This window comes from Arthrobacter sp. 05T423, assembly GCF_056396245.1.
On record NZ_JBFTLC010000002.1, the window covers coordinates 170,304 to 225,003 of the forward strand.

53 protein-coding genes (2 of these 53 only partly in view) are annotated in these 54,700 nt (G+C 67.2%); 30 read left to right on the forward strand and 23 right to left on the reverse strand.

Going from position 1 to position 54,700, the window contains the following annotated elements:
• Window positions 1–957: the 5' portion of an MFS transporter gene (locus AC1DFE_RS03465; RefSeq protein ID WP_476904509.1), read on the reverse strand. The gene continues 402 nt to the left of window position 1, outside the view; the window shows 957 of its 1,359 coding nt (coding positions 1–957); its start codon is at window positions 955–957; the stop codon falls past the left edge of the window.
• Between the two features lie 267 nt (window positions 958–1,224).
• Here AC1DFE_RS03465 and AC1DFE_RS03470 point away from each other — a divergent pair, with 267 nt between their 5' ends.
• Together AC1DFE_RS03470 and AC1DFE_RS03475 are read left to right on the forward strand one after the other, a co-directional pair.
• Window positions 1,225–2,208, forward strand: a complete 984-nt coding sequence (locus AC1DFE_RS03470) for an aldo/keto reductase (RefSeq protein WP_476904510.1) — start codon at window positions 1,225–1,227, stop codon at window positions 2,206–2,208.
• 104 nt (window positions 2,209–2,312) lie between these two features.
• Window positions 2,313–2,846 (forward strand): HPP family protein, encoded by a 534-nt coding sequence (locus AC1DFE_RS03475; RefSeq protein WP_476904511.1) that lies wholly within the window; start codon window positions 2,313–2,315, stop codon window positions 2,844–2,846.
• On the opposite strand, the gene AC1DFE_RS03480 is transcribed toward AC1DFE_RS03475, so the two are convergent.
• Entirely contained in the window at window positions 2,794–3,744 is a 951-nt protein-coding gene (locus AC1DFE_RS03480; RefSeq protein ID WP_476904512.1) for an amino acid-binding protein, read from the reverse strand. The genes AC1DFE_RS03475 and AC1DFE_RS03480 overlap by 53 nt on opposite strands.
• A 236-nt stretch (window positions 3,745–3,980) precedes the next feature.
• Between AC1DFE_RS03480 and AC1DFE_RS03485 the strand changes: the two genes are divergently transcribed.
• A complete protein-coding gene (locus tag AC1DFE_RS03485; RefSeq protein ID WP_476904513.1) occupies window positions 3,981–4,970 on the forward strand; it encodes an SMP-30/gluconolactonase/LRE family protein in 990 nt (329 codons plus the stop codon).
• A gap of 172 nt (window positions 4,971–5,142) precedes the next feature.
• Window positions 5,143–6,219 (forward strand): FUSC family protein, encoded by a 1,077-nt coding sequence (locus AC1DFE_RS03490; protein WP_476904514.1) that lies wholly within the window; start codon window positions 5,143–5,145, stop codon window positions 6,217–6,219.
• A gap of 41 nt (window positions 6,220–6,260) precedes the next feature.
• On the opposite strand, the gene AC1DFE_RS03495 is transcribed toward AC1DFE_RS03490, so the two are convergent.
• A complete protein-coding gene (locus tag AC1DFE_RS03495) occupies window positions 6,261–6,722 on the reverse strand; it encodes a hypothetical protein (protein ID WP_476904515.1) in 462 nt (153 codons plus the stop codon).
• Window positions 6,719–9,136, reverse strand: coding sequence for a molybdopterin oxidoreductase family protein (locus tag AC1DFE_RS03500; protein WP_476904516.1), 2,418 nt, complete (start codon window positions 9,134–9,136; stop codon window positions 6,719–6,721). The genes AC1DFE_RS03495 and AC1DFE_RS03500 overlap by 4 nt, the downstream gene beginning before the upstream one ends.
• A 223-nt stretch (window positions 9,137–9,359) precedes the next feature.
• Here AC1DFE_RS03500 and AC1DFE_RS03505 point away from each other — a divergent pair, with 223 nt between their 5' ends.
• The 3 genes from AC1DFE_RS03505 to AC1DFE_RS03515 all read left to right on the forward strand — a co-directional run bounded on the left by AC1DFE_RS03505 (window position 9,360) and on the right by AC1DFE_RS03515 (window position 12,488).
• Window positions 9,360–10,109, forward strand: coding sequence for an IclR family transcriptional regulator (locus tag AC1DFE_RS03505; RefSeq protein WP_476904517.1), 750 nt, complete (start codon window positions 9,360–9,362; stop codon window positions 10,107–10,109).
• Window positions 10,110–10,241: 132 nt separating this feature from the next.
• Complete coding sequence (locus AC1DFE_RS03510; protein WP_476904518.1) at window positions 10,242–11,426, forward strand: 4-hydroxybenzoate 3-monooxygenase; 1,185 nt, start codon at window positions 10,242–10,244, stop codon at window positions 11,424–11,426.
• Between the two features lie 30 nt (window positions 11,427–11,456).
• Window positions 11,457–12,488: an FAD-dependent monooxygenase gene (locus AC1DFE_RS03515; protein ID WP_476904519.1), complete on the forward strand. Its 1,032-nt coding sequence runs from the start codon at window positions 11,457–11,459 to the stop codon at window positions 12,486–12,488.
• A 57-nt stretch (window positions 12,489–12,545) separates the two neighbouring features.
• Here AC1DFE_RS03515 and AC1DFE_RS03520 read toward each other — a convergent pair whose 3' ends face one another.
• Window positions 12,546–12,980 carry an acyl-CoA thioesterase gene (locus AC1DFE_RS03520; RefSeq protein ID WP_476904520.1) on the reverse strand — a complete coding sequence of 145 codons (435 nt, stop codon included), beginning with the start codon at window positions 12,978–12,980 and terminating at the stop codon, window positions 12,546–12,548.
• A gap of 245 nt (window positions 12,981–13,225) precedes the next feature.
• On the opposite strand from AC1DFE_RS03520, the gene AC1DFE_RS03525 reads away from it, so the two are divergent.
• Window positions 13,226–14,119 (forward strand): cytochrome c oxidase assembly protein, encoded by an 894-nt coding sequence (locus AC1DFE_RS03525; protein ID WP_476904521.1) that lies wholly within the window; start codon window positions 13,226–13,228, stop codon window positions 14,117–14,119.
• 13 nt (window positions 14,120–14,132) lie between these two features.
• Here the strand turns inward: AC1DFE_RS03525 and AC1DFE_RS03530 are convergent, their stop codons facing one another.
• The 3 genes from AC1DFE_RS03530 to purB form a co-directional block, all read right to left on the reverse strand.
• On the reverse strand, window positions 14,133–14,636 hold the full coding sequence (locus tag AC1DFE_RS03530; RefSeq protein WP_476904522.1) for a GNAT family N-acetyltransferase: 504 nt from the start codon (window positions 14,634–14,636) through the stop codon (window positions 14,133–14,135).
• 105 nt (window positions 14,637–14,741) lie between these two features.
• Window positions 14,742–15,407: a histidine phosphatase family protein gene (locus AC1DFE_RS03535; RefSeq protein WP_476904523.1), complete on the reverse strand. Its 666-nt coding sequence runs from the start codon at window positions 15,405–15,407 to the stop codon at window positions 14,742–14,744.
• A gap of 131 nt (window positions 15,408–15,538) precedes the next feature.
• Window positions 15,539–16,981 carry an adenylosuccinate lyase gene (gene purB, locus AC1DFE_RS03540; protein ID WP_476904524.1) on the reverse strand — a complete coding sequence of 481 codons (1,443 nt, stop codon included), beginning with the start codon at window positions 16,979–16,981 and terminating at the stop codon, window positions 15,539–15,541.
• A 202-nt stretch (window positions 16,982–17,183) separates the two neighbouring features.
• On the opposite strand from purB, the gene AC1DFE_RS03545 reads away from it, so the two are divergent.
• Both AC1DFE_RS03545 and AC1DFE_RS03550 read left to right on the forward strand, forming a co-directional pair.
• Window positions 17,184–17,486, forward strand: a complete 303-nt coding sequence (locus AC1DFE_RS03545; protein ID WP_476904525.1) for a hypothetical protein — start codon at window positions 17,184–17,186, stop codon at window positions 17,484–17,486.
• Window positions 17,486–18,988, forward strand: coding sequence for a hypothetical protein (locus tag AC1DFE_RS03550; RefSeq protein ID WP_476904526.1), 1,503 nt, complete (start codon window positions 17,486–17,488; stop codon window positions 18,986–18,988). The genes AC1DFE_RS03545 and AC1DFE_RS03550 overlap by 1 nt, the downstream gene beginning before the upstream one ends.
• Here the strand turns inward: AC1DFE_RS03550 and AC1DFE_RS03555 are convergent.
• A complete protein-coding gene (locus AC1DFE_RS03555; RefSeq protein ID WP_476904527.1) occupies window positions 18,942–19,370 on the reverse strand; it encodes a phage holin family protein in 429 nt (142 codons plus the stop codon). The genes AC1DFE_RS03550 and AC1DFE_RS03555 overlap by 47 nt on opposite strands.
• A gap of 59 nt (window positions 19,371–19,429) precedes the next feature.
• Here AC1DFE_RS03555 and AC1DFE_RS03560 point away from each other — a divergent pair, with 59 nt between their 5' ends.
• The 5 genes from AC1DFE_RS03560 to AC1DFE_RS03580 all read left to right on the forward strand — a co-directional run bounded on the left by AC1DFE_RS03560 (window position 19,430) and on the right by AC1DFE_RS03580 (window position 25,281).
• A complete protein-coding gene (locus AC1DFE_RS03560; protein ID WP_476904528.1) occupies window positions 19,430–20,548 on the forward strand; it encodes a histidinol-phosphate transaminase in 1,119 nt (372 codons plus the stop codon).
• Between the two features lie 146 nt (window positions 20,549–20,694).
• Window positions 20,695–21,921 carry a pyruvate dehydrogenase (acetyl-transferring) E1 component subunit alpha gene (gene pdhA, locus AC1DFE_RS03565; protein ID WP_476904529.1) on the forward strand — a complete coding sequence of 409 codons (1,227 nt, stop codon included), beginning with the start codon at window positions 20,695–20,697 and terminating at the stop codon, window positions 21,919–21,921.
• Window positions 21,921–22,901, forward strand: coding sequence for an alpha-ketoacid dehydrogenase subunit beta (locus tag AC1DFE_RS03570; RefSeq protein WP_476904530.1), 981 nt, complete (start codon window positions 21,921–21,923; stop codon window positions 22,899–22,901). Before pdhA ends, AC1DFE_RS03570 begins: the two co-directional genes overlap by 1 nt.
• A gap of 90 nt (window positions 22,902–22,991) precedes the next feature.
• Window positions 22,992–24,554, forward strand: coding sequence for a dihydrolipoamide acetyltransferase family protein (locus tag AC1DFE_RS03575; RefSeq protein WP_476904531.1), 1,563 nt, complete (start codon window positions 22,992–22,994; stop codon window positions 24,552–24,554).
• Window positions 24,555–24,651: 97 nt separating this feature from the next.
• Window positions 24,652–25,281, forward strand: a complete 630-nt coding sequence (locus AC1DFE_RS03580) for a phosphatase PAP2 family protein (RefSeq protein ID WP_476904532.1) — start codon at window positions 24,652–24,654, stop codon at window positions 25,279–25,281.
• Between the two features lie 84 nt (window positions 25,282–25,365).
• On the opposite strand, the gene AC1DFE_RS03585 is transcribed toward AC1DFE_RS03580, so the two are convergent.
• The 3 genes from AC1DFE_RS03585 to AC1DFE_RS03595 form a co-directional block, all read right to left on the reverse strand.
• Window positions 25,366–25,707, reverse strand: a complete 342-nt coding sequence (locus tag AC1DFE_RS03585; RefSeq protein ID WP_476904533.1) for a hypothetical protein — start codon at window positions 25,705–25,707, stop codon at window positions 25,366–25,368.
• A gap of 149 nt (window positions 25,708–25,856) precedes the next feature.
• The gene (locus AC1DFE_RS03590) at window positions 25,857–26,288 is read right to left on the reverse strand and encodes a universal stress protein (RefSeq protein ID WP_476904534.1); all 432 of its coding nucleotides are present in this window, start codon (window positions 26,286–26,288) and stop codon (window positions 25,857–25,859) included.
• Window positions 26,289–26,384: 96 nt separating this feature from the next.
• Window positions 26,385–27,680 (reverse strand): aminotransferase-like domain-containing protein, encoded by a 1,296-nt coding sequence (locus AC1DFE_RS03595; protein ID WP_476904535.1) that lies wholly within the window; start codon window positions 27,678–27,680, stop codon window positions 26,385–26,387.
• A 125-nt stretch (window positions 27,681–27,805) separates the two neighbouring features.
• Between AC1DFE_RS03595 and AC1DFE_RS03600 the strand changes: the two genes are divergently transcribed.
• Window positions 27,806–28,702: an isocitrate lyase/PEP mutase family protein gene (locus AC1DFE_RS03600; protein WP_476904536.1), complete on the forward strand. Its 897-nt coding sequence runs from the start codon at window positions 27,806–27,808 to the stop codon at window positions 28,700–28,702.
• Between the two features lie 91 nt (window positions 28,703–28,793).
• On the opposite strand, the gene AC1DFE_RS03605 is transcribed toward AC1DFE_RS03600, so the two are convergent.
• Window positions 28,794–29,741 (reverse strand): GerMN domain-containing protein, encoded by a 948-nt coding sequence (locus AC1DFE_RS03605; RefSeq protein WP_476904537.1) that lies wholly within the window; start codon window positions 29,739–29,741, stop codon window positions 28,794–28,796.
• 213 nt (window positions 29,742–29,954) lie between these two features.
• On the reverse strand, window positions 29,955–30,521 hold the full coding sequence (locus AC1DFE_RS03610; protein ID WP_476904538.1) for an NAD(P)H-dependent oxidoreductase: 567 nt from the start codon (window positions 30,519–30,521) through the stop codon (window positions 29,955–29,957).
• Window positions 30,522–30,645: 124 nt separating this feature from the next.
• Here AC1DFE_RS03610 and AC1DFE_RS03615 point away from each other — a divergent pair, with 124 nt between their 5' ends.
• A complete protein-coding gene (locus AC1DFE_RS03615) occupies window positions 30,646–31,275 on the forward strand; it encodes a TetR/AcrR family transcriptional regulator (RefSeq protein ID WP_476904539.1) in 630 nt (209 codons plus the stop codon).
• Window positions 31,276–31,338: 63 nt separating this feature from the next.
• A complete protein-coding gene (locus AC1DFE_RS03620) occupies window positions 31,339–32,415 on the forward strand; it encodes a Gfo/Idh/MocA family protein (protein ID WP_476904540.1) in 1,077 nt (358 codons plus the stop codon).
• Between the two features lie 76 nt (window positions 32,416–32,491).
• Here the strand turns inward: AC1DFE_RS03620 and ald are convergent, their stop codons facing one another.
• Complete coding sequence (gene ald, locus AC1DFE_RS03625; RefSeq protein ID WP_476904541.1) at window positions 32,492–33,610, reverse strand: alanine dehydrogenase; 1,119 nt, start codon at window positions 33,608–33,610, stop codon at window positions 32,492–32,494.
• A 234-nt stretch (window positions 33,611–33,844) separates the two neighbouring features.
• Here ald and AC1DFE_RS03630 point away from each other — a divergent pair, with 234 nt between their 5' ends.
• Entirely contained in the window at window positions 33,845–35,062 is a 1,218-nt protein-coding gene (locus AC1DFE_RS03630; protein WP_476904542.1) for a PucR family transcriptional regulator, read from the forward strand.
• Between the two features lie 7 nt (window positions 35,063–35,069).
• On the opposite strand, the gene AC1DFE_RS03635 is transcribed toward AC1DFE_RS03630, so the two are convergent.
• The 3 genes from AC1DFE_RS03635 to AC1DFE_RS03645 all read right to left on the reverse strand — a co-directional run bounded on the left by AC1DFE_RS03635 (window position 35,070) and on the right by AC1DFE_RS03645 (window position 36,222).
• Entirely contained in the window at window positions 35,070–35,330 is a 261-nt protein-coding gene (locus AC1DFE_RS03635) for a hypothetical protein (RefSeq protein ID WP_476904543.1), read from the reverse strand.
• 182 nt (window positions 35,331–35,512) lie between these two features.
• Window positions 35,513–35,743 (reverse strand): hypothetical protein, encoded by a 231-nt coding sequence (locus AC1DFE_RS03640; RefSeq protein WP_476904544.1) that lies wholly within the window; start codon window positions 35,741–35,743, stop codon window positions 35,513–35,515.
• Window positions 35,744–35,790: 47 nt separating this feature from the next.
• Entirely contained in the window at window positions 35,791–36,222 is a 432-nt protein-coding gene (locus AC1DFE_RS03645) for a helix-turn-helix domain-containing protein (protein WP_476904545.1), read from the reverse strand.
• 48 nt (window positions 36,223–36,270) lie between these two features.
• On the opposite strand from AC1DFE_RS03645, the gene AC1DFE_RS03650 reads away from it, so the two are divergent.
• Window positions 36,271–37,098 carry an alpha/beta fold hydrolase gene (locus AC1DFE_RS03650; protein WP_476904546.1) on the forward strand — a complete coding sequence of 276 codons (828 nt, stop codon included), beginning with the start codon at window positions 36,271–36,273 and terminating at the stop codon, window positions 37,096–37,098.
• Between the two features lie 95 nt (window positions 37,099–37,193).
• Here AC1DFE_RS03650 and ptsP read toward each other — a convergent pair whose 3' ends face one another.
• Window positions 37,194–38,879 carry a phosphoenolpyruvate--protein phosphotransferase gene (gene ptsP / locus AC1DFE_RS03655; protein WP_476904547.1) on the reverse strand — a complete coding sequence of 562 codons (1,686 nt, stop codon included), beginning with the start codon at window positions 38,877–38,879 and terminating at the stop codon, window positions 37,194–37,196.
• 163 nt (window positions 38,880–39,042) lie between these two features.
• Here ptsP and AC1DFE_RS03660 point away from each other — a divergent pair, with 163 nt between their 5' ends.
• Genes AC1DFE_RS03660 through AC1DFE_RS03670 form a run of 3 tightly spaced genes read left to right on the forward strand, consistent with a single transcriptional unit; the run spans window position 39,043 to window position 43,024 of the window.
• A complete protein-coding gene (locus tag AC1DFE_RS03660; RefSeq protein WP_476904548.1) occupies window positions 39,043–39,771 on the forward strand; it encodes a TetR/AcrR family transcriptional regulator in 729 nt (242 codons plus the stop codon).
• Between the two features lie 53 nt (window positions 39,772–39,824).
• Window positions 39,825–41,861 (forward strand): PTS mannitol transporter subunit IICBA, encoded by a 2,037-nt coding sequence (locus tag AC1DFE_RS03665; protein WP_476904549.1) that lies wholly within the window; start codon window positions 39,825–39,827, stop codon window positions 41,859–41,861.
• Window positions 41,861–43,024, forward strand: coding sequence for a mannitol-1-phosphate 5-dehydrogenase (locus AC1DFE_RS03670; protein WP_476904550.1), 1,164 nt, complete (start codon window positions 41,861–41,863; stop codon window positions 43,022–43,024). The genes AC1DFE_RS03665 and AC1DFE_RS03670 overlap by 1 nt, the downstream gene beginning before the upstream one ends.
• Window positions 43,025–43,386: 362 nt before the next feature.
• On the opposite strand, the gene AC1DFE_RS03675 is transcribed toward AC1DFE_RS03670, so the two are convergent.
• On the reverse strand, window positions 43,387–44,259 hold the full coding sequence (locus AC1DFE_RS03675) for an SDR family oxidoreductase (RefSeq protein ID WP_476904551.1): 873 nt from the start codon (window positions 44,257–44,259) through the stop codon (window positions 43,387–43,389).
• A 96-nt stretch (window positions 44,260–44,355) separates the two neighbouring features.
• Here AC1DFE_RS03675 and AC1DFE_RS03680 point away from each other — a divergent pair, with 96 nt between their 5' ends.
• The 3 genes from AC1DFE_RS03680 to AC1DFE_RS03690 all read left to right on the forward strand — a co-directional run bounded on the left by AC1DFE_RS03680 (window position 44,356) and on the right by AC1DFE_RS03690 (window position 46,595).
• Complete coding sequence (locus AC1DFE_RS03680) at window positions 44,356–44,736, forward strand: winged helix-turn-helix transcriptional regulator (RefSeq protein WP_476904552.1); 381 nt, start codon at window positions 44,356–44,358, stop codon at window positions 44,734–44,736.
• A gap of 131 nt (window positions 44,737–44,867) precedes the next feature.
• On the forward strand, window positions 44,868–45,311 hold the full coding sequence (locus AC1DFE_RS03685) for a MarR family winged helix-turn-helix transcriptional regulator (protein ID WP_476904553.1): 444 nt from the start codon (window positions 44,868–44,870) through the stop codon (window positions 45,309–45,311).
• Window positions 45,312–45,368: 57 nt separating this feature from the next.
• Window positions 45,369–46,595: an MFS transporter gene (locus AC1DFE_RS03690; RefSeq protein ID WP_476904554.1), complete on the forward strand. Its 1,227-nt coding sequence runs from the start codon at window positions 45,369–45,371 to the stop codon at window positions 46,593–46,595.
• A 98-nt stretch (window positions 46,596–46,693) separates the two neighbouring features.
• On the opposite strand, the gene AC1DFE_RS03695 is transcribed toward AC1DFE_RS03690, so the two are convergent.
• From AC1DFE_RS03695 to rraA, 3 genes are all read right to left on the reverse strand, one after another.
• On the reverse strand, window positions 46,694–48,130 hold the full coding sequence (locus tag AC1DFE_RS03695; RefSeq protein ID WP_476904555.1) for a sugar porter family MFS transporter: 1,437 nt from the start codon (window positions 48,128–48,130) through the stop codon (window positions 46,694–46,696).
• A gap of 263 nt (window positions 48,131–48,393) precedes the next feature.
• Window positions 48,394–50,046: an MDR family MFS transporter gene (locus AC1DFE_RS03700; RefSeq protein ID WP_476904556.1), complete on the reverse strand. Its 1,653-nt coding sequence runs from the start codon at window positions 50,044–50,046 to the stop codon at window positions 48,394–48,396.
• A 96-nt stretch (window positions 50,047–50,142) separates the two neighbouring features.
• The gene (gene rraA / locus AC1DFE_RS03705) at window positions 50,143–50,673 is read right to left on the reverse strand and encodes a ribonuclease E activity regulator RraA (protein ID WP_476904557.1); all 531 of its coding nucleotides are present in this window, start codon (window positions 50,671–50,673) and stop codon (window positions 50,143–50,145) included.
• A 159-nt stretch (window positions 50,674–50,832) separates the two neighbouring features.
• On the opposite strand from rraA, the gene AC1DFE_RS03710 reads away from it, so the two are divergent.
• The 4 genes from AC1DFE_RS03710 to AC1DFE_RS03725 all read left to right on the forward strand — a co-directional run.
• A complete protein-coding gene (locus tag AC1DFE_RS03710; protein ID WP_476904558.1) occupies window positions 50,833–52,134 on the forward strand; it encodes an MFS transporter in 1,302 nt (433 codons plus the stop codon).
• Window positions 52,135–52,327: 193 nt separating this feature from the next.
• The gene (locus AC1DFE_RS03715; RefSeq protein ID WP_476904559.1) at window positions 52,328–52,909 is read left to right on the forward strand and encodes a TetR/AcrR family transcriptional regulator; all 582 of its coding nucleotides are present in this window, start codon (window positions 52,328–52,330) and stop codon (window positions 52,907–52,909) included.
• A gap of 291 nt (window positions 52,910–53,200) precedes the next feature.
• The gene (locus AC1DFE_RS03720; protein ID WP_476904560.1) at window positions 53,201–54,406 is read left to right on the forward strand and encodes an NAD(P)-dependent malic enzyme; all 1,206 of its coding nucleotides are present in this window, start codon (window positions 53,201–53,203) and stop codon (window positions 54,404–54,406) included.
• A gap of 127 nt (window positions 54,407–54,533) precedes the next feature.
• Window positions 54,534–54,700, forward strand: partial view of a DUF456 domain-containing protein gene (locus AC1DFE_RS03725; protein WP_476904561.1) — the beginning only. The gene runs 337 nt beyond the window's last position; the window shows 167 of its 504 coding nt (coding positions 1–167); the start codon lies at window positions 54,534–54,536; its stop codon lies off the right edge, out of view.

The window sequence follows — 54,700 nt, forward strand, 5'->3', positions numbered from 1 at the left end:
GATGGTGCCGCCCAGGATCTCGCCGACGAATCCGGCCCCGAAGATCACGAAGGTGGACCAGCCGACGGTTTTCAGGTCGAAGCCCTTGGCCTGGGCGAGGTACAGCGGGCCCCAGGTGAGCAGGCCGTAGAACACGCCGTTGAAGCCCAGCCAGCCGAAGCACATGGCCCAGAAGGAACGGAACTTCAGGTAGGGGAGCAGCGCGCGCTTGCCCTTGCTGCCGTCCAGCTGCGCCTCGGCGTCCTCCTCGGCGTGGGAGGCCTCGATGTAGTCGGCCTCGGCCGCGTTGACGCGGCGGTGCTGGCGGGGATTGTCGCGGACGTACCACCAGACGGCGAGGCCCATGAGCACGGTGGCGGCGCCGGCGATGACAAAGGACGTCCGCCAGCTGCCGGTGGAGGCGATGAGCACGGAGATGAGGATGCCGCCCAGGCCCGCGCCGAGGGGAGCGCCGGCGTCCAGGATGGTCGCGCCGCGGCCCCGCTCCGACCTGTGCATCCAGATGGCGTTCAGCTTGCCGCCGGCCGGCATGACGCCGGCCTCGGTGACGCCGATGCCCAGGCGGGCGATGAACATGCTGAGGAAGCCGCCGGCCATGCCTGAGGCGGCGGTGGCGGCACCCCAGCCCAGGCAGGAAGCGGTCATGACCTTGCGCGGACCGAACTTATCGATCAGCAGTCCCACCGGGATCTGCATCAGGGCGTAGGTCCAGAAGAAGGCCGAGAGCAGGAGGCCCACGAGCTCCGGGGCGAGGTTGAATTCTTTTTGGATGATTGGGAGGGCGACCGAGATGGAACCCCGGTCGACGTAGTTGACGGAGACCAGCACGAGCAGCAGCAGGAAGAGCTTCCAGCGGACGTTGGTGCGTCGTTGCACTCCGTCCTTGCCGGGCTTCGTGCCGCGGGGTTCGGTGGATTGGGCGTGGGTTGTCACTGCTTCAGTATCTGGGAGAGACACAGCTTCTCCTTTGCGGGAAGGTGCGGACAGGGAAAGGGGATGAAGTGGGCGGTGCCGCCGCGGTTCGGCGGGATCTTCGGGCTGGCAGTTGTCGGGGTCGGCGCCGGAGGAAAGACCCGCCGTTTGGGATCCCATTTTGGGATCCCAAACTCAAGGTAAGGAGCGGCGTGGGACACTGTCAAGGGTTTTCGGTGAAGATGGCCGTGGCCTGCGAAAAAACGAATTGTGACTACCGGCCGGATGGCAAGACTCGAAAGGGAGAACCCAATGAAAACGGTCCGACTTGGAAACTCCGGGCTGGAAATCAGCGCCGTCGTCCTGGGCATGATGAGCTACGGCGACCCGGGCAAGGGCTCGCACGGGTGGAGCGTGGGGCTCGACGAGGCCAGGCCGTTCGTGCGGCGTGCCTACGAGGCGGGGATCACCACGTTCGACACAGCCAATGTGTACTCTGCCGGCTCGAGCGAGGAGATCACCGGCACCCTGCTCAAGGAACTGGCCCCGCGCGAGGAGGTCCAGATCGCCACCAAGGTCCACGGCCGGATGCGCCAGGCACGCAACGGGGCCGGCCTCAGCCGGGCCGCGATCATGCACGAGATCGACGCGTCCCTGACCCGGCTTGGCACCGACTACGTGGACCTCTACCAGATCCACCGCTATGACCCGGTGACTCCCGTCGAGGAGACGATGGAGGCTCTGCATGACGTCGTGAAGGCGGGCAAGGCGCGCTACATCGGGGCGTCAAGCATGTGGGCCTGGCAGTTCGCACGCATGCAGCACGTGGCGGAGCTGAACGCCTGGACCAGGTTCGTGTCCATGCAGGACCAGTACAACCTCCTCGAGCGGGAGGAGGAACGCGAAATGCACCCGTTCTGCCAGGCAACCGGCGTGGGCGTCATCCCCTGGAGCCCGCTGGCGCGGGGAAACCTGACCAGGCCGTGGGGTGCTGCCGGATCCGGGGCTCGGCAGGACACGGACGAGTTCGGCAAGGGCCTGTACAGGCAGGACGAGGACGCGAACAAAGCCATCGTCGATGCAGTCGCCGCCATTGCCGACGAACGTGGCGTGCCCATGGCCCGGATCGCCCTGGCCTGGAGCGCGGGCAAGTCCGCCGTCACCGCCCCCATCATCGGGGCGACGAAGGAACGGCATATCGACGACGCCGCTGCCGCCGTCGAGCTTGACCTGACTGAATCGGAGATCCGGCGCCTCGAAGGGAGCTACACACCCCGCTACCCCTCCGGGTTCTGACGGGACTGGATCCCGGCTGTTGGTCCGCGTAAGCCTGTGGCCGACGGGGTACGGGTCACCACAACGCCGGACGCAGGGCGTTGCAGGACCCGGGAGGATCGGCGATGGCACAGGCTTCTTTGCTGGAGAGAATGAAAAGCCAATGGCACGGGCTCGGGGCTGGCGTGTATGCGGCCGCCCTGGTGATCGTGGTCCTGGGACTCTGCGGAGTCGTCGGCGTTCTCCTTCACCTCCCGTGGCTTTTCCCAAGCCTCGGCCCTACGGTGATGCTGTTCTTCGAGTCCCCTGAACAGGAGGCCTCGCGGCCGGTCAACGCCCTCGCCGGCCACGGCGTCGGGCTGGTGGCAGGTGCCCTGTGCCTCTACGCCTTTGGGCTGCAGGACCAGCCCTCGGCTCCCGTGGGCGGGCTGACGCCGCTGCACGTCATCGCCGGGGCCCTGTCGGTGGCGCTGACCACGCTGGTGCTGACGTGGACCGGCATGCCGCATCCGCCGGCGGGAGCGACGACGCTGATCGTCAGTCTGGGCATCCTCTCCACACCGGCGCAGCTGGCGTCTGTTGGTGCGGCCGTAGTCATGACTACACTCATCGGCTGGGGGCTGAACATGCTGCTGGGGACCCGCCCGGCGCGGAAGTGAGCCCGGATTCGTGCCGGTGCGCCAGGATTTCGGCGAGCTCCGCGAGCCGGTGGGCCCGGGCCGATTCGGCCGGCGTAAACGGCTCGCCCGGACGGAAGAAGGTGATGGGTCCGTGCCAGGCGGTGGGGATCTTCAGGAGGGTGCCGGCGTCGTTCGTTGCGGCACCGTTCGTTTGGCTGTGGCGGGCTGACTCGCTGCCGGGGTCGAGGATCCGGGCGGACAGCAGTTCCGCCACGGCCAGCGGAAGTTCCTCCGGCGTGGAGGCGATCCGTGCAGCCAGGCTCAGGGCCCTGGTCTGCCCGTCGGCCATGGCCAGGGCGGTGGTGGGCCAGACCTGCGCGCTCCGGCCGCCGCCGTCGGTCAGGGCCTCGAGCAGCTGGCGCTCGCTGACCTCACCAGGGGCGGAGAGCACGAATTCATCCATCACCCCGCCCCGGACCGGATGGACGTGGATGCCCAGGATGTTGGTGTCCAGCTGCGCCAGGGACCTGGTGACCCGCTTGAGGGAGCCTGGCTCGTCGCGGAGGACCGTCCGGGCACGCCAGAGCGCAGGCGCAGTACCGAGCCGCCGTCGGTGACGGAGCGCGGGGGCGTGGAGCCACCGCCGCAGGATTCTCGCGGCGGACGGCTCGGCCACCCAGATCACCAGGACGGTGGCCGTCAGGGTCAGGACCAGCACCTTGGCCAGATACGGCAGATGCGTCTGCACCACCAGCGCGTGCACCAGCACCTCGATCGGGAGCATGACGGCGACATTGGCCACCGTGAGGCGTGTCTTGGTGGGTTCGGGCATCTGCCCGCAGACTTCACAGCTCAGTTCAGCCGCGGCGGGGTTGGGCTTGTGGCGATTTTGCGTGTGGCGGTTCCGCTGGCGGGGCTCTGGCGTGTGGGGCTTCATGGTTCCAGCCTGCCGGGCCGCTGTTACCGGCGGATTGCCCGCGCGTTCCGGTCGCGCGAACATTCCCCCCGGATGCATGGAGTTTTTGTCCAGATAATGGCCGCTGATGGGGCTTTTGCGGCCAATATCTGGACAAAAACTCGGGCTATGGCCAGCCTCCGGCCTGGTCCCTACACTGAAGGGACCAGCGTGCGGAGCTCCCGTACAACGGCCTGCTCGCACGGAAAAGTCGACTCGTGGAGAGCACCGCCATGCCCATCAGCATCAGTACAGGTCATACACGCCGCCGTGCCGCCGCAGGGTTCCTCGCCCTCGCCGCGCTCCTGGTCCCCGCACCCGTCGCCTCCGCCGGAGAGGCCCAGTCCGCGCAGTCCCGTGCGGAGGAAGTCGCCCCGGTCATCCTGCTGGACGGGGCCAAGGGCGCCGAAGGCATCGCAGCCGCCGGAAGCACCAGGTTCTTCGCAGGTGACCTGGTCACCGGGGACATCTACCGCGGCGACATCCGCAACAACAAAGCGACCAAGTTCATCGATGCGCCTGCCGGCAGGATGGCCGTGGGCATGAAGGTGGACCGGGACAACGATCTGCTGTTCGTGGCCGGCGGCCCCACCGGCCAGGCCTATGTGTACGACACCGACACGGGGAAGACAGTCAAGACCTACCAGTTGACCAAGAAGGAGGCCTTCATCAACGATGTGGCGCTCACGGACCACGGCGCCTGGTTCACCAACTCGCGGCAGGCTGAGCTGTACTTCATACCGGTGGACGACGACGGCGACCTCGGCACCGTGCGCACACTGGCCGTCACGGGTCCCGCGGCGGACACCAAGGCGCAGTTCAACCTCAACGGCATCGCGTACTCACGCGACGCCCGCCGGCTCGTGGTGGCCCACTCGGGCAACGCGGCGCTGTACACGGTCAGCCCGCGGACCGGTGCCAGCACTGCGATCACGGGCGTGAAGGTGCCCAACGTCGACGGCATCCTGGTCAGGGGCAATACCGTCTGGGCCGTGCAGAACTCCAACCAGGTCAGCAGGCTCCGGGTCAACTTCCACGAATCAACAGCAAAGCTGCGGGAGGTCATCACCAGCCCGCACTTCAACGTCCCGACGACGGCCGCACTCTTCGATGACACCCTCGCCGCCGTCAATGCCAAGTTTGGAGTGCCGAACGCCAAGACCTTCGAAGTGGTCACCGTGGAGGCGCGCACCAACGCCACAAAGTAGGCCCCGGCAAGCAGGCCCGGGAACGGTAGACACGAACAGCCAGAGAGACGAACGCAACAGGGCAGCAGGCGGCCTCCGGGGGAAAGGCGGGGGCCGTCCCCGTTAAACTGGCATCTGGACGCCAGTGCCGCCGTCGTCAGTTCCAAACTGCAACGAAAGGCGCGATTCCCCCGTGAACCTGCTGGCCGAGATGTTCACCCTTGCCCCGGCAAATAAGGATCATCACGTCGCCGTGCGGTGCGCCGTGGGTGTGTTAGTGCCGCTGATCACCCTGGTGCTGCTGGGCCGCCTGGACCTGGCGATCTTTGCTTCCTTCGGCGCGTTCACCGGCATTTATGGCCGCGGCGAGCTGCACCGCAAGCGGTTCTTTATCCAGATCCGGGCCGGTGGGCTCATGCTCCTGGTGATCCTCCTGGCTTCGCTCACCGCACGGATCGTGCACGCCGGCGGCCTGGCCCAGGAGGTGAGCATCTGGCTGCAGGTGCTGGCCACTACGCTTGTCGCCGGCGGCTGCTCGCTGGTGATCGCCCGCTGGCGGCACCGGCCGGCGGGCTCGCTGTTCCACATCTTCGCGTTCGCCGCGATCGCGTCGATTCCCAGCCAGCCGCCGCTGTGGCAGTGCATGCTGATGTCCGTCCTGACCACGCTCTTCTGCCTTGCCGTGGGGCTGTCGTCCCGTGTACTGCGGAGCCACCGGACACCGTGGGAAATGCCTGCGCCCGTCCGGCTTACGGCGGAGGAGAAGCGCGCGGCCGGGCTCGAGGCGGTGGGCTATCTCGTGGCCGCGGGTCTCGCGGGAACCCTCGCCACCGTCGTTGGCCAGATGCTCGGCTTCGGGCACAACTACTGGGCCATGGTGGCGGCCGTTGTTCCGCTGGTGGGACGGACCACGCGGCACCGCATCGCCCGCGGCGTCCAGAGGATCATCGGCACCGTCCTGGGCCTGATCCTCCTGGCGGGCATCCTGCTGCTGCAGCCCGTGCCGTGGCAGACGGTCCTGGTGATCGCCATCTGCCAGTTCGGCGCCGAGCTTTTCATTGCCCGGAACTACGTGCTGGCCCAGGTCTTTGTGACGCCGCTGGCACTGATCTCCACGCTGCTCGTCGCACCGGCAGCACCCGGCATCCTGCTCCGCGACCGGATCGTGGAAACGGTGATCGGCGCCGCCGTCGGTACCGCCGTGGTGCTGGCCCCCGCCGTGTGGTCCCGGATTTCGCGGCGGACTTCGGCGGGGGTGGCGGCGCGCTGACCCGCGGTTTCAGTCAGCGACCAGTCATTCAGCCACCCCAGTCATTCAGCCATCAGGAGCGCCTGCGGTGCGGCCTGCTTCATCCTCGTTTGCAGCCAGCGGATTTCCAGCTGGGAGTCGCCCTCGCACTGCTGCACCACGCCCTGGAGCTCCTTGTCCCGATCGCCCTTGGCAGCCTGCCCCACCATCATCCACGTGACGTCAATGTGGTTGACCAGCACGTACAGGTCCTGCAGGTCAAGCATCAACGCCAGCGGCCCGGACCGGACCTCCTTCACGCCATTGGCCGTCAGCCGGTGCTCCTCCTCGCCCTCGACGTCCTCGCCGTACCGGTCAATGACCGGCTTCAGCGCCGCCCGGTGGGCGTCGCACTTCTTGGCGAACGTCTGCAGGATGAAATGCACGTCGGGCTCGTCGCCGTGGCCCTCCGCCACCACACGGAACGACGACGCGAGCGTGGCCTCCGCCTCGTCCAGCAGGCCGATATAGACGGGAAGTTTCATCGCTGCGCTCCTGTCGCGCGGCGGGATGCGGTGGTCTCCGGAGCCTTCGACGGGCCGTCGCCGCTCCGCAGCTTTTCTACCCGGACAGCGGCGTTCTTGAAGAGCGGCTGCTTGGATACCGGGTCCCATTCGGTGATGGTGAGCTCATTCGCCGCCCGGTGCCGGCCGTCGTCGGGCTTAACCCCGACGGCGGTGCCGGCACCGCCGTCGGATGTGTCCCAGTAGCCGTAGTGGAACGGCGCGAAGACGGTGCCCGGGCGGATGTCGCCGACCCGAACCGGAACTTCGAGGCTGCCGCGCCGGGACGTCACCCGGGCGATGTCCCCCTCCTGGCAGCCGGCACGTGCGGCATCCTCCACTGACATCTCGATCCACGGTTCCGGCGCGGCGGCGTTGAGCCGGCGGCTGCGCCCGGTCTTGGTCCGCGTGTGAAAATGGTACGCCGTCCGTCCGGTGGTGTAGCGCAGCGGGTAGTCGGCGTCGGGTTCCTCATGGGGCGGGGTGTAATCGAGGGCCTTGAGCCAGGCCTTCCCGGGCTGAACCGTTGCCTTGTACTCGGTTTCGCCCGTGGTGGCGCCGGTGAGGAGGTCGTGCCCGAAGGACTCGCAGTACTCCGGACCGGTGGGGAATTCTCCGTCGGTGTACAGCCGCTCGGTCCCTCCCGGCTGCTGGTCGGTGCAGGGCCACTGGATGCCGCTGCCGCCCCGGAGTTTCCCGTAGCTCAGGCCGGTGTAGTCGCACGGGCGGCCGCGCGAGCATTCCTTCCATGCCTCGAAGCCGTCCTCGGGACCGGACCAGTCCAGGAGTGGCCGGCCGTCCTTGTCCGTGAACTCCATCCTGCGAGTGTAGTCCAGGAAAACGTCGAGGTCGCTCCTTGCCTCGCCAGGCGGATCCACGGCCTTTTCGGACAGATGGACCGTCCGGTCAACGTTCGTAAAGGTGCCGGTCTTCTCGCCCCAGGCGGCGCAGGGGAGGACGACGTCGGCATACTGCCCCGTCTCGGTCAGGTAAATGTCCTGCACCACCAGGAACAGATTGTCCTTGTCCAGGATGTGCCGGATGCGTTCCAGCTGGGGCATGGACACGGCCGGGTTCGTCGCGGAAATCCACAGCAGCCCGATGGAGCCCTGTTCGACATAGCGGAAGATCTGCAGGGCGTGGGTGGGCGGGGCCCAGTGCGGAATGACGCCGGGGTCCACGTTCCACAGCCGGGCCAGGTCCTGCACATGCTGCGGGTTCTCCCAGTTACGGAAGCCCGGCAGGTCGCCGTCGGCGCCGCATTCCCTGTTGTTCTGGGCGGTGGGCTGGCCGTTCATCTGCAGCAGACCGCAGCCGGGCCGGCCCAGCATGCCCCGGAGCAGATGCAGGTTGTTGACCTGGCACGCGGACGCCGTCGCATGGGCCGACTGGTAGAAACCCTGCAGGACAGTGGAAAGCACCCGTTCCTCGGTGCCGAAGATCTCCGCCGCGCGCCGCACGTCCGCAGCGTCCACGCCACAGGCTTCGGCCACCTTCTCCGGTGTCCACGGTTCCACCACGCTGCGCAACTGCTCCACGTTGAGGGTGTGCTCCGCGATGTAGTCCGCTTCGATCCAGCCGTTGGCGAAAAGCTCGCGGACCAGGCCGTTCATCAGCGCCAGGTTGGTGCCCGGATGAACCGGCAGGTGCACGTCGGCGCGGCGGGCCACCTCGGTGTCGCGCGGATCGATGCAGACGAGCTTCGGCGGGTTCGGTCCGTCCAGCCGGTCCAGCACGCGCGACCACAACACCGTCTGCGTCTCTGCCATGTTGTGGCCGTAGAGGAAGATGGCGCTGCAGTCATCGATGTCCGTGTAGCTGCCCGGCTGGCCGTCGGCACCGAAGGTCTCCTTCAGCGCCGCCGCCGCCGTGGCCGTGCACAGCCGGGTGTTGCCGTCCATGTGCGGCGTGCCGATTCCGGCCTTGCCGAGGATGCCCAGCGCGTAGTACTCCTCCAAAAACAGCTGTCCGCTGGTGTAGAAGCCGTGGCTGAGCGGGCCCTTGGAGGCCAGGAGTTCCTTGCTCCGCTCCACGATGCGGCCCATGGCGGTGTCCCAGTCCGTCTCCACCAGCCGGCCGTCCACCCGGATCAGCGGCCGGGTCAGACGGTCCCGGTGCTCCTCGCCCTGCCAGCTGCCGTAGAGGCCCTTGGGTCCCAGCCGGCCGCGGTTCACCCGGTCCTGCACACGGCCGCGGATGCCCACCATTTTCCCGTCCTTGACGGCGATGTCGCAGCCGCAGCCGTTGCTGCACAGGACGCAGGCCGACTGCACCCAGCGGTCCACATCGGCGTCGGTCAGCCCCTCGGCCAGGACCTGGTCCACGCGCTCGGGCCACGCCTGCCCGCTTCCATGGGGCGTCCGCTCCCCCCAGATGTCTGCAATCCGGTCCGTCATGGAATCAGCCTCCAAGGATGGTAAGTGAACTTACTGCCCTTAGGTTACCCGCCGCAGTCGTTCACGGAAGGGTCTGGCTCATGAGCGTTCGACGGCGGCCTCCAGACCGGGTGCCGCGGCGATCGCTTGCGGGACGGCCACCAGTGCCCCGACCGGCAGGACGGCGGCAGTGTCCGGGTGTAATCTGGGACAATTCAAACCATTGAATGGAAGCAGGAATGCGGTGGCCAACTCAGTCTCCGGGGATTCGGTGGTGGACCGCGTGGTGCGCGTCATCGCGGCGTTCCCGGCCGGCGCCACCGTCCTGCAGCTGTCCGAGCTCGCGGAGCGCGCGGACCTGCCCCTCACCACGGCCCACCGCCTGGTGCGGCAGCTGGCCACGCACGGGCTGCTGGAAACCAGTCCCGGTGGCTCGGTGCGGCTGGGATTGCGGCTATGGGAGCTGGTGAACCGAAACTCGCCAACGCTGGCCTTGCGCCAGGCGGCGATGCCCTTCATGGAGGACATCCAGCACGTGCTCAACCAGAACGTGAACCTCGCAGTGTTGGACGGCTGGGAAGCACTGTTCGTGGAGCGGCTGTCCCGCCGGGGTTCCGTGGCAAACCGGGCCCAGATCGCCGGCCGGATGGCCGTCCATGTCTCATCGGCCGGCCTGGCCCTGATGTCACACCAGCCAAAGCCTGTCCAGACCGAATACCTGGACCAGTTTGCCGATCCCGCCGGCAAGGTTGGCAGCGACGAAGTGCGCGCCTGGCTGGCTGAGGCCGCCAACCAGGGGTATGCCGAACTGGCCGGGGTGATCGATCCGGACACCTGGGGCATTGCTGTCCCCGTACTGGACGGCCAGAAGCGCGCAGTGGCGGCGCTCGGCGTCGTCGTTCCCCTGCGGGAGATGCGCATGCAGGCGCTGGTCCCGGCCCTCCAGACGGCGGCCCGCGGCATCGCCCGGCGACTCAGCGAGAGCGCTGGCTGAACCTTCGTCGGCGGGGGCTGATTCCATTCAGCGGAATTGCTGTAACGCCGACCACACAATCCGGCGCACACTGTTAGCCAGCAACCACCTTCCGCCCGGACCACCGGGCCACGCAACGGAGCGAGGAACACCATGGCACGACAGATCATCACCACCCAGGTGGCCATCCTGGGCGCAGGGCCTGCGGGACTCATGCTGTCCCACCTGCTGGCCAAGGCCGGAATCGAATCCACCGTGATTGAGATCCGCAGCCGGCAGGAAATCTCCGAAACGGTCCGGGCCGGCATCCTGGAGCACGGCACGGTGAACATGCTGGTAGACGGCGGCGTGTCCGACCGTGTGCTGCGCCAGGGAGACCGTCACGACGGCATCGAGCTGCGGTTCAACGGCGAAAGCCACCGCATCGACTTCAAGGAACTCGTGGGGGAGTCCGTCTGGCTCTACCCGCAGACCGACGTCTTCACGGACCTGGCCGCCCGCCGCGAAGCCGACGGCGGGGACGTGCGCTACAGCGTCACCGACACGACCATCCACGACATCGAGGACAAGCCCAAGGTCTGGTTCACCGATGCCGACGGCGTTGAGTACGAGCTCCAGGCCGACTTCATTACCGGCGCGGACGGCTCACGCAGCCACTGCCGCTTCCAGATCCCGGAGGCGAACCGCAAGTGGTACTTCCACGAGTACCCGTTCGCGTGGTTCGGCATCCTGGCCGAGGCGCCGCGCAGTTCCGACGAGCTGATCTATGCCAACTCCGAGAACGGCTTTGCCCTCATCAGCCAGCGCACCGAAACCGTGCAGCGCATGTACTTCCAGTGCGACCCGAAGGAAAACGTGGCCGACTGGAACGATGAGCGGATCTGGGCGGAGTTCCGCAGCCGGGTCAACGGCAACGGCTTCGAACTGAAGGAAGGCCCGGTTATCGACAAGATGGTCCTGCCCTTCCGCAGCTTCGTGCACACGCCCATGCGGCACGGCAAGCTGTTCCTGGCCGGCGACGCCGCGCACACGGTGCCGCCGACCGGCGCCAAGGGCCTGAACCTGGCGATCCACGACGTGAAGGTGCTGTTCGAGGGGTTCGACAGCTACTACAACAGCGGCGCCACGGCCCTCCTGGACTCCTACAGCGACCGCGCCCTTGACCGCGTCTGGAAGGCCCAGCAGTTCTCCTACTGGATGACCACCATGCTGCACACACCCGCAGACGGCGGCGACTTCGCGCGGGCCCGCCAGCTGGGCGAGCTGAAGTCCGTGGTGTCCTCGCGGCACGGCCAGGCGTACCTTGCCGAGGCCTACACCGGCTGGCCGTCCGCCTAGCCTCCCGCCGTCGGGCTTAACATCGGGTCCATGGAAGCCATAAAGATCATCGGCGGCGGGATTGCCGGCCTCGCGCTCGCGGCCGGCCTGGACCAGGGGCGCTTTGATGTCACCATCCATGAGCAGCGGCCCGGCATCCCGGCGGTGGAAACGTCGCTGGCCATGTGGCCGGAAGCCCAGGCAGCCCTGGCGGTTCTGGGGGTCCTGCCGCAGATCAGGGAGGCAGGCACGACGTTTGGCGGGATGGCCCTGCGCGATGAGGCCGGCACGGCACTGCTGGCACCCGGGGTCCGCGGGGTCCTGGGCATCTCCCGGGCCGACCTCATCCGCATCCTCGACGCCGTCGTGCCCGGCTCAGTGCACCGCATCGAGGGCAGAGTGGAGGAGATCCCCGCTACCGGACCGCTGACGTCGGGCCTGTTGGTGGGGGCCGATGGCGTCAACAGCGTGGTCCGCCGCTTCTTCTGGGGCGCCAGGTCGCAGGCAAGGCTGACGCCCTACCTGGCCTTGCGCGGCGTCCTTCCCGTGCCCGTCCGGGCCGACTCCGGCGGGGAGTACTGGGGACGCGGGCAGCTGTTCGGCATCACACCCGCGTCCGGTGGCCGGACATACTGGTACGCCTCGTTCCGCTCAACCCTCGGGCCGGTTGGCGTCGATGCTGCGGGGGCGCTGCAGCAGGCAAAGGAGCGCTTTGCCGGAGGCGCCCCTGCGGTCCTGACGGTGCTCGGGAAGGCGACGCCGGACGCCACCTTGGCACAGAGGATCTGGACGGCGCCCAACCTCGGGAGTTTTGTGCGGCCGGGCGCCGTCCTGGCGGGCGACGCCGCCCACGGCATGACGCCCAACCTCGGCCGCGGCGCGTGTGAGGCGCTCGTGGACGCGGTCACGCTGGCCGAACTCCTCAACGCCCATCCGCTGGAGGACGCGCTCAAGGCCTATGACCGGCAGCGCGCCCTCCGGACCCAGCTGCTGCGGCTGGCCTCGTCCGCCATGGCGGGCGTGGCCCTTGCCGAACGGGCACAGCCGCTCCGGGACGGGCTGCTGAGGCTGGCTTCCCGGTAAGGCTGGCGGCGCGTCAAAACCCTGGGGGCGGCCAAAGCCCGTACGACGGCGGCTGCGCTAGTCCCGCTGCAGCGTTTCGGTGAGGTGGTGCGTGGGGATGCGGTCCCGGTCGTAGGTGATTTCCGTGTAGCCGTGGGGCTCCGGCTTGCCGGTGGAGCTGAGGTTCACGAACACGATCTCCTCAATCGTGAGGATGCTCTGCCGGGTGATCATGTTGCGGACCTCGGCCCGCATGGTCAGCGACGTACGGCCGAACCGGGTGGCGGTCAGGCCCATCTCGATCAGGTCGCCCTGGACCGCGGAGCTGACGAAGTTGATTTCCGAGATGTACTTGGTGACCGCACGGCCGTTGCCCAGCTGCAGGATGGCGTAGATCGCGGCTTCCTCATCGATCCACTTCAGCAGGCTGCCGCCGAACAGCGTGCCATTGGCGTTGAGGTCCTCGGGCCGCACCCACTTGCGGGTGCGGAACGTAATGTCTTTGGTTTCCATAGCGCGAGATTAGCCGACGGCGGCCCGCCCCTCGGGAGTGTGACGGCCGCCGTCGCATGGCATGCCGTACCGGTGGCAAGTCCGTACCATGGATAGGGTGCGCCCGGTTCAGGGCACACCACAACTCGCTGTCCCAGTGCCCCGCGCGGCACACCGGGAAGGCGCTGGAGGAACACCGTGAAAACCGATACGACCCATCACTGCGCAGGCTTGGCCGCGCATCCTTCCGGCCAGGATTGCTGACCTTGCCACCGATAAGCATTGCCCTCGCGGCATGGACCATGAACTGGCCGGCGCTGCTCATCCTTGTGGCCGCAGCGGTCCTGTACACCAAAGGGCTGGTGGCAGCCAAGGGCCGGGGCATCCGCTGGCCCTTATGGAACAGTTTTGCCTTTTACGTGCTCGGCCTGGGTAGCTTTGCCGCCCTGAGCTTTGGATTCCCTGGCACCTACAGCCACGACCTCCGGTGGGCGTTCACACTCAAAGTGACCTCCTACCTGTTCGTGGTACCGCTGCTGATTGGTCTGGGCAAGCCACTCACGCTGGCCAGGCGGACTCTGGGGCCGGTGGGCGCGGCGAGGATAGAAGAGGTGCTGGGTCACAGGCTTGTCCGCATGCTCAGCAACACGCTGATGGCTGCCTTGCTGGGGCTTGCGATGTTCACCCTGTTCCTGACCCCCTTCTTTTACGTGCTTCGAACCAACCCGGCCGCCGAGGTCGTGCTCACCTTGGTGGTTCCCCTGATGGGGTTGCTGATGACCGTGCCCATCATGGAAGACGGGGCCGGACGCACAGGGTCACTGATCGTGGTCGAATTCATCTTTGTGTTCATCGAACTGCTGGCTGACGCGGTGCCCGGGATACTGATGCGGCTCAGCCCCGGAGTCCTCGACGGCGCAACGTCGGTCCCGGGGAACCACGCGGCCTGGTTCCCCGCACCGCTGCGGGACCAGCAGCTCGCCGGGGACCTGATGTGGTTTCTCGCCGAGGTGGTGGACCTTCCCCTCATCATTTTGATGTTCGTCCGGTTCTCGCGCACCGAGAAGCGGGAAGCGAAGTCTTTCGATGACCTCAGCGATGAAGAAATTGAGGCCCTCAGCCGGGCACACCTGGAGCGGGGCGTCCGAAGCGTCGACTGACGGCTGGCCTGCCTCAGGCCATGGCAGTGTGGGCGGCACTGTGGGAATCGATGCTTTTAGCGAAACAGCAGGAGTGCTCGACGCCGATGTAGGGACCGAAATTGGGCACCGGTTCGAAACCGGAGTGGGCATAGAAGCTCCGGCCGTCGGTCTGTGCCGAGCCGGCTTCCGCAGTGATCCGGGTGATGCCCTGGGCAAAGGCCTCGGCTTCGAGGGCGGCCAGGATGGAGCTGGCCACGCCCGAACCGCGGGTGTACGGGAGAACGTAGAGGCGCTTGATTTCCGCCGTTTCGGAGTCGAGCAGCCGAAGGCCTCCGCAGCCCACCGGCTGGCCGGAGCCTTTGTCGTACGCCACGATGAACACGGCGGTATCCACTTCGGACGGCTTGGGTCCCGGTTCATGGTCGGCGCATCCGAAGCGGGCGTCCAGTTCCGCCTGCTGCGCCGCGCGCAGATCGGCACCCACAGGGTTAGACCAGCTGACTTTCCGGATGTTGAGCCTGGGATTGGTCTGCATCTGTGCCTCGATTCGCCGAAGGGGTATGCAGATCAAGGCTAGAAGCGGCCCGTTACCGCGGTGTTTCCTGCCGGTAAGCGGCATGGGAACACTTGGCGCCGGGCCCTATGCCGTGCTCTTTCCGGTCGGGTCCTCGGCGGTGGGGTCGGCCAGGGCCAGGCCGCCCACGGGGCTGGCATCCCAGTGGATCAGGTTCCAGCCGGCGTCGGGGTCACCTTCCAGCGCCACAATGCCGGTGTTGGCGAGGACGTGCCGGGCGGCAAACTCCATGTCGATGTTCCCTGCCCGGTGTCCCGCCCAGACGCGGATCGCGGCGCCGTGGCTCACCATGGCCACCGCGCCGGTGCCGGCGGCTTCCGCGGCCACCTTGGCGATGGCCGCGTCGTAGCGGTCGAAGAACTCATGCCCATCGGGCCCGGCGGGCATCCGGCGGTCGAAATCGCCGTCCGTCCATGCGAAGACGGTGCTCATGTACCGGCGGTGGGACTCGTGGTCCGTCAGCTTTTCCAAGGCGCCCGCCTCGATCTCGTGGATGCCGTCCAGGATCTCCACGTCAAGGCCGAGCTCGCGGCCCAACGGCCGGGCGGTGATCTGGGTGCGGAGCAGGGTGGACGCGTACAGCGCACTGATCGGCTCGTTCACCAGGGCCCGCGGCAGGGCCTCCGCCTGGCGCTCGCCAAGTTCGGTGAGCCCGGGCCCGGGGTGGGCGGTGTCCAGCTGCCCCAGCACGTTACCGGGAGTTTCGCCGTGGCGGATGAGCAGCAGCCTCATGGTTCGCGTTTTCCTTGTCATCGTCGGGACGGTAGGCGTGCGGGCCAGCCTTCTGCGGGAAACGGCCGGAAACTAAAGCCGCCGGAAACAGAAGCGGCGCCGGGCAGCAGAGCCCGGCACCGCCGTCGTACTTATTTCAGGTGATCCACCAGGGCGTCCGCGATGCCGGTGTACCTGCCAGGCGTCAGCGCGAGCAGCCGCGCCTCGGCCTCAGCGGAAAGGCCCAGGCCCTGGACGAACTCCTGCATCCGGGCGGCGTCCACGCGCTGGCCGCGGGTGAGGTCCTTGAGCCGCTCGTACGGGTTCTCCATGCCTTCGACGCCGGCGATCGCTTCCGCGCGCATCACCATCTGGATGGCCTCGCCGAGGACTTCCCAGTTCGTGTCAAGGTCTTCGGCGAGCACGCTCTCCGCCACATCGAGCCGCTCCAGGCCCTTGGCCACGTTCGAAATGGCCAGCAGGGAGTGTCCGAATGCCACGCCGATGTTGCGCTGGCTGGAGGAATCCGTGAGGTCGCGCTGCCAGCGGGAGGTGACCAGCGTGGAGCCCAGCACGTCCAGGAGCCCGGAGGAGATCTCCAGGTTGGCCTCGGCGTTTTCGAAGCGGATCGGGTTGACCTTGTGCGGCATCGTGGAGGAGCCGGTGGCGCCTGCCACCGGAATCTGCGCGAAGTAGCCGATCGAGATGTAGCTCCAGATGTCCGTGCAAACGTTGTGCAGGATCCGGTTGAAGCGGGCGACGTCGGCGTACAGCTCGGCCTGCCAGTCGTGGCTCTCAATCTGAGTGGTCAAGGGGTTCCAGGTCAGGCCCAGCTTCTCCACGAAGGACTTCGCGACCTGCTGCCAGTCCGCGCCCGGGACAGAGGCCACGTGCGCGGCGTACGTACCGGTTGCGCCGTTGATCTTGCCCAGGTACTCGGTCCGCGCGATGCGCTCCAGCTGCCGGTTCAGGCGGTGCGCGATGACGGCAAGTTCCTTGCCCAGAGTGGTGGGCGTGGCCGGCTGGCCGTGCGTCCGGGACAGCATCGGAACCGCGCGGTTCTCCTCGGCCATCTTGCTGATCTGGGCCACAAGGGCACGGGCGGCGGGCAGCCACACGTCCTCCACAGCACCCTTCACACCCAGTGCGTAGGACAGGTTGTTGATGTCCTCGGAGGTGCAGCCGAAGTGCACCATCGCGGTCAGGTTCTCGATCCCGATGCCGGGCAGGCGGCGGCCGATGTAGTACTCCACGGCCTTCACGTCGTGGACGGTGACGGCTTCGATCTCGGCCAGCTCGGTGACGGAGCCGGCATCAAACTCGGTGACGATTGCCCGGAGCTGCTGCTGCTGGTCCTCTGTCAGGGGACCAGCGCCGGGGAGGACGTTGTCCCCGGTCAGGTGGATAAGCCACTCCACCTCGACCGCGACGCGGTCGCGGTTGAGGGCTGCCTCGGACAGGTAATCAACGAGGGGGCCGACGGCCGACTTGTAGCGGCCGTCCAGCGGGCCGAGCGCGATTTGTTCCCCTGACGCGGCGAGGGCGAGGCGTCCGGAGGGCGTACGGGTGTCAGCTGTGGCGGCAGTTTCAGGCATGACCTGATTCTTTCATGAAGTTCTGTGCCCGCTGAAGCACGGGATTCCGTGTGACTTCTCCTCCACAGCCCCGGATGCGCAGTTCTCCACATGGACGACGCCGGCCGTTCCGCCGGCGGCGGCCGGCACCTTAACGTCGTGGACAGGAAGAGGGGAAGGGACGGGCAATCGGCGCCGGCCCACACCGGATTGGGGGATCCGAATGAGCGCCAGCATCACAGCCGCCGACGCCGCGGCGTGTTCGTCGCGCAGTTTTGACGTCCAGCTGTTGGCCGGGAGGGTGGAGGCCTGCGCGGAACAGGTGCATGCCGTGCAGGCCAGGCTCGCGCAGCTCCAGCTCATGGACTGGCAATCGCCCGCCGGGCTGGCCTACAGGTCGGACCTCCGGGCGCTGGCCGTTGCGCTCCGCAGCGCCCGGGAAGGAGTGATGGCCGCTTCCCTCGCCCTGCGCCGGCACTCCGCACGCGTCGCCGGGTCCGCACTCCCCGCAACCGGCGGCTACTGATGGCCCAGGACACGCCGGGCGGAAGCGGCGGGCAGCTCCGTCCCTACGAACCGGCCTCCAACGATGTCCTCTCGGTGCGGGGCGGAATAGGCGGTATTTCCTTCCAGCTAGAAGAGCTTGATACGGGAGCGCGGGAGCTGGACGGGCTCGCCAGGGACCTGGCAGCCGTGGAACTGGGCATCCACAGCGTCTGGGAGGCCCTCGGAAGCTACCAGCGGGACGATCCGGCCAGTGGTGCTGAGGCCCTCACCGCCGTGTGGGAAGGGCAGCGGTCCGTGGCGGCGGTGCGGGAGGCGCTGGAGCGCCTGGCCGGCGGCGTGCGCGCCTGCCAGCTCGAGTACAGTGCCGCCGAGACGGCAAACCTGCTCATGACGCAGCTTCACCTTGACTCGCCGTGGTTGCTGGGCCGGCAACTCTTTGACGGTGGTCTGTCCGGGGACTGGCGCCCCAACACGGCCACCACCGAGGCGATCGCTTCGAGCGACCCCGTGGCGGCCGGCACTGTCCTGGCCGCGCTCCTGGGAGCTCGGCTCGGCCCCATGGATGCCGCTGTGAAGATGGCACTGGCCTCCGGCGTGACGGGCTCGAGTGTCCCAACCCTTGCGCGCATGCTGCTGGACCGCGTTCTGCCCGAGCTGAGGCCGCGGCCTGTCACGGCCCTGAAGGAGGGCTCTGCGGAGATTGCCCTGGACGCGTCTCCGGCGGGTCTCCTCACCCGGGCAGGGGAGGTGGAAAACGCCGGCCCCGGCCAAATCGAGGTCATCCAGACAACCAATGGGGGACGGGACGCGTTCATCGTGATCATTCCCGGAACCCAGCCCGGCAACACCGGCGGCCCCAACCCCTTCGACGAGGCCGGCATCGGTGAAGGATTCGGGTATGGGTCCGAACACACCGCCGCAGCCATCCGGGCGGCCCTGCATGAGGCCGGGGCGGAGGCAGGGGACCAGGTGGTGGCCGTGGGTTACAGCCAGGGCGGAATCCATGCAATGAACCTCAGCCAGGACAAGGCCTTCCTTGCTGAGTACAACCTCAAATATGTGCTGACCGCAGGATCGCCGGTCGGGGCAATAACCCCGGAGCAGGGCGTCAGCAGCCTGCATCTGGAGCACCGGCAGGACTGGGTTCCGGGCAGTGAAGGCCTTCCCAATCCGGACACCAAGGACCGGGTAACGGTGACGCTGAACGGACTGGTCAGGACGCCTCCCGGTCAGGACTCCGGACTCGGCCCCGGGCACAGGCTCAGCAACTATGAAGCGGGAGCCCGGGCAGTCTCCGCGAGCCCGGACCCTTCGCTGGTGGCGTCCACCGCCGCGCTCGCCGGGGTAGTGGGTGCGGGAGGCGCGGCAAGGGCCACCCGGTTCCAGCTGGTCCGCGCGCCCAAGCCGCCCTCGCCCGTCCCACAGCTGTCACTCCCCGGTCCGGGCAGGGTCATCCTTCCCGTCAGCGGGGGTGTCAGCGGTGGCGGGCGCCGGGGAGCCGGTCTGCCACCAGCGAAATGACGGTGATGATGATGGCAGCCAGCACGGCGGTCCAGAAGAACGCGTCGATCGTGAAATGCACGGGGGTGTAGCTGCTGATCCAGGAGGTGAGGTAGAGCATCGCGGCGTTGATCACCACCGTGAACAGGCCCAGGGTCAGAATGGTGATGGGCAGGGACAGGAAGCTGACTACCGGCCGCACGAACGCATTGACCAGGCCAAAAATCAGCCCGATGAAGAGGTAGGCGAGGACTATGCCGGCGGCGTCGGTACCCTGGTTCACCCCGGTCTTGGCCACTGCCTCCGTGGTGGCCGTGGTGGAGATGTCCAGGCCCGGCAGGAGCCAGCTGGCAATCCACAGCGCCAGCCCATTAATGATCACGCGCATGATGAAAGACCGCATGCGCCCATGCTGTCATACCGCACCGTCACGCGGGCAATGAGAGGCATAGGCTAGGTGGCATGACTTCATCAGAGACTTTGGCGGGGGGCCTGAGGCCCCGACCGGTGGTTGACCGGCTGCCCCGCTACGCGGCCGGCAAGCCACCCGTCGCCGTCGACGGCCTTGCAAGCTACAAACTGTCGTCCAACGAGAACCCGCTGCCGCCCATCCCCGCCGTGGTCGAGGCGATCGCCGCCCAGACCGACTTCAACCGCTACCCCGACCCCCTCAGCACCAAGTTGCGCACGGCGCTCGCCGGGTTCCTCGACGTGCCGGCCGAGGACATTGTCACGGGTGCCGGCAGCCTCGGCGCCCTCTCCCAGCTGCTGACCACGTTCGCCGGCCAGAACGATGACGGCAAGCCGGACGAAGTGATCTACGCCTGGCGCTCCTTCGAGGCCTACCCCATCTGCGTCGGGCTGGCAGGTGCGGAGAGCGTACGAATCCCTGTGACGGCTGACGGACGCCATGACCTCGATGCCATGGCCGCGGCCGTCACGGCAAGAACAAGGGTGATCCTGCTCTGCACCCCGAACAACCCCACTGGCCCCATCCTGACTGCCGAGGAAACCGAACGGTTCATCAAGGCCGTCCCCTCGGACGTTGTGGTGGTCATCGACGAGGCCTACCAGGAGTTCGTCCGGGCAGAAGACGCCGTGGACGGTATCCGGATGTACCGCAAGTACCCCAACGTGGTGGTGCTCAGGACGTTCTCCAAGGCGCACGGCCTGGCTGGCCTCCGGGTCGGCTACAGCGTTTCCCAGCCTCAGCTCACCCAGCACCTGCGGGTTGCCGCCACCCCGTTCGCAGTCTCGCAGATCGCCGAAAAGGCCGCCGTGGTGTCCCTGCAGAATTTTGACGAAGTTGTAGAAAGGGTACAAAGCCTGGTGGAGGAGCGGGACCGCGTGACAGCAGGTCTCCGGGACCTCGGCTGGTTCGTACCGGATGCGCAGGGAAACTTTGTCTGGCTCGATCTGGGTGCGAACAGCGCGGAGTTCGCCCAGCTCGCCGGGGAACGGGCGCTCTCCGTCCGTGCCTTCGGCAACGAAGGGGTCCGGGTCAGCATCGGCGAAGTGGAAGCGAACACGCGGTTTCTGGAACTCTGTGCGGTTTACACAAAACCGCCGCGGCGTTCCTAGCGCTTAACAAACAGCCGGCGCAACCTACGCCGGATAAAGTAAGGAACAGTAAGCCAAATATATATGCCTCACCCGGTATGCATTCCTGGTAAGGCATATATCCCAGCGACATTGCAACGCATGCATGCGGCAGGCAAGGAGACGGTATGGGCGCAACACATCTGCCCTCCACCGAGTTCGATGGAACGGAACTGGACGACCAGCTCGAGGCGCAGGCCGAGGCTGCCTTGGGCGTGCCTCCGACCGAAATGGTCCAGCTTCTGGGCCCCGATGGCACGCTGGGCACGGACCCGGTGTACTCCGAGTACGCCGAGCGTCTCGATGCCGAAAAGCTCCGGGGATTCTACGCGGACATGGCAGCCATCCGGCGCTTCGACCAGGAAGCCACCGCCCTGCAGCGGCAGGGCCAGCTGGCGCTGTGGGTTCCGCTAACCGGCCAGGAAGCCGCGCAAATCGGATCCGGGCGTGCCAGCCAGCCGCAGGACTACATCTTCCCCACCTACCGCGAGCACGGCGTCGCCCTGACCCGGAACGTGGACCTGGCGGAGCTGCTGCGGCAGTTCCGCGGCGTTTCCAACGGCGGCTGGAACCCCAAGGACACCAACTTCCACCTCTACACGCTGGTGCTGGCCGCGCAGACGCCGCACGCCGTTGGGTATGCCATGGGCATCCAGCGTGACCAGCGGCTGGCAGAGGCCCAGGGCGTGGACGGTTCAGCGGAGCCGAAGGCCGCCGTCATGGTCTACTTCGGCGACGGCGCCAGCTCCGAAGGCGACGTCCACGAATCCATGGTTTTTGCCGCCTCGTACAACGCCCCCGTGGTTTTCTTCTGCCAGAACAACCACTGGGCCATCTCGGTGCCCACGGCAGTGCAGACCCGCATTCCGCTCGCCAACCGCGCCAAGGGCTACGGCTTCCCGGGCATCCGCGTGGACGGTAATGACGTCGTGGCCGTCCATGCCGTCACCGAGTGGGCGCTGGAGCACGCACGGCAGGGTAACGGCCCGGTCCTGATCGAGGCCTTCACCTACCGCGTGGGAGCCCACACCACGGCCGACGACCCCACGAAGTACCGCGAGTCCTCCGAGGAGGCCCTCTGGCGGGAGAAGGATCCCCTCGACCGCCTGGAGAAGTACCTCCGCGCCGAAGGCATGGCCGACGACGCCTTCTTCGCGCAGGTTGCTGCCGACGGTGACGAGCTCGCCGCCTACATCCGCAAGTCCACCTACGCATCGGACGCCCCGGACATCAGGACGGCTTTTGCCAACACGTATGTCGAGGCGCATCCGCTCGTGGCTGAGGAACTGAAGTGGTTCGAAGAGTACAGCGCAGGCTTTGCCCGCGAGGACGAGGGAGACGGGGCAGGCCGCTGATGACCACCATGACCATTGCCAAGGCCATCAATGAAGGCCTGCGCGCCACGCTCAGCAACAACCCCAAAACACTGCTCATGGGCGAGGACATCGGCCCCCTGGGCGGCGTCTACCGCGTCACCGACGGACTGATTGGCGAATTCGGGGCCGACCGCGTGATGGACACGCCGCTCGCCGAATCCGGCATCATCGGCACGGCGATCGGCCTCGCGCTGCGCGGATACCTGCCTGTTGCCGAGATCCAGTTCGACGGCTTCGTCTTTCCCGGCTTCAACCAGATCACCACCCAGCTGGCCAAGATGCACTCGCGCAGCAACGGCAACCTCACCGTGCCCGTGGTCATCCGCATCCCGTACGGCGGCGGCATCGGCTCCATCGAGCACCACTCGGAATCGCCCGAGGCGCTTTTCGCCCACACTCCGGGGCTACGCATCATCACCCCGTCCAACCCCCACGACGCCTACTGGATGATCCAGCAGGCCGTGGCCTGCCAGGACCCGGTGATCGTCTTCGAGCCGAAGCGACGCTACTGGCTCAAGGGCGAGGTGGACACGGACTCGGCCGGCCTGGCTGAGGATCCGTTCAAGGCCAACGTGGTCCGCGAGGGAACGGACGCCACGGTGGTGGTGTACGGGCCGCTCGTGCCCGTGGCCCTGGCCGCCGCCAACGCCGCGGCGGAGGACGGGCACAGCATCGAAGTGATCGACCTGCGTTCCATCTCCCCCATCGATTTCGACGCCATCGAAGCCTCCGTCAAGAAAACGGGCAGGCTGGTCGTGGCGCATGAGGCGCCCACCTTCGGCGGCATTGGCGGCGAAATCGCTGCGCGGATCAGTGAACGGGCCTTCCTGTCGCTGGAGGCCCCGGTCATCCGCGTGGGCGGCTTCCACATGCCGTACCCGGTGGCCAAAATCGAAGAGGACTACCTCCCGGACATCGACCGCATCCTTGAGGCGCTGGACCGGACCTTCGCGTACTAACGCCGTTGGGCGCCAACGCCTGCTGACTCTTTCGCCTACCGTTGCCTCCGCACCTCCCGGAGCGACCCAGCTTTCGAACCCGAGGATCCCATGACGCTTAACAAGTTCAACCTCCCCGACGTCGGTGAGGGCCTGACCGAGGCAGAGATCGTTTCGTGGAAGGTCAAGCCCGGCGACGAGGTGGCCATCAACGACGTCCTGTGCGAGATTGAGACGGCCAAGTCCCTCGTTGAGCTCCCGTCGCCGTTTGCCGGTACCGTCACGGAACTGCTGGTCCCGGAGGGGGCGACGGTCGACGTCGGGACTGCCATCATCAGCGTGTCTGACACCATGTCCGGGGATCCCACGCCGGCCGACGCTCCGCTGCCTGCCGTTCAGGCTGCCGAGCCTGAACTGATGTACGGCAAGCTCCCGGCAGACTCCGAGCCAGCATCCGGCAGTGAAAAGTCCGGCAGCGAAAAGTCCGACGGCGGAGCTGCCGCCGGCGGCCTTGCCGCCGGTCCGCTGGTGGGTTCCGGTCCGAAGGCCGACGCCGTGAAGCGGCGCCCGCGCCTGACGCGGCCCTCGATTCCGGCGGACCCGGTCCACGGCGCCCCGGAGGTCGAACCCGTCCAGCCGCGGTCGGCGGAGGCTGCCGTTTCGGCGGAGTCCGGCGGCGGAGCTTCCACAGGCGCAACCGGCGGTGGGGTTCCGACGGGCTCAAAGAACGGTGCCGACAAGCCGACGTTCGGCGGCGCTATTTCCGGGCTCATGAACAGGGTCCTGGCAAAGCCTCCGGTCCGTAAGATCGCCCGCGACCTGGGCATTGACCTGGCCGACGTCGTGGCCACCGGCGCACGCGGCGAGGTCACGCGCGAAGACCTGGTCAGCTACCAGTCACAGCGCGATGCGGAACTGGACAAGGCGGATACGTTCTGGGGCGCATCGGGCCGTCCGCAGGAGCAGCGGATCGAGCGGATTCCGGTCAAGGGCGTCCGTAAGGCCACCGCGAAGGCCATGGTGGAGTCGGCGTTCGCTGCCCCCCACGTGAGCATCTTTGTGGACGTGGATGCCAGCCGCACCATGGAATTCGTCAAGCGGCTCAAGGCTTCGCGCGACTTCGAGGGCATCAGGGTCTCGCCGCTGCTGATCCTGGCGAAGGCGGTCATCTGGGCGGCGGCGCGGAACCCGAGCGTCAACGCCACCTGGGTGGACAACCCCGACGCCAACGACTCCGCCGAGATCCACGTCAAGCACTTCATGAACCTGGGCATTGCCGCGGCCACGCCCCGCGGGCTGATGGTCCCGAACATCAAGAACGCCCAGGACCTGTCGCTCAAAGAACTGGCGATGGCCCTCAACGAGCTCGCCACCACCGCACGTGCCGGGAAGACCCAGCCCGCGCAGATGCAGGGCGGCACGCTGACGGTCACCAACATCGGCGCCCTCGGCATCGACACCGGAACGCCCATCATCAATCCGGGTGAAGTGGCCATCGTGGCCTTCGGCACCATCAAGCAGAAGCCCTGGGTCCTCGACGGCGAGGTCATTCCGCGCTGGATCACCACGCTCGGAGGATCCTTCGACCACCGGGTGGTGGACGGCGACCTCTCTGCCCGCTTCATGGCCGACGTCGCCGCCATTCTGGAAGAACCGGCACTGCTGCTCGACTGACCTGCTCGACTGAGCTGCCCTGCTCGACTCACGGGCCCCGGAGCGGTACCCTCCGGGGAAAGGGGGGAAGGACCGGACAGGCAGGGACGGGGTTCCCATGGGTGAGGATGGCGGGACCGGCAGCATCCACGTGAAGAACCGCGTGGCCCGGGTCATCACCGAGGCGCTTCAGCCGCCCATCATCGTGGCGCTGCTGCTGCTCCTCAGCCCTGCCATGGAGCCGGGCTTTCCGGGCACCGTCTGGTTCGGAGCCGTGGCGGTGCTGTTTGTGTGCGTGCTGCCACTGGCCGCCGTCGTCGTTCTGGTCCGGATGGGCAAGGTGACGGACCACCACGTCAGCGACCGCAGGCAACGTGCGCCGGTGCTCGCCATGTCGGTGGTGTCGCTGCTCGCGGGGCTGGGAGTCCTGCTGGCCATCAACGCCCCGTACAGCGTCATTGTGGTGGTGCTGGCGATAGTGGGCGGCGTCGTGGTGCTCGCCGCCATCAGCCTGTTCTGGAAAATCAGCGGCCACGCCGGGGCTATCGCACTGACCACTGTCATCACGGTGCTTATCCTGGGCGCTCCGTGGATTCCGCTGCTGCTGCTGATTCCCGCCGTCGGCTGGTCCCGGGTGGTGCTGCGCGCCCATACGGTGGCGCAGGTTGTTGCCGGCGCCCTGGTGGGCGGCGGCGTCACCGCCGGGCTCTGGTGGCTGCTGCGGGAGCTGCTAATCCCGATCAGTTGACGCCTGGGGGCCGGTGCCCGGGACAGGCCAGGCATCTGGAATTGGCGCCCGGAGTCAACGCCCGGAGTCAACGCCCGGACAGGCTCAGTAGGCGGCGTAGGAGTTGGCCAGCAGCTGTGCCATGGCCGGATCGGAGGACAGGCCTGCCATGCTCACCGCGGCGGCCAGCATGACGCCGCTGACAGCGGCGATGCCGCAGCTCACGAGCGTGAGGAACTTCCAGTCCTCGCGCAGGACGCTCTTCAGCGTGTCCGGCAGCTGCAGGTCCGGGGAGATGAGGTTGGGGGCGCTGTCCACGGATCCGTCGTCGAGGAGGGCGATCACCCGTCCCGCGGAGCGGTCCACGCGCATGGCGCTGATGTGGTTGCCGTGCCGGGCAAGAAGGATGTCGTGGCCGACGAGGTGGCGCCGCTGGAGTGTAAGCACAGTGTTCCCCTGAGAGGTAGATTTGGGTTTGTCCGCACCATCGGGGGCACCTCCAATTTTATCTTTCGGGGCATACCGGACTGCCGGAAAACGGGGTGAGACTGCCCACCAGCCCGGGTGATCCGCGTCAAGCCAGGTGTACGCTGCGGCTAATCGGCTCCGTAGGTATTCGCGATGTAGACGTCGCAGGAGGCACTGTGGGCGACGCTGTTCGCCACGCTGCCCAGCACGCGTCCAAGGCCCTGCATGCGCCGGTTTCCCACCACAATCATGCTCGCGTCGAGACGGTCCGCCTCCCTGACCAGGGCTTCGGCCGGCTTACCCCGCGCCGAGGAAAAGCTGATCGTCAGGTCGCCGCCCGCAAGGGCTGCGGCCACATCCCGGGCCACCTTTTCGGCTTCCCCGGCGTCCGACACGATCCACCGGTCGCTGCCGCTGCCGAAGACTTCGGTCCGGTCGCTATCAAACGCGGACACGACGTGGAGCCGGACGCCCAGTGCTGCGGCCAAATCCCGCGCCACTTCCGCTGCCTTGCGTGCAGTTCCGCTTCCGTCCACGCCCACAACTATGGTTCCTGCCATGGCCTGATCTCCTTTGAATATCCTGAATCTGTTGATGTTCCGGGCATTCTACTGATGTTCCGGGCGTCCTATCGATGTCCCGCCCGTTGCCGACGCTCAGGCCAGCGCGTCTATGGCCTCCTGCAGCACCGGCGCCAGGCGCCGCACGCCCTCGGCGATGGCCTCCGGCGGAACGGCGCTGAACGCCAGGCGGAGCTTGTTTGACGGGGCGTCCGAGTGCGTAAACGCCGCGCCGGGAATGAAGACGACGCCGGCATCAATCGCCTTGCGCAGCAGGGGATAGGTGTCCACACCCTCCGGCAGAGTCACCCACACGAAGAATCCTCCCTGCGGCCGGGTCCAGCCGAGCCCCTCGGGCATGTGCGACTCCAAGGCCGCCAGCAATGCGTGGCACCTCTCGGCGTACAGCCTGCGGTACGTCTCGATCTGGCCCTTCCAGTCGTAGTCCCGCAGGTAAGCAGAGACCAGCATCTGGTTCAGCGTGGGCGGGCAGAGCGTCACCGCCTCCGAGGCCAGGTAGTAGCGGCGCTGCAGGTGCGCCGGAACGAGGGCCCAGCCGACGCGCAGGCCCGGGGCGAAGATCTTCGAGAACGATCCCATATAGATGACGTCGTCGGGGTTGCCGGCCCGCAGCGGCGCTAGTGGCTCGCCGTCGAACCTCAGCAGTCCGTACGGATTGTCCTCCAGCACCAGGATGTTGGCGCGGCGGCAAATATCGACGATCTGCTGCCGTCGTTCCTGGGCGAGCGTGATGCCCGACGGGTTGTTGAAGTTGGGGATGGTGTACAGGAACTTGATGTTTTTGCCGGCGGTCTGGAGTGCCGCTATCCTGGCCTCGAGAAGCTCCGGCACCAGGCCGTCGTCGTCCATGACCGCGGACTCCACCTGGACCTGGTAGGCCTCGAACGTGTTCAGTGCACCCACGTAAGTAGGTTCCTCCACGAGGACCACGTCTCCGGGGTTGCAGAACACCTTGGTGGCCACGTCCTGCGCGGACTGGGAGCCGGCGGTAATCACCACGTTCTCCGGCCGGGCGTCCACGATGCCCTCGGCGGCCATGACTTCGCAGATCTGCACGCGCAATTCCTCGGTACCCTGGCCCCCGCCGTACTGAAGCGCCGTGAGTCCGTCCTCGGCGATGATCCGTGCGGCCGTCTGGGCGAGCTTTTCGAGCGGCAGAGACTGCAGGTAGGGGCTGCCCCCGGCCAGCGAAACCAGGCCTGGCCGCATGGAGATGTCGAAAACGTCCCGGACCGCCGACTGTTTGATGTTCGCGGCCCGCTCGGAGAGGAGTTCGTCGTGCCGGTGGGCGGACGTCGCGGCCCGCTCGATGGCGTCGATGGCTTCGGCGGGGAGGACGGCTGCGGCGGCGTCAAGTGTCTCGTGGCTCACAACCCCAGAGTACAGCCCCAGGTTGCTGATTAGGCAACAGCTGTTCACTGAAAAATCCCGAAGGTTGTTGGACTGGTGCCTGCCCACGGCTTTACCTCCGGCGGTGCAAGGCATGGAATGGAGCCATGACGTCTCTCGAGCCCGCACCAACCCAGGCCGCTGTCTCCAGCACCGCACTCTCCCAGGCCGCCAAGGCCGACGCATTCCGCCAGATGCACTCGGGCGGCGCCGTTCCGCTGGTGCTCGTGAACGTGTGGGATGCGGCTTCAGCCCGGCTCGTGGAGAAGGCCGGGGCGCGCGCCATTGCCACCTCGAGTTCGGCCATCTCATGGAGCCTCGGGTTCCCCGACGGCAGCCACGTGCCCCCGGCCCTGGCGCTCGACGCCCTTCGCAGGATCACAGCGGCGACGGGCCTCCCGGTCACGGCGGACATCGAAGCCGGGTATGCGGGCGCCGATGGCGCCTTCGACGACGACCAGCTCCGGCAGACCGTCACGGCAGTGCTTGAGGCCGGCGCGGTGGGCGTGAACATCGAGGACTCCGGCGGGAAATCCCTCACCGCCGTGGACGAGCAGGCCCGTCGCATCGGCCTGGTCCGCAGCATCGCGGCAGAGTCCGGCGTGCAGCTCTTCATCAATGCCCGGACGGACACGTACCTTTCCGGACAGCTCGGGGACTCCGCCTTCGAGGAAACGCTGCTGCGGGCCGAGGGCTACCTCGCCGCCGGCGCCGACGGCATCTTTGTGCCCGGCGTGACGGACCTCCATGTCCTGCACGAACTCAGCAGGCGGATCCCGGCGCCCCTGAACGCCCTTGCCGGCGTCGGGTCGGCGTCAGTGGGCGAACTGCACGACGCCGGCGTGCGGCGGGTCAGCATCGGCGGCAATGCCGCGAAAGCGGCGTATGCAACGGTCTCCCGCGTGGCGGCCGAAGTCCTGGGTGACGGGAACTGGTCCGAACTTGCCGGCTCGCCGAGCCACGCCGACATGGATGCCCTCTTCGCCCAGCGGAAGGGCGACTAAGGTCCCCGGGGCGTGACGGTTCCCGGCGCCCATCGGTTCCGGCGCGTGACGGACCGGGAGGGCCACCCGTGAGGAGACGGATAAGTGCGGTTCAGCGCAGGCCCAGAACTTCCTCCAGCGGTACGCCGCTGACGTAGATTTCCGCCCGCACGGCACCCACGGCCGTGACGGCTGTGTGGGTGAGCTGCGCTTCGATCCGCGGAAGATCGCAGACGCCGCCGGGCTGCACCGCACCGGTCAGGTCCACCACCACGGTGGTGCCGTCGAGGTAACCGGACACGTACTGGAGCGAGGATGCTGCCAGCGCGTTGTACAGGCCGCTTGCAGGCGGTGCGCCCGGACCGGACAGCAGCCTGCTCATGGCGGCCTGCAGCGGCTCGCTGATGGAGGAGTCGGCGTTGTGCACGGCAACCAGGCTGTCGTTGCAGCCGAAGCGCACGCCGGACCGGCCGCCGTCGTCGAGCGCAACGTAGTAAACCGCGGTGCCGGTGCCTGCGGCTTCGCCTGTGCCGGTCCCCGGCGACGTGGAGCCCGGCACTGTGGAACCCGTTGTGGGGCCCGGGGAGGCCGCACCGGCTGCGGCTCCCGGAACAACGGTTCCCGAATCGGGTGCGGGTTGCTGTCCGGATATGCCCGGCAGCTGTGCCTGCGTGTCCGCGCCAGGACCGCCGGACGGAAGTCCACTAGGCCCTGATCCGCTGGCAGCTGGTCCGCCGTTACCGGTGCCGGGGTTCCAGCCCGCGGACGGAGGAGCTGAGGCGCTCGCAGGAACGGGCCCGGCAACCCCGGCCGCTGTTCCCGCGCCTGTGGCGCCCTGGCCGGAGTTTCCCAACCCGGTCCCGGAGGCGGTGGGGGCGCCGGCGTCCTCGGGCGGACTCACGGGAGGCGCCGGGCGCGGCTCGGGGGCCGCCGCAGGGGCGGGTCCGGCGTCGTACGCACCCTGCGGGAGGGGCGCGCAGGAGCCGAGCCACAAGGGAAGCGTCAGGCAGAAGGCGGCCACCGCCGTCGTCAGCGGTCCGACTCCCCAGCTCGACTTCATGACTGCACCGCACTCCCTGCCCCGGCACGTCCCGTACATCAACGTTACGGCGGGGCGGCGGGCCGGGGAACGGCGCCCGGGTGTCAGTTTGGCCGCAGCTCAGTCACGGATTGGTTGCAGCAGGCTCCGGCCGTCCCGCCACCCGCCAGGGGTGGAGAAGGCGCACGCCCCCGGCCGCCGTGAGCGTTGGGGGCGTGCGGGGGGAGGTCCGGATCAGGCAGCTGCGCCGGCAGGCTCCACGGCGGCCAGGGCGACGAAGAGGCCCTTGATCTGCTCGACAACCTCGGCGTCGTCCTTCGGGTGGGTTTCCGCGAAGCGGACCATGGAGCCGGGGACGGCGAGCTTCGCGTCCTCCAGGACACGGGCGCCGGCGATGCCCACAGCCTTGCGGGCCTCGTCCTGCGCCCAGACGCCGCCGAACTGGCCGAAAGCGGTGCCGACGACGGCGGCGGGCTTGCCGGTGAGGGCACCGGCGCCGTAGGGGCGGGACAGCCAGTCGATGGCGTTCTTCAGCGAGGCGGGCATGGTTCCGTTGTGCTCCGGGGTGACCAGCAGCAGCGCGTCGGCCTGGCCTGCTGCCTCGCGCAGGGCCGCGGCGGCTGCCGGGACCTGGCCCTCGACGTCGATGTCCTCGTTGTAGAAGGGAATGTTGCCCAGGCTCTCGTGGATCACGATCTCGAGGCCTTCCGGGGCGTTCAGCTGGATGGCTTCGGCAAGCTTGCGGTTGTGGGAGTCGGCGCGCAGGCTTCCCACGAGGGCGAGTACGGTGCTCTTGGACATGTGAACTCCTTGGGTCTTGCCGCGGAACGTTCCGCCGGCGGATGGTTCTGGAGGCGTTTGGTGCCTTCACCAAGACTAAACGGACTGCGGTCCGGATATTATTCCCGGGTCTAGAATGCTTTGTGTGAGCCTCATCCCAATTCGCTCCGGGTCATCGCCCGGTTCCGGAGCGGAACGCAGCGATGCTGCCAGGAACCGGGAGCTGCTCCTTTGCGCTGCGCGGCAGCTTGTGGAGGAGTGCGGCGCCGACGGCGTGACCATGGACAAGCTGGCGGAGCGGGCAGGCGTGGGCAAGGGCACCGTGTTCCGCCGTTTCGGCAGCCGCGCAGGCCTCATGATGACCCTGCTCAGCGATGCCGAGGCCGAATTCCAGGGCCGGTTCATGTTCGGGCCGCCGCCGCTTGGCCCAGGGGCGCCGCCCGTGGAACGGCTGATCGCCTTCGGCACCGAACGCATCCGGTATGTCATGGAATACGGAGAGCTCGCGAGGGCGGCCGAAGCGTCCCTGCACAACAGGTTCGAGGCCCCCGCGGCGGTGCTGTGGCACCGGCACCTGGAGCACCTGCTGCGCTCGGCGGGCTTCGACGCGGACCCGTGGCTGATGGCCATGTCCCTCAGCGCGACACTCGATCCCGAACGGCTGCTGCATGCCGTCCGCGTGCAGCACGTTTCGCCCGAGCGGCTGGGGGAGTCCTGGCGGGAGCTGATCATCCGCGTCGCTGGAAGGGCGGAGGACCAATCGTCCGTCGGTTGAGCCCGGCCGGCTGACGCGGAAGCTTGCGAGCCGGAGTTCCGGCCCAGGAGGTAGCGTGGCACCATGAGCACCGATTCCTCCACGCCCTCCACTCCCATCCGGACCGCCGTGGTGGGCTTTGGCCTCTCGGGCCGGGTTTTCCATGCGCCGCTGATCGCCGCGGACCCCAGCTACTCGCTGGAGGTAATCGCCACCTCTGATCCCGGCCGCCAGGCGGCCGCCGCCGGGCAATACCCCGGCGTGAAAACAGTGCCCGACGGCGATGCCGTCCTTGCGCTGGCCCCTGACCTTGACCTCGTGGTGCTGGGGACCCCGCCGGCCACCCACTACCCGCTAGCGAAGGCCGCTCTCGAGGCAGGGCTCGATGTGGTCGTCGACAAGCCGTTCGCCGTGGCGAGGGCCCAGGGGCAAGAGCTGATCGCGCTGGCAAAGCGACTGGGGCGGGTGCTGACGGTGTTCCAGAACCGGCGCTGGGACGGCGACTATCTCACGGTCAAGGCCCTCCTGAAGAGCGGCTCGCTGGGTGACGTCACGCGGTTCGAGTCTCGCTTCGAGAGGTGGTCGCCCGAGGTTTCCAAGGCCTGGAAGGCGGAGGCTACGGTGGCTGACGGCGGCGGTGTCCTGTTCGACCTCGGCACCCATCTGCTGGACCAGGCGCTGCAGCTCTTCGGCCCGGGAACAGTGGTCCATGCCGAGCTCCAGGCCCGGCGCCCAGGGGAGAAGACCGATGATGACTGCTTCGTGGCCGTGCGGCACGGGAACGGCGTGCTGAGCCACCACTGGATGAACATGCTCTGCGCCCAGCAGGGTCCGCGCTACCGCGTTCTCGGCTCCGGCGGCGGCTACACCAAGCACGGCGTGGACCCGCAGGAGCCCTACATCGTCGCCGGCGGGAGCCCGCTGGATGCCGAGTACGGTGTGGAAGCCGCCGAATGGGCCGGGCAGCTGGGCCGTGACGGTCACCTGGACCGGCTCCCGACCGAACGCGGAAACTACCCGGAGTTTTACCGGATCCTAGCCGCCAAAATCTCCGACGGCGGCACCGCCTCGTCCCTGCCCGTGCCGGTAGACCCGGCAGGCCCCGTGGAGGTGCTGAGGCTCATCGAGCAGGCCCGCGAGCTCGCGAGGACGCAGGTTTAACGTCTGAACGGCAGCCATCCGGAAGCGTGGGCCCAAACACGCGGAGGATGACTGCCGTCCAGGACGGCGAGCTAGCTTACGCCGAGACCAGCTCGTGCCAGTCCGCCACGAGCGGAAGGCCGTGTGCTTCGGACACGGAGTTGTGCGCCACGTGACCTGCGGCGATGTTCAGGCCGGCGGCGAGTGCCGGGTCCTTCTCGAAGGCGGCCTTGACGCCGAGGTTTGCCAGGGCGACGCCGTAGCGGAGCGTGACGTTGGTCAGCGCGTAGGTGGAGGTGTTCGGGACGGCGCCGGGCATGTTGGCCACGCAATAGAAGATCGTGTTGTGGACCTTGTACGTGGGCTCCTGGTGCGTGGTGGGGTGCGTGTCCTCGAAGCAGCCACCCTGGTCCACGGCGATGTCCACGAGCACGGAGCCGGGCTTCATCCGGGCCACGAGTTCGTTGGTCACCAGCTTGGGGGCCTTGGCGCCGGGGATCAGGACGGAGCCGATGACGAGATCTGCATCGATAACTGATTTCTCGATCTCGTACTTGTTGGATGCGACGGTTTTGAGCCGGCCCTGGTACTGGGCGTCGAGCTCGCGCAGCCGGTTGATGTTGATGTCCAGGATGGTGACGTCGGCGCCGAGGCCCAGGGCCATGGCGGCGGCGTTGGTGCCCGCGACGCCTGCGCCGAGGACGACGACCTTGGCGGGGCGGACGCCGGGAACGCCGCCGAGCAGCACGCCCTTGCCGCCGGCGGGTGCCATCAGGGACGTCGCGCCGACCTGGACGGAGAGCCGGCCGGCCACCTCGGACATGGGTGCGAGCAGGGGCAGGGTGCGGCCTTCCTGGACGGTCTCGTAGGCGATGGCGGTGACGCCAGAGTTGATGAGCTCCTGGGTCAGCTCGGGCTCGGCGGCCAGGTGCAGGTAGGTGAAGAGGATCAGGCCCTGGCGGAAGCGGTGGTACTCGGCCTTGATGGGTTCCTTGACCTTCATGACCATGTCCGCGCGGGACCAGACCTCGTCGGCGTCGGCGACGATTTCGGCGCCCGCGATGGCGTATTCCTCATCGGTGATGCCGGAGCCCAGGCCCGCTCCGCGCTCGACCAGGACCGAGTGGCCGTTGGTGCGAAATTCGTGAACGCCGGCAGCCGTGATGGCGACGCGGAATTCGTTGTTCTTGATCTCTTTGGGGATACCGATGATCATTTTTTGGGCTCCAGATTCGATGGCCGCAGGGCCGGAATGTGTGGTGGAAGTTGTGTTTCCAGAATAGATCCGGCTGTGAGGCCCACTACATGAGAGGGCTGCCGGTCCAAGGTGAAAACCCCGTCTTTGCGGGGTTTTTCAACACTCCTACTCGACTAATGTCGACCGCCGGGGCGTCAGGTGTCGCCTGATGTCCGTTCGCCCAAGGCGCCCTCGGGGACGTAGTCTGGCAGCATGCAGCAGGACGTGGAACAGCTCGTGGAGCGGGTGGCCCTCAAGCTGGGCCGCGGGCTTTCCCTGGAGGACCTCGATGGCCTTTTGCTTGCCTACAGCTCCAACCAGTCGCATGCGGACCGGGTGCGGGTGAACTTCCTGCTGAGCAAGCGAGTACCGTTGGACGTCAAGAACTGGCAGCTCTCGCACGGCATCGCCACCGCGGTGCGGCCCGTGGTGGTGCCCGCCAATGAGGAGCTGGGAATGCTCGGGCGCGTCTGCGTCCCCCTGCTGGTCCGCGGGTTCCGGGTGGGTTACCTGTGGGTGCAGCTGGACCTGGAGGAGCACAGTGCGACGGCGATCCTTGCCGAGCTGCCCGACGTCCGGGACGAGCTGGATGTACTGTCCGGACTGCTGCTGGATTCCAACACCGCGGAGTCAGAGTTCCGGCGCGGCCGTGAACGCGAGTTCCTGGCCGCCTGTGCCGGGGAAGCCAATGCCGTTGCTGCGGTGGCGGGCTGGAAGGAGATACAGGACCGCGGGCCCTGGCAGCTGGTGACGGTCCTCGACGCGGACGGCTGGATGGCCGGTCCGGATCCCATCGCTTCCACCCTCATCCACCGGGCCGCGGCACTGCAGGCCACCATCGGCGTGGACGCTGTCCTGTTCAGCGCGGGCGCGGAAACCCACTCGGTGGTCCTCTTCCGGGAATCCACGGGGCGCGCCAGCCAGGCGCAGGTGCTGGTGCACTACCAGTTGGAACTTGCCAAGCGTTCCGGCAGGTCTGTGGAGCGGATTATTCTGGGAACCAGTGAGGGATTCAGCCGCGTCAAGGATCTGGCCGAGGCTTACCGGCAGTCCAAGGTTGCTGCGCTGGCCGCCGCGGTTGATCCGCGGCTTGGCGAGCTTGTGGACTGCCGGGCCACAGGGGTGTACCAGCTGCTGGCCTCGGCAGGCGGCGGGGCTGGGGTATGGAGCGACGCCGGTTCGGTGAATTTCCAGGCCCTCGAGGACCATGACCGGAACGGGGAGCTGCTGCCCGTGCTGGAATTGCTTTACGACAACGACGGTTCGGTCCAGGACGTTGCCGAAAAACTGCATCTGCACCGCAGCAGCATCTACAACCGGCTGGGCCGCATCCGGCAGCTGCTGGGCGTGGATCCACTCAAGGGGATGGTCCGGCTGGAGCTGCACGCCGCCCTGAAGGCGCGGCGATGGGCGTCAAGGCCACGCATCTAGCACACGGCTAGGCGGCGTTTCCTTCGCCGCTGGGCAGTTGCTCGGCGGCCCGCTCGGCAGGCCGCTCCGCGGCCCGTTCCAGCGCGACGGCGTCGGGAAGGTGCTGCGGCAGTCCTTGGAGCTGGGTGCGGAACTTGGCGACGCGGCTCTGGATCCACAGGGATACTGCCACGTAAGCCGCGCAGCTGGACGTAAAAACGGCGGTGTCGTTCAGGCCCATGATGATTCCCAGGGCAGCCGCCACACCCATTGCGACGATGCCCGCCACGATGTGCAACCCCCTGAATCTCACCACGAATAAAGAGTAACCCTGCGGGCCAGCCCGAAACCCTGGTTCCGGGCGATCGTTGCTGGATCCTTATCACCCCGTCATTTTTGCGTTCACGGCGGCGGGTTGCAGCCCCGCGCAACGAGAACCTGCCCGGCACTATGCCGGACGGCGTACGCAGCCTAATCCCGGAGGGTGATCAGCTTCCAGGGCAGGCGCGCCGGGTTGGCGGGCGAAACGTCGACTGAGATGTCAGCCCGTGCCATGTCCTCTTCCAGGAACAGGGTTCCTGTGGCGATGCGGGCGTTGTTCGACGCAATGACGCGGCCGTTGGGTCCAAGCAGGACCACCACCGGCTCGCGGAGCTGAAGGGCGCGGGTGGCCGCCGGAGGCGCTATTCCGATTACCTTCAATCTTTGCACGTTTACGGTTCCAGACCACTGCCGTCCTGGGCCGGGCGCTAGTTTCCGCTCGCGCCGTCGGAAGTCGCGCGCTCGGAAGCGTCCCCTGCCTCCGCGGCCGCCTGCTCTTTCTTCTGTCCCTCAAGCCAGGCCATGACGGCGGCGAGCCTGATGCGGCGGTGCGTGCCGCGGTACTCGACGGGGATCTCGCCCCGGTCGGTCATGTTCCGCAGGTACGTGTGGGAGATGCCGGCCAGTTCGGCCGCCTGCGAGGTGGTGAGCATTTCCTCCACGCTGCTCACGGTCACCGCTTCGCCGCGGCTGAACCTGGCCAGGAGGTCGACGACGGCGTCCCTCGCCACGGGCGGGAGCCGGTGGACGGTGCCGTCCACGAACACGGTGATGTCGGTGCCGCCGTCGAGTGCGCGCTGCAGCGCCAGCGCGTCATCGGCAGGAAGGGCGGGTGCCACCCGGGGAGCAATCAGTGCCATGGCAGAAGCCTAGCCGCTGCGGATCGGTGGGCCGGGTATGCTCGGCGGATGAGACTTGCCGATGGAGTTGCAGTAACCGCGAACGGCCTGACGGGCCGCGTGTACGCGTCGAACGCGCCGTCGGCTGCGGGCCAGCCGGTCTATGTGCTGCTGCACGGCATCGGCGTCTCGCACCGCTACCTCGCCCGGCTGCACGTCGAACTGGCCCAGGGCCCGAAAGGGCAGAACCAGCCCGCAGGGGGCCACGCCGTCGTTTATTCCTTCGACCTGCCGGGCTTCGGGGGCACGCCGCGCCCCGGCCGGCAGGTGACGGTAGGCGAATACGCAGCCTTCGTAGCGGCCGTCCTGGCCGGGCGCGGCGTGGAGTCCTGCATCGTGATCGGCCACTCCATGGGAGCGCAGTTCGCGGTGGAGCTGGCGCTGCAGGCGCCCGGGCTGGTGACCAGGACAGTTCTCATGGGCCCGGTGGTGGACTCTGCGCGAAGGAGCGCGGCCTGGCATGCGCTCGCGCTGACACGGGATTCGCTGTTCAGCGAGCCGCCGTCCACCAACGCCACGGTCTTCACCGACTATTTCCGGACCGGCCTTCGGTGGTATCTCACCGAACTGCCCGTGATGCTCGAGTATCCGCTGGAGGACAGGATTCGGGGCGTGGCACGGCCGGTACTGGTGCTCCGCGGCGGAAGGGACCCGATCGCACGCCGGCCGTGGTGTGAATATCTCGCAGCGCAGGCAGCGGACGGGGACTTTGCCGAGGTACCCAGGCGCGGGCATGTGGTTCAGGACACCGGCACCGGGGAAGTCGCGCGGGCCATCCGGCACTGGGCAGGCGCCGCGGCCGAGGGGTCCGCGGCAGCCGGCGGCTCCACGGCCTGAATCCAATATGCCGGATCCTGCAAAACAGGCAGGCGCCCGGAACTCCGGGCGCCTGCCTGTTTGAGGCTGGCGGACCCGTTTCCAGGCCAGCGGAGCTACAGGCCGAGCTCCTCCAGGACGGGCAGCTTTTCGCGGACCCATGCCCGGGCTTCCACGGCGCTGGGCGCTGACAGTGCCAGCTTGCCCAGCTCCTGCGCCTCCGCCAGGGTGACGGTCTTCAGTACGGCGGCCACCGCCGCCAGTGAGCGGGCGGTCATGGACAGTGTGGTGACGCCCAGTCCGGTCAGTACGACGGCGAGGGCGGGGTCCGCCGCGGCCTCGCCGCAGACGCCCACCGGCTTGTTGTGTCCTTCTGCCCTGGAACCCTCAACGGTCAGGCCCACGAGGCGCAGCACGGCCGGCTGCCAGGGCGTGTTCAGTCCGGCGAGGGGACCCAGCTGGCGGTCGGCCGCCATGGCGTACTGGGTGAGGTCGTTGGTACCCAGGCTTGCGAACTGCACTTCGCGCAGGATGGTGTCGGCGGTGAGCGCGGCGGACGGAACCTCCACCATCACACCCGGCGTCTTGATGCCTGCCTCGGCACACATGGTGGCGAAACGTGCGGCTTCCTCGGCCGTCGAAATCATCGGGGCCATGACCCAGACGTCGGCCTCCGACTCCTTTTCGGCTTTTGCGATTGCTTCCAGCTGCCGGTCCAGGACGCCGGGCGTGGTGAAGTCCGTGCGGTAGCCGCGCACGCCCAGGGCCGGGTTGGGTTCGGTGGAGTCGGTAAGGAACGGAAGGGGCTTGTCCGCCCCGGCATCCAGGGTGCGGAGCACCACCTTCTTGCCCGGGAAGGCATCGAATACGCCCTTGTATGCGGCGGCCTGTTCCTCGATGGTGGGCTCGGTGTCACGCTCGAGGAAGCAGAACTCCGTGCGGAAAAGGCCCACGCCCTGGGCGCCGAGCTTGGCTGCGGCCTGGGCATCCTTGGCCCCGCCCACGTTGGCGAGGAGGGGCACGAGGTGGCCGTCCGCCGTCGAGCCCGTCCCGCTGAACTCGGCCAGGAGGGACGCCGTGGCGGCCCAGGCCTCGGCCGCGGCGCGCAGCGACGAGTCCGGGTTTGCCGTGATGGAGCCGGCGGCGCCGTCGACGTACACCTCGGTGCCGTCCGGCAGTTCGTCCACGCCGACGGCGGCCACCACGGCGGGCAGGCCGAGGGAGCGGGCGATGATCGCGGTGTGGGACTGCGGGCCGCCGCCGGCGGTCACCAGTGCGAGGACCTTGTTGGGATCCAGTGTGGCGGTGTCGGCGGGGGCCAGGTCCTCGGCCACCAGGATGAACGGTTCGTTCGACGACGGGATGCCCGGGGCGGGCACGCCGCGGAGTTCGGCGACGATCCGGGAGCGGACGTCCAGGACGTCGGTGGCGCGCTCCGCCATGTAACCACCGAGGTTATGCAGCATTTCCGAAACCGAGGAGCCCGATTCCCAGATGGCCCGCTGCGGCGAAGTGCCGCGTGCGATCAGCTTAGCGGCACCCTTGATCAGCATGGTGTCCTTGGCCATCAGGGCCGTGGCTTCCAGGACGGCCTTGCCGTCACCGGTGGCGTGGTCCGCGCGGGCCTTCAGCTCATCGTGGACCGCACCCGCTGCGGCTTTCAGTGCTGCCGTCGCATCTTCGGGTGTGGTCCCGGCAGCCAGCTGCTCGCCGGCCGGAGGTTCGCTGATGGGCCTGGGCATCTGCCGGACGGTTCCGATGATGCGGCCGGGGCTGACGCCTACTCCTGGGAAGTTCTGCACTGAAGGTCCTCGTTCTCTGCCGGTAGCCAGGCCCGCCGGTATCTGCCCGGGCGGGAGCCCGGAAGCTCGGAACGGCTACGTCCGATGTTGGGTTGCGGTGCCTGGAAAAAATTGTATGTGATTCAGTTCATATAGCGTTGCTATAGGTGCTAGGGTAGCGGTTATGAGTTTCGATGGCCAGCTTCCGCCCAAAATGAGGCTGTTGCGTGCGGCAGCCGAATTGCTGGCCAAATCCGCGGGGGCGGCTGTTTCCACCCGCCAGATCACGCAGCTGGCGGGCGTCACGGCCCCCACCCTCTATCACCACTTCGGTGACAAGGAGGGCCTGTTCGACGCAGTTGTCGCCGCGGGTTTCGAAGAATACGTGGCTGGCGAGCGGGACTTTGCCCCGTCCGGGCAGCCGCTGGTGGACATCCGGCGGATGTGGGACAACCACGTTCAGTTCGGGCTCAATCAGCCCGAACTGTATCTGGTCATGTTCGGTAACATCCGCCCCGAGAGCCGCCCCGCCATCGTTGCCGATGCGGAGGGCCTCCTGGAGGAAATGCTGTACAAGGCCGCGGCGGCCGGCCAGCTGAACGTCCAGCCACGCGAAGCTGCCAGGAGCATCCTGGCCGCCAACGTGGGCGTGACGCTCATGCTGATCGCCGAACCGGCTGCCGAGCGGAACCTTGAGCTGTCCACCATGACCCGGGACGCCATGATCTTTGCGGTGTCCAGGGACCAGGGGCGGGATGCAGGAACGGAGGACTCCGGGAAGTCATCGGTGGTGGTGGCTGCCATCGCGCTGAACGCGGCGCTGCAGGCATCCCACTCGGACCAGCTCACCAGCTCGGAACTCAAGCTCTTTCTCGAATGGCTCCACCGGATCTCCACCAGTTCCACCGGCTAGACGAAACTATCGGACCATCCTGCGGTGCCGCAGGGACCACGTTAGGAAATCACATGGCAACAGAGACAGTTGCAAAACCGAAAACCAGCGCGCGGGTGCACGTCCAGAAATTCGGGACGTTCCTGTCCGGCATGATCATGCCCAACATCGGCGCGTTCATCGCCTGGGGCATCATCACCGCCCTCTTCATTGAGAAGGGCTGGATCCCCGTTCCGCAGCTCGGCGGCTTCGGCACCAACGCCGCGGGTGCGCCGAACACGGGCCTCGTCGGCCCCATGATCACCTACCTGCTGCCGCTCCTTATTGCCTACACCGGCGGCAAGATGGTCTACGACGTCCGGGGCGGCGTCGTGGGTGCCATCGGCACCATGGGCGTGATTGTGGGCGCGGGCATCCCGATGTTCATCGGCGCCATGATCATGGGCCCGCTCGGCGGCTGGACCATGAAGAAGCTCGACGCGATCTGGCACGGCAAGATCCGGCCCGGCTTCGAGATGCTGGTGAACAACTTCTCGGCCGGCATCTGGGGTGCGCTGCTTGCTTTGCTCGGCTTCTACGGGATCTCGCCTTTGGTGACGGCGTTCAGCACGGCCGCCGGTAATTTCGTCCAGTTCCTGGTGAACAACGGCCTGCTACCCCTGACCTCCATCTTCATCGAACCGGCCAAGGTCCTGTTCCTGAACAACGCCATCAACCACGGCGTGCTGACCCCCCTGGGCGTCCAGCAGTCGCTGGCGCAGGGCAAGTCCATCCTGTTCCTGCTCGAGGCCAACCCGGGCCCCGGCCTGGGCATCCTGCTGGCGTACATGTTCTTCGGCCGCGGCGCGGCGAAGGCCTCGGCCCCCGGCGCTGCCATCATCCAGTTCCTCGGTGGCATCCACGAGATCTACTTCCCGTACGTCCTCATGCGCCCGCTGCTGATCCTGGCCGCCATCGCCGGCGGCATGACGGGCATTGCCACCCTTGCCGTCACCGGTGCCGGCCTGGTTGCCCCCGCGGCGCCTGGATCAATCTTCGCGGTGCTTGCGCAGACCTCCCGCGACAGTTACCTCGGCGTGATCCTCTCAGTGCTGCTCGCTGCAACGGTTTCCTTCCTTGTCGCCTCGGTGATCCTGCGCACCACCCGCCACAGTGACGAGGACGACCTCAGTGCGGCCACCAGCCGCATGGAGGAGATGAAGGGCAAGAAGAGTTCCGTCGCCTCCACCCTCACCGGGGCCGGTGCCGCCGGCGGAGTGGGCGTCCTGACCGGTCCCATCAGGAACATCGTGTTCGCTTGCGACGCCGGCATGGGCTCCAGCGCCATGGGCGCCTCCGTGCTGCGCAACAAGATCAAGGCTGCCGGGTTCCCGCAGGTCAACGTCACCAACGCGTCCATCGCGAACCTCACTGACACCTACGACGTGGTGGTCACGCACCAGGACCTGACCGAGCGTGCCACGCCGGCTACGTCCAGCGCTGTGCACGTCTCCGTGGACAACTTCATGAACAGCCCCCGCTATGACGAGATCGTGGAGCTGGTCGAGCGCAGCAATGCTGAAGGAACGGGGGCACCTGCCGCCGGGGCGGCTGCGGGAGTGCCCACGGCCGCGGCCGGGACCACCGGGGCCGGCACCACAGCCGAGACTGCCGCTGCCCCAGAAACTGTTGCGGCGCCGTCGGACATTCTGGTGCCGGAGAGCGTGGTCCTTAACGGCTCCGCCTCCACCCGGGATGCCGCGATTGACGAGGCGGGCCAGCTGCTGCTGGCGCGCGGGGCCGTGGACAACGACTACATCCTCGCCATGCACGAGCGCGAGGAATCCGTTTCCACGTACATGGGCAGCTTCCTGGCCATCCCGCACGGCACCAACGCCGCCAAGGACCACATCCGGAAGTCGGCCGTCTCGGTGATCCGCTACCCCGAGGGCATCGACTGGAACGGCAAGCAGGTCAAGTTCGTGGTGGGCGTGGCCGGTGTGAACAACGAGCACCTGCACATCCTGTCCTCGATCGCCAAGGTGTTCACGAACAAGGCGCAGGTGGCGCAGCTCGAGGCGGCAACATCTGTGGACGAGGTCCTGGAGCTGTTCGGAAAGGTCAACGCATAGTGAAGGCTGTACATTTTGGGGCCGGCAACATCGGCCGGGGCTTTGTAGGACTGCTGCTGCACGAGGCCGGGTATGAGGTGGTGTTCGCTGACGTTGCGGATGCGCTGATCTCCCAGCTCGCCGAGGCGGACAGTTACAGCGTGCACGAGGTGGGGGAGCACCCCGCCGTGCGCACTGTGGACAACTTCCGGGCGGTGAACTCCGGCACCCAGGAGGCACAGCTCATCGAGGAAATCGCGACGGCGGACATCGTCACCACCGCGGTGGGGCCGCACATCCTCAAGTTCGTGGCCCCCGCCATCGCCAAGGGCATTGCCGCCCGGGCCCCGGAGCTGGCGCCGCTGCAGGTGATGGCGTGTGAGAACGCCATCAACGCAACGGATATCCTGCGCGACGCCATCGCCTCGTCCTGGGACGACGCCGCCGGCTCACTGCAGGACACGGCCGTGTTCGCCAACACGGCCGTGGACCGGATCGTGCCCAACCAGGAACCCGGCCAGGGCCTGGACGTGACGGTGGAGACGTTCTACGAGTGGGTCATCGACCGCACTCAGTTCGGCGGTGCCGCCCCGGTGATTCCGGGCGCCACCTTCGTTGACGAGCTAGGCCCCTACATCGAACGCAAGCTGTTCACGGTGAACACGGGGCATGCCTCTGCGGCGTATTTCGGTTTTGAAGCCGGGCTGGAGAAGATCTCCGACGCCATGGCGGATGAGGACGTAGCCGCGGACGTGCGCGCCGTGCTCGACGAGACCAAGCAGCTGCTCGTGTCCAAGCACGGCTTCAGCTACGACGAGCAGGAGGCCTACGTCCAGAAGATCCTGGGCCGCTTCACGAACCCGCACCTGCCGGACACCGTGAACCGGGTGGGGCGCGCGCCGCTGCGCAAGCTCAGCCGGCATGAGCGGTTCATCGGCCCGGCGGCGGAACTGGCCGAACGCGGGATTGTCCCCGAGGCCCTGCTCGGGGCGATCGCAGCCGCCCTGCGGTTCAACGATCCCGCGGACACCGAGGCCGTCGAGCTGGGCCAGATCCTGGCAACGTCAGAGCCTGCCGCTGCCACGGAGCGCATCACCGGGCTGGGCCAGGACCACCCGCTCTTCGCGGCCGTCTGCGGACTCGTCGAGGAGCGCAAGGCGGAGGACGTCGCAGCCCCGGCCTAGCCCGCCGCCCTGAACGTAACGAAAAGGCGACGCCGGAACTCCAGGTGAGTTCCGGCGTCGTGCGTTTAACGGAGCACATCAGACGCTCTCTCAGATCCTGCGGTTTCTGGCCTGATCCTCTCTCACTTCCTGCGGCTCTTCCCCCCACGCCCTATCAGGTCCTGTCGCTTCCACCGCCACGCTCGCGCACTGGAAGCCGGGACAGGCCGAAGCCTGCTTACGCCAGGTGCGGGGAGCGTTGGCCCAAAGCCTGCAGGATGTGAGTGAGGATCGCCCGGAATCCTGCAGGTACTGATTGAGGGTTGGAAGAAAACCTGCAGGATCTGCTGGAGGGTTGTGGCTGAAAGGGTTTGGGTGCCGGGTCAGCTCGCCCGGAGACTCACTGCGGCAGCCTGGACGGCCTCGCGCAGCGGCGTCGTGGGGCGTCCGAGCAGGGCACTGAGGTCACCGCTGGTGACCAGGAGGTCGCCGCGGGCGATGCCGAGGTCGCTGTCCGCGAGGATAGCCGCGTACGGCTCGGGCAGCCCGGCGTCCACGAGGACCTGGGTGTACTGCTCCGCGGGCAGATCCGTGTACGTCACGGGCTTGCCGGCCGCTGCGCTGACTTCACCCGCCAGTTCACTGAGGGTGAAAGCGTCGTCGCCGCCCAGCTCGTAGACCTTGCCGGCCTGGTCAGCGCGGAGCAACACAGCCGCGGCCGCCGCGGCGTAGTCAGCCCGGGCGGCGGCGCTCACCCGGCCGTCGCCGGCGCTGCCGAGCACGGCGCCATGCCGGACCTGAACCGGGAGCTGGCCGGTGTAGTTCTCCAGGTACCAGCCGTTGCGGAGCAGGACGAAAGGCACGCCGGAGCCCCGCAGGATTGCTTCAGTGGCGATGTGCTCGTCGGCCAGCTTCATGGCGGTGGTGTCCGCATTGGCAACGCTGGTGTAACCGATCAGGCCGACGCCGGCCTCCTTGGCCGCTTCGATCGCGTTCCGGTGCTGCTCGACACGCTGGCCCACTTCGCTGCCGGAAATCAGCAGCACCTTGTCCGCACCGGCGAACGCCTTCCGCAGCGACTCGGGCTGGCTGTAGTCGATGGGGCGGACCTGGACGCCGCGCTGGCCGAGGTCAGCGATCTTGTCCACGGTACGGCCTGCGGCCACAATCTGCTCCGCGGGCAGGCCGCCTTTGAGCAGTGCTTCGACAACAAGGCGGCCGAGCTGGCCGGTAGCCCCGGTAATAACGATGGTCATGATGGTCCTTTCTGAGGTGACTGTCAGGGGTGCCAACACCGACCCTTCCCGGTTGCTTCCCAAAAGAGAGTACGCACTTTGAGGTAAGGTACTGATATGAAGGTAAGTACCCCGGTCAAGGCCCCCGCGATCCCCTTCGCCGGCGGGATCTTTCCCGCAGGATGCCCCAGCCGGACCGTTCTGGACCATGTCACCAGCAAGTGGGGCGTGCTGCTCCTGGTGGCTTTGTCAGAGGGGCCCCAGCGCTGGAGCGAACTCCGCCGCCGTGCCGAAGGCATCAGCGAGAAGATGCTCGCCCAAACACTGAAGACCCTCGAAGCCGACGGGTTCGTCCGCCGCGACGCCCAACCGGTCATTCCTCCCCGGGTGGACTACAGCCTGACTGGCCGCGGGCACGAACTGGCCGCCCTGCTGCTGCCGCTGGTGGCCTGGGTGGCCGAGCACGCCGAGGCGATCGTGACCCGTCAGGCGAACTAGGACGCATCCCTGGGTGGCATTACTGATCGGTGCGGGCCGCCCTGCAATCGACGGTTCCCTGCCCGCCGTCGTGATCTTCAGTTCAACTTCGCCCTTGTATTTAGGCTACCTAACTATTAGGATACCTAAGTATGAACACAAAGAATGGCCCGGCGCTGCAGGAGCTTGCGCAGGACTTCCGCGAGGCCCTGCGGCACAGCGTGTACCTGGTCCGCCGCCTCGACGCGGACGGTGACCTGAGCGCCGCCCAGCTGAGCACACTCAAAATGCTGCTCGACGACGGCGTCCGGGTGGGTGAGATCGCCCGGAACCTGGGCGTCAGGGTGCCCAGCGCCACCGAACAGATCATCAAGCTCGAGCGGGCCGGACTGGCCCGCCGGGAAGCGGATCCGGACGACTCCCGCGCGGTCCGCGTTGTGCTGACCGCGGAAGGCCGCGACGCCGTCGAATCCGCCAACCAGCGGCGGAACGCCGTCATGGCCGGCATTCTCGAATCCCTCACCGACGATGACAGGCGTGCCCTCGCGGCCGCCCTCCCCGTCATCGAAAAGATCAACAGCACTCTTCAAAACTGACGAGAAAAACTGACAAGCCACCCAAAACTGATCCAGCGACACTTAGGAGATCCCTCCATGGACGGCCAGCTCGCAGATACCCTGCCGGCACCACAATCCACCCTCGAGGCAGAGAAGGCCTCATTCCTCAAGCAACCGAAGGCGGTCTGGGCCACGGCGCTAGCAGCCGTGTTCGCCTTCATGGGCATCGGCCTGGTGGACCCCATCCTGCCGGCCATCGCCAAGAACCTGGACGCCAGCCCCAGCCAGGTCTCACTGCTGTTCACCAGCTATTTCCTGATCACGGCCGTGGCCATGCTCCTCACCGGCTTCATCTCGTCGCGGATCGGCGGCAAGCGCACCCTGCTGGCCGGACTGGCCGTGATCGTGGTGTTCTCCTCGCTCTCGGGTCTGTCCGGAAGCGTCGGCGAACTGGTCGGATTCCGGGCCGGATGGGGACTCGGTAACGCACTTTTCGTGGCCACAGCGCTCGCCGTCATTGTGGGGGTGGCCAGCGGCGGTGCCGGCACAGCGATCATTCTCTATGAGGCCGCCCTTGGCCTGGGCATCTCGTTGGGCCCCCTCCTTGGCGCACTCCTCGGCGGCTGGCAGTGGCGCGCCCCGTTCTTCGGCACGGCCGCGCTCATGGCCGCCGCCTTCATCGCGCTCACCGCGCTGCTTCCGAAAACCCCGCTGCCGGCCCGGAAGGTGAGCCTGGCCGATCCGCTGCGGGCCCTGGGCAACAAAGGGCTGCGGACGACGGCGGCCAGCGGACTGTTCTACAACTACGGCTTTTTCACCGTGCTCGCCTTCACCCCGTTCATCCTGGGCATGGACGCGTACGGCATTGGCGGGGTGTTCTTTGGCTGGGGCGTCGCCGTCGCCGTCTTCTCGGTCTTCGTGGCCCCGGCGCTGCAGAACCGCTTCGGTGCCACGAAAGTGCTCCTCGGCACGTTGTTCCTGCTGATGCTGGATATGGCAGGCCTGGGGCTGGCCGCAGGCCATTCGGTGCCCGCCGTCGTTACGCTCGTGGTGGTCTCGGGAGCGCTGCTGGGCATCAACAACACCATCTACACCGAGCTGGCCATGGGCGTCTCGGACTCGCCGCGCCCCGTCGCCTCAGCCGGGTACAACTTCGTCCGCTGGATGGGAGGCGCCCTGGCGCCCTTTGCCGCGGCGCAGCTGGGTGAGCACTTCGGGCCGCAGGTTCCGTTCTTCGCCGGAGCGGTGGCGATGATTGTCGCCATGGCAGTGGTGGCCGGCGGGCGGCGTTACCTCGCGGCCCACGAACCGCACGTGGTCTGACCGGCCGCCCACAAAACAAAAGACGCTCACGTTCCCGGGACAGAGTCCGCAGGGAACGTGGGCGTCTTCCGTTTCATGCCGGAGGAGCCAAGAGCCGGTCAGACCTTGACGGACCCCTTCGGAACAAACAGGGTCTCCGCCTGTTCCAGCGACATGCCGTTCGTCTCCGGCACCTTGTACATAACGAAGAAGAACGAGGCTGCCGCGAAGAGTGCGTATATGGCGTACGTCAGCGGCAGCGAGACTGCGGCCATCACGGGGAAGCTCAGCGTGATGGCAAAGTTGGCGATCCACTGGGCGGCGGCGGCCAGGCCCAGGGCGCGGGCGCGGATCCGGGCCGGAAAGATTTCGCCCAGCAGGACCCAGACCAGAGGTCCCCAGGACGCGCCGAAGCTGATCACGAAGACGTTCGCGGCCACGAGGGCAACAGGGCCCCAGGCGCCGGGGAGCGTGATGTCGGAGCCGGTGCCCGTTGCCGAGGCGAAGGCCAGGGCCATGGCGCCGAGGGAAACGGCCATGCCGATGGAACCGGCCAGCAGGATGGGGCGGCGGCCGATCCTGTCCACGAGGGCGATGGCCACGAGCGTGACCAGGATGTTGGTGATGGACGTGGCCACCGAAATGGTCAGCGAGTCCTTCTCCTGGAAACCCACGGCCTCCCAGAGCGTGGTGGAGTAGTAGAAGATCACGTTGATGCCTACGAACTGCTGCAGGACGGACAGGATGATGCCGATCCAGACCACGGCCTGCAGCCCGAACGCCTTGCCGCGGAGGGAGCCCTTCCGGCCCGCGAGCTGGTCCTCCTCGATGGCCTCGCGGATTTCACGCAGGTGGCGGTCGGTGTCCTCGTCCGGGGCGATGGAGTCGAAAACCTTGCGGGCCAGGTCCTCTTTGCCCTGCACCACCAGGAAGCGCGGGGACTCAGGCAGCGTGAACGCGATGACGCCGTAGAGCACGGCCGGAACAGCGGCGGCCAGGAACATCCAGCGCCAAGCCTCGATGCCCAGCCAGAACGCCTGGTGCGCTCCGCCGGCGGACGTGGCGAACAGGGCGTCGGACAGCAGTGCGGCGAAGATGCCCGTGGTGATGGCCAGCTGCTGCAGCGACGCGAGCCGGCCGCGGACGTGCCGGGGAGAGATTTCGGAGATGTACGCGGGGGCGATCACCGAGGCCAGACCGATGCCGAGCCCGCCCACCAGGCGCCAGAAAATGAGGTCCCAGATGCTGAAGCAGAATCCTGTACCGATCGCGCTGATGAGGAACAGCAGCGCCCCTAGCTTCATCGCGGGGATGCGGCCGTAGCGGTCCGCCACCTTGCCGGCCATGTAGGCGCCGGCGGCGCAGCCCAGCAGCGCGACGGCCACGGCAAAACCGGTGACAGCCTCACCGAGCGCGAATTCGGCCTTCATGGCATCCACGGCGCCGTTGACCACGGAGGAGTCGAAGCCGAACAGGAAGCCGCCCACGGCGCCGGCGAGAGCCAGCCAGATCACCCGCCTGGGGATCCTGGTGGTTGTTTGCTCGTCGGTGGACATGGTTCTCCCTTGGTTCGGGGGTGGGTGGATGCGGTGCAAACGTCGTCGGCTGCGGAAACCGGCCCTCTCGGCCGGCGCACACGCGCCTAACAGTGTGCCACGTCACCGCGCGCTGATCCACTTCGGGACGGGGGACGACGACGGCGGGCCGTGCCGCCGTCGTCGTCCCTTTTGGTGCCGCAGGCGGCGGACTTCCGGGAAAGAAAACGGCAGACACCCGGGGGTGCCTGCCGTAACGCAGGGGGAAGTACCGCAAGCGCTGCCTAGTGGGCGGCCGCGGGCTCCTTCATGACTGCCTTGGGGTCGGTCAGTTTCTTCTTCGGCAGCGCGAAACTGATGAGGAAAGCGATGCCGGTGAGGACGGCGGCGGTAAGCATGACGGTGTCGATCGACTGGGCAAAGCCCTCCGTGATGGGCCGGGTGAGCACGGGGTTTGCGGAGTGCAGCCAGCTGGTGTCGTTGAGGGAGTCGTTGCTGGCGCCGTTCTTGAAGAAGTCGTAGAGCTTGGCGTTGGCGGGATCGGCGGCGACGGCCGGGTCCTTCAGGACCTTCAGGTAGTCGGCGTTCTGCGTGGCGTCCTTCATGCCGTTGGCGATCTTGTCGGCGGCCAGGCTGAACAGCATGGAGATGAACACCGCCGTGCCGACGGCGCCGCCCATTGAACGGAAGAATGCGGCGGTGGAGGTTCCCACGCCCATGTCTTTCGAGGGCACCGAGACCTGCATCGCGAGGGTGAGCGGCTGCATGCAGAAGCCCAGGCCCAGGCCGAAGAAGACCGCGATCAGTCCGGGAACCCAGAGTTCGGTGTCAGCGCCAAGCGAGAGCCCCAAGACAATGGCGGCGGTGGTCAGGATGGCGGTGCCCAGGATCGGGAAGATCCGGTAGGTGCCCGACGACGAGATGGTCCGTCCGGCGGTGATGGAGCCGGTCAGGATGCCGATCGTGAAGGTGATCATCATCAGGCCGGCCTCGGTGGGGGTGAGGCCCTTGACCAGCTGCAGGTACATCGGGAGCATGGCGATCGCGCCGAACATGCCGATACCGATGATGAAGTTCAGCAACGAGGACAGCCCGAAGGTGATGTTCCGGAAGAGGCGGAGCGGAATGAGCGCGTAGTCCCCGGCGCGGCGCTCGGCCAGCAGGAACACAATGATGCCCAGGACGCCCAGGCCGTAGCAGACAAAGGAGTTGGCCGAGGTCCAGCCCCAGCTGCGGCCCTGTTCGGCGACGAGCAGCAGCGGCACGATCGCCAGCGTGATGGCGGCGGCGCCCCAGTAGTCGATCCGCTGTTTGACGTGCTTGGCGGGCAGGTGGAGGTAGAGGAATACCACGGCCAGCGCGGCCAGGCCGATGGGCAGGTTGATGAAGAAGACCCAGCGCCAGCCGTCGAAGCCCAGGATGCTTTCGGAACCGGCGAAGGCGCCGCCCACCACCGGCCCGAGGACCGAGGAGATGCCGAACACGGACATGAAATAGCCTTGGAACTTTGCCCGGTCTTTGAGCGCGACGATGTCGCCGATGATGGTCAGCGCCAGGGCCAGCAGGCCGCCGGCGCCCATGCCCTGGATGCCGCGGGCGATGGCGAGTTCGGTCATCGAATGCACCGATCCGGCATACAGCGAGCCGGCCAGGAAGATGATGATTGCCGCGAGGTACAGCGGGCGGCGGCCGAAGATGTCGCTGAGCTTGCCGTACAGCGGCGTGGTGACCGTGGACGTGATGAGGTACGCGGTGGTGGCCCACGCCTGGAGGGAGAGCCCGTCCAGGTCGTTGGCGATGGTGTAGATGGAGGTGGACACAATCGTCTGGTCCAGCGAGGAAAGGAACATGCCGAGCATCAGCCCCACCATGACGGTGATGGTCTGCCGCTGCGTCAGGGCCTCTCCGGGCGCGGGTCCGGCGGTGGTTTTGGACATGGCTGCTCCAGGGTCAAGAGAACGGGGGATCGCATTTGATAGTTGCTTTCAGTAACTATGTTACTTGCTGCTTTGTTCCCCGGAGCAACGTGTTCCTCAACGCTCGACGAGGATGCCGTCCGGGTCGCACCAGATGGCGGCGCCGGTGCGGATGGTCACGCCGTCGATCAGCAGGTCCACATCAGTCTCTCCCGCCCCGGCCTTGGCGCTCTTGCGCGGGTTGCTGCCGAGGGCCTTGACGCCCAGGGGCAGTTCCGCGATCGCTTCGCGGTCGCGGATGGCGCCGTTAATGACGACGCCGGCCCAGCCGTTTGCCACGGCGCTCGCCGCGATCAGGTCCCCCATCAGCGCGGTCCGCAGGGAACCGCCCCCGTCAACGACGAGCACGGCGCCGTTGCCGGGTGTGGCGAGGACGGACTTGACCAGGGCATTGTCCTCCAAGCAGCGCACCGTCCGGACGGGGCCGCTGAAATGCGTTCGTCCGCCCAGGGACTGGAACTGCAGGGAGATGGAGTCCAGTTCGTCGCCGCGCTCATCGTAGAGGTCGGCGGTGTTGACGGTGGCGCCATTGACGGCGGCATTGCTGACGGGGGCTGCGGCGGAGTGGCTGGCGGGCGAAGCGGTCATTGGTTCTCCTCGGACGGTTTCTTGGCCTCGGTCTAGAGCAACGCGGGGTCACTTAGCGCCCGATGGGATGCCCAAATTGGGCCGTAAGTGACCCCGCGTTGCTGGTGGCTCCCACGATAGTCTGATTCCATCATCACGATGTTCCAGGGGGAGACCGCAATGAGCCTGTCCGACATACCCGGTGCGGTACCCGATCCCGGCCTGGTGGGCACCCGGCAGTCCGCCGCGCTCGCTGAACCGACGCAGCGGGTCAGGCCACTCTGGATCACGGGCGTGGTGCTGGTCAACCTCGGCATCAATGCGGCGTTTTTCGGTCCCATCCAGGTGCTCCTCGCACAGCAGGCGGCACATTTCGACCCCGGGCAGAAGGAAGCCATCCTCGCCCTCGTGACCGGCGCCGGCGCCGCGGTGTCGCTGGTGGCCAATCCGCTCTTCGGCGCCTTCAGCGACCGCACCGCATCCCGGTTCGGCCGGCGCGTGCCGTGGGTCCTGGCCGGTGCTGTCCTCGGCGCGGCCGCCCTGGCGGGGCTGGCCGGCGCCCCGAATGTGGCAGTGATGACGGTGCTCTGGTGCCTGGTTCAGGCCGGCTGCAACGGCGCCTACGCCGCAATCACCGCTGCCGTTCCCGACAGGGTCCCCGTTCCGCAACGCGCGACCATCGGCGGGCTGGCAGCGATGGGACAGACGGCCGGAATTCTCGTCGGCGCGGTGATTGCCGCCGTCGTCAGCGGAAACTTCATGCTGGGTTACATCATTTGTGCCGCGGCCCTTGTGGCGGGCGTCGTGATGTACCTGGTCAGGAGCGATGACGCGCCGCTCCAGGCGGCGTCTGCCCGGTCGATGAACTGGGCCGGCTTCCTGCTCGGGTTCATCAGGCCCCTGCGCCACCCCGATTTCGCCTGGGCCTGGATTACGCGGCTGCTGGTCAACATCGGCAACCACATGGTCACCCTGTACCTGCTGTTCTTCCTGGCGGACGCCGTCCACCTGAAGGAAACCACGGGGCTCGAACCCGCTTTCGGCGTGCTGGTGCTGACCGGGCTCTACGCCGTGTTCGTGATCATCACCAGCGTGGTTGGCGGCAGACTGAGTGACAGGATGGGCAAGCGCAAGCCGCTGGTGATCGCATCGTCGGTGATCATTGCCGTGGCATCACTGATTCTGGCCTTCGCCCCCACGTGGGTGGGTGGCATCGTGGGTGCGAGCGTTCTTGGGATCGGCTTCGGCGCCTACCTCGCCGTCGACTTCGCACTGATTACGCAGGTGCTCCCCAGCGCTGCCGACAGGGGCAAGGACCTTGGCGTCATCAACATCGCCAACTCCCTGCCGCAGGTCCTCGCCCCCGCTCTTGCGTGGCCGTTCGTCACCCTCTGGGGCGGCTACGTGTCCCTTTACGTAGCCGCCGCCGTGATCGGCCTGCTTGGCGCCGTGTTCGTGGTGAAGATCAAGGGCGTCGACTAGCTGCATATTGGCCGGGTGCCTGTTCTGCGGCATCTTGAACCGGGCCGCTTAGAACACGGTTGGCACCTTCGGCTCCCAGGGAACCCGGAGGCTCCGTGCCGTATAGTGGAGTGCGAATCGCGGCAGGACCGGGAATGGGGCTCTCCCTGACTGCCCAGGAATCTCAACCTCCGGACTGATGATGCTTGAATCTATGCCTGATCTTCCGCCCATGGCCGCCCCGCCTACCCTTCCCCGACAGCAGCGCCGCTATCACCGGATTCTCGAGGTGGCTGCTGGCTTCGCGCGGAAGGGCCTTAAGTCCGTAACCCTCTCCGAGGTTGCCGCCCAGGCCAACGTCCCCCTGGGCACCCTGTACCGCTACTTTCCCTCCGCCACGCACCTGATGCTGGCGCTCTACCGGCACCAGCTCGGCGAGCTCAAGACGGGAACCGGGCCGGGCGCAGTCCGCATCCACGCGCTCTCCGGCGTGGCGATGGAAATCTTCCACATGCGCGTCATGCAGCCGGCTGTGGAACAGTGCCTCAGCCAGGGCGTCTACCTCAAGGACCGTGACACCACCGGCCTGCTGCGGGACATCGACTCCCTGGCGGAACGCGCCGTCGCCTCCGTCTGCGGCGACGCCGCCATCGCCCGCGTTCTGCTGTTGACGGTCACCGGTCTAGTCCAGTCCGTACGCAGCCGCAGGCTTTCACTGTTCGAGGCGGAGGAAGATTTGAAGAAGGCGTGCACCCTGATGATGCCGGCCGCCCGTCAGGCGCGGAATAGTGCGTAACCGGTCTAGACCAGTAGGTCTGTTTTCGGCCCCAAATCGGTGAAATAAGCCACAAGTCAGCTTTAAATGCGTTTTTTTCGGTCCTAGGTGCCTTAAACGGCAAGACGTGGGCCTTTGTCCTGTCTAACATGGCAATAGCGGAGTGGCCAGCACCCACCAGCTCCACGGGCTTTCTGACGGGACCCGCCACCCTTGGGCCGTCAGCGGAAGCGCGTATCTGACCATCTTGAGCCTCGAACGCTTGAGCCATACTGTGCCGTGCGCCCACGGCTAGCCACAGGAGACAACGACGTGTCCACTGAAACTATCGCTCCGAACGACACCAGCGCAGCCACCGCGCTGACCGACCAGGAAATATTCGCTGCCCACGAGGGCGGCAAGCTTTCCATCGCCAGCACCGTCCCCCTCAGCAACAAGCGCGACCTCTCCATCGCCTACACGCCCGGCGTTGCCCAAGTCAGCCGCGCCATCCACGCCGATCCGGAACTCGCCAAGAGCCACACCTGGGCCCAGCGCCTCGTGGCCGTCGTCAGCGACGGCACGGCCGTCCTCGGCCTGGGAAACATCGGCGCCAGCGCCTCACTGCCCGTCATGGAAGGCAAGTCTGCCCTCTTCAAGGCCTTCGGCGAGCTGGACTCCATCCCCTTGGTCCTCAACACCACCGACGTGGACGAGATCGTGGAAACCCTCGTCCGCCTGCGCCCCAGCTTCGGCGCCGTCAACCTCGAGGACGTCGCCGCTCCGCGCTGCTTCGAGCTGGAAGAAAAGCTCATCGAAGCCCTGGACTGCCCCGTCATGCACGATGACCAGCACGGCACCGCCGTCGTGGTCCTCGCTGCTTTGACCGGTGCCGCCAAGGTCACCGGCCGTGGACTCGAAGAACTCCGCGTGGTGATTTCCGGTGCCGGCGCCGCGGGCATCGCCATCGCCGAAATCCTGCTCACCGCGGGCATCGAGGACGTGGTGTTGCTGGATTCCCGCGGCGTGATCAACTCCGAGCGTGCCGACATCGCCGCAGACCCCGCCAGCAAGAAGGCGCAGATGGCGGAGCGCAGCAACCCGCGCGGCATCTCAGGCGGTCCAGGGGAAGCCCTGCTGGGCGCTGACGTCTTCGTCGGCGTGTCCTCCTCCAAGCTGGCTGAGGAACACCTGAAGCTGATGAACCACAGCTCCATCGTGTTCGCGCTGTCCAACCCGGACCCCGAAGTCCTGCCCGAGGTCGCGTCCAAGTACGCCGCGGTGGTGGCCACCGGCCGCAGCGACTTCCCCAACCAGATCAACAACGTCCTGGCGTTCCCCGGCATCTTCCGCGGCGCGCTCGACGCCGGTGCACGCCGCATCACCCCGGCCATGAAGGTTGCCGCGGCGCGCGCCATTGCCGAACTGGCCGACGACAAGCTGTCCGCGTCCTACATCGTGCCCAGCCCGCTGGACCCGCGCGTAGCTCCCGCCGTCACGGCCGCGGTTGCCGCGGCGGCGGAGGCCGAAGCCAACTAGGGCTTACTGAAGGCCCGACGGCGGTGCCTCCCGTGCTGGGGAGGCGCCGCCGTCGTCGTTCCCGGCAATGTCCGTGCCCGGCGGAGTGCAGAGCAAGCCCCGGACTGCCCCGCCCTAGACTGGGGTCATGAACGCCCAGACCCTCGTGACCATTCTGTGCGGCTTGGCCATCCTGGTTGGCGTTGCCGGTACCGTAATCCCGGTGCTGCCGGGCAGTCTCCTGATCGGCCTAAGCCTGCTGTCGTGGGCAATCTGGGGCGGTGAGGGCGTGACGGGCTGGGTGGTTTTCGCCGT

What these genes read in the sequence shown, in the direction of transcription:
- AC1DFE_RS03470 (WP_476904510.1), top strand. Translation starts at nt 1,225, where the DNA reads ATGAAAACGGTCCGACTTGGAAACTCCGGGCTGGAAATCAGCGCCGTC.
- AC1DFE_RS03475 (WP_476904511.1), top strand. Translation starts at nt 2,313, where the DNA reads ATGGCACAGGCTTCTTTGCTGGAGAGAATGAAAAGCCAATGGCACGGG.
- AC1DFE_RS03480 (WP_476904512.1), bottom strand. Translation starts at nt 3,744, where the DNA reads ATGAAGCCCCACACGCCAGAGCCCCGCCAGCGGAACCGCCACACGCAA.
- AC1DFE_RS03495 (WP_476904515.1), bottom strand. Translation starts at nt 6,722, where the DNA reads ATGAAACTTCCCGTCTATATCGGCCTGCTGGACGAGGCGGAGGCCACG.
- AC1DFE_RS03500 (WP_476904516.1), bottom strand. Translation starts at nt 9,136, where the DNA reads ATGACGGACCGGATTGCAGACATCTGGGGGGAGCGGACGCCCCATGGA.
- AC1DFE_RS03510 (WP_476904518.1), top strand. Translation starts at nt 10,242, where the DNA reads ATGGCACGACAGATCATCACCACCCAGGTGGCCATCCTGGGCGCAGGG.
- AC1DFE_RS03515 (WP_476904519.1), top strand. Translation starts at nt 11,457, where the DNA reads ATGGAAGCCATAAAGATCATCGGCGGCGGGATTGCCGGCCTCGCGCTC.
- AC1DFE_RS03520 (WP_476904520.1), bottom strand. Translation starts at nt 12,980, where the DNA reads ATGGAAACCAAAGACATTACGTTCCGCACCCGCAAGTGGGTGCGGCCC.
- AC1DFE_RS03530 (WP_476904522.1), bottom strand. Translation starts at nt 14,636, where the DNA reads ATGCAGACCAATCCCAGGCTCAACATCCGGAAAGTCAGCTGGTCTAAC.
- AC1DFE_RS03535 (WP_476904523.1), bottom strand. Translation starts at nt 15,407, where the DNA reads ATGAGGCTGCTGCTCATCCGCCACGGCGAAACTCCCGGTAACGTGCTG.
- purB (WP_476904524.1), bottom strand. Translation starts at nt 16,981, where the DNA reads ATGCCTGAAACTGCCGCCACAGCTGACACCCGTACGCCCTCCGGACGC.
- AC1DFE_RS03545 (WP_476904525.1), top strand. Translation starts at nt 17,184, where the DNA reads ATGAGCGCCAGCATCACAGCCGCCGACGCCGCGGCGTGTTCGTCGCGC.
- AC1DFE_RS03550 (WP_476904526.1), top strand. Translation starts at nt 17,486, where the DNA reads ATGGCCCAGGACACGCCGGGCGGAAGCGGCGGGCAGCTCCGTCCCTAC.
- AC1DFE_RS03555 (WP_476904527.1), bottom strand. Translation starts at nt 19,370, where the DNA reads ATGCGGTCTTTCATCATGCGCGTGATCATTAATGGGCTGGCGCTGTGG.
- AC1DFE_RS03560 (WP_476904528.1), top strand. Translation starts at nt 19,430, where the DNA reads ATGACTTCATCAGAGACTTTGGCGGGGGGCCTGAGGCCCCGACCGGTG.
- pdhA (WP_476904529.1), top strand. Translation starts at nt 20,695, where the DNA reads ATGGGCGCAACACATCTGCCCTCCACCGAGTTCGATGGAACGGAACTG.
- AC1DFE_RS03570 (WP_476904530.1), top strand. Translation starts at nt 21,921, where the DNA reads ATGACCACCATGACCATTGCCAAGGCCATCAATGAAGGCCTGCGCGCC.
- AC1DFE_RS03575 (WP_476904531.1), top strand. Translation starts at nt 22,992, where the DNA reads ATGACGCTTAACAAGTTCAACCTCCCCGACGTCGGTGAGGGCCTGACC.
- AC1DFE_RS03580 (WP_476904532.1), top strand. Translation starts at nt 24,652, where the DNA reads ATGGGTGAGGATGGCGGGACCGGCAGCATCCACGTGAAGAACCGCGTG.
- AC1DFE_RS03590 (WP_476904534.1), bottom strand. Translation starts at nt 26,288, where the DNA reads ATGGCAGGAACCATAGTTGTGGGCGTGGACGGAAGCGGAACTGCACGC.
- AC1DFE_RS03600 (WP_476904536.1), top strand. Translation starts at nt 27,806, where the DNA reads ATGACGTCTCTCGAGCCCGCACCAACCCAGGCCGCTGTCTCCAGCACC.
- AC1DFE_RS03605 (WP_476904537.1), bottom strand. Translation starts at nt 29,741, where the DNA reads ATGAAGTCGAGCTGGGGAGTCGGACCGCTGACGACGGCGGTGGCCGCC.
- AC1DFE_RS03610 (WP_476904538.1), bottom strand. Translation starts at nt 30,521, where the DNA reads ATGTCCAAGAGCACCGTACTCGCCCTCGTGGGAAGCCTGCGCGCCGAC.
- AC1DFE_RS03620 (WP_476904540.1), top strand. Translation starts at nt 31,339, where the DNA reads ATGAGCACCGATTCCTCCACGCCCTCCACTCCCATCCGGACCGCCGTG.
- ald (WP_476904541.1), bottom strand. Translation starts at nt 33,610, where the DNA reads ATGATCATCGGTATCCCCAAAGAGATCAAGAACAACGAATTCCGCGTC.
- AC1DFE_RS03630 (WP_476904542.1), top strand. Translation starts at nt 33,845, where the DNA reads ATGCAGCAGGACGTGGAACAGCTCGTGGAGCGGGTGGCCCTCAAGCTG.
- AC1DFE_RS03645 (WP_476904545.1), bottom strand. Translation starts at nt 36,222, where the DNA reads ATGGCACTGATTGCTCCCCGGGTGGCACCCGCCCTTCCTGCCGATGAC.
- AC1DFE_RS03650 (WP_476904546.1), top strand. Translation starts at nt 36,271, where the DNA reads ATGAGACTTGCCGATGGAGTTGCAGTAACCGCGAACGGCCTGACGGGC.
- AC1DFE_RS03660 (WP_476904548.1), top strand. Translation starts at nt 39,043, where the DNA reads ATGAGTTTCGATGGCCAGCTTCCGCCCAAAATGAGGCTGTTGCGTGCG.
- AC1DFE_RS03665 (WP_476904549.1), top strand. Translation starts at nt 39,825, where the DNA reads ATGGCAACAGAGACAGTTGCAAAACCGAAAACCAGCGCGCGGGTGCAC.
- AC1DFE_RS03675 (WP_476904551.1), bottom strand. Translation starts at nt 44,259, where the DNA reads ATGACCATCGTTATTACCGGGGCTACCGGCCAGCTCGGCCGCCTTGTT.
- AC1DFE_RS03680 (WP_476904552.1), top strand. Translation starts at nt 44,356, where the DNA reads ATGAAGGTAAGTACCCCGGTCAAGGCCCCCGCGATCCCCTTCGCCGGC.
- AC1DFE_RS03685 (WP_476904553.1), top strand. Translation starts at nt 44,868, where the DNA reads ATGAACACAAAGAATGGCCCGGCGCTGCAGGAGCTTGCGCAGGACTTC.
- AC1DFE_RS03690 (WP_476904554.1), top strand. Translation starts at nt 45,369, where the DNA reads ATGGACGGCCAGCTCGCAGATACCCTGCCGGCACCACAATCCACCCTC.
- AC1DFE_RS03695 (WP_476904555.1), bottom strand. Translation starts at nt 48,130, where the DNA reads ATGTCCACCGACGAGCAAACAACCACCAGGATCCCCAGGCGGGTGATC.
- AC1DFE_RS03700 (WP_476904556.1), bottom strand. Translation starts at nt 50,046, where the DNA reads ATGTCCAAAACCACCGCCGGACCCGCGCCCGGAGAGGCCCTGACGCAG.
- rraA (WP_476904557.1), bottom strand. Translation starts at nt 50,673, where the DNA reads ATGACCGCTTCGCCCGCCAGCCACTCCGCCGCAGCCCCCGTCAGCAAT.
- AC1DFE_RS03710 (WP_476904558.1), top strand. Translation starts at nt 50,833, where the DNA reads ATGAGCCTGTCCGACATACCCGGTGCGGTACCCGATCCCGGCCTGGTG.
- AC1DFE_RS03715 (WP_476904559.1), top strand. Translation starts at nt 52,328, where the DNA reads ATGCCTGATCTTCCGCCCATGGCCGCCCCGCCTACCCTTCCCCGACAG.